Source organism: Streptomyces sp. NPDC040622 (assembly GCF_055593965.1).
Genome location: NZ_JBVIXD010000006.1, coordinates 454,521 through 511,262, shown reverse-complemented (window position 1 = coordinate 511,262; position 56,742 = coordinate 454,521). Strand labels below are relative to the sequence as shown.

Genomic DNA, 56,742 nt, shown 5'->3' with positions numbered 1-56,742 from the left:
TGCTCGCCGTGCCGGGCGGCGGCGGCCGGCAGGATCGCGCCGAGGATGTCCACGGCCTGGGTGATGCGGCCCTCGCCGAGGAGCCGCTTGACGTCCTCGACGGCCTGGGCGAGGTCCTGGCGGGGCGGCGTGCCGGGCGGCTGCGCGGGCATGTCGGGGGCGGGCGCGGGCGTCGCCGCGCGGTCCGGCCACGGGGCGTGCGGGCGCAGGAAGGGGCGGGTCGGGTCGAGCGGGTGGCCGGAGGGTGTGCCGCGGGCGGGCAGCATCGGCGCCAGGTCCTCGTAGACCTCCTGGGCGCTGGCGTACCGGTGCTGGGGGTCCTTGGCGAGCAGGCGCAGGACGAGGGACTCCAGGGCCTCGGGCACCTCGGGGCGCAGCCTGCGGACCGGCAGCGGCGGCTCGTACAGGTGGCGGTGGAGGACGCCGAGCGCGGTGGACCCGGAGAACGGCACGTCGCCGCTGAGGAGTTCGTGCAGCAGCACCCCGAGCGCGTACAGGTCGGTGTACGGGCCGACGGCGCCGCCCATGGCCTGCTCGGGGGCCATGTAGGCGGGGCTGCCGATCGGTGATCCGGTGTGGGTGAGGCGGGTGGTGTCGGTGTCCATGACCGAGGCGATGCCGAGGTCGAGGATGGAGACCGTGCCGTCCTGCTTGACCATGACGTTCCGCGGCTTGAGGTCGCGGTGGACGATGGGCACGGCGTGCACCGCGGAGAGCACGGCGCAGAGCTGGGCGGCGACGGCGACGGCCCACTGCCAGGGGTAGGGGTCGTGCTCGGCGAGGTGGTCGCCGAGGTCCGCGCCGTCGACGTACTGCATGACGAGGTAGAGGTCCTCGCCCTCGCTGCCCGCGTCGTGCACGGTGACCAGGCCGGGGTGGTCGACCTGCGCGGTCACGCGGCACTCGCGCGCGAAGCGGCGGCGCAACTCCTCGGCCTCGGCGCCCGCGACCCGGTCGGGGCGGAGCAGCTTCACGGCGACGCGGCGGTCCAGGCGCTGGTCGTACGCGGTCCACACCTGGCCCATGCCGCCCTGGCCGATCAGCGTGGAGAGTGCGTAGCGCCCCGCGACCACGCGGCCGACACGGCCGCCCGCCGTCGCCCCGGTCTCCGCCCCCGCCCCGGCCCCCGGCGACGGCGGAGTCATCGGGGTCACGGTCAGCTGCCGCCTTCCTGCTTGCGCAGATAGTCACTGAGCTCGTCGAGCTCGGCACGGACCTGGTGGATGCGGTCGGGTGCGGGCCGCGCGGGCGGCGGCGGGGTGTGCGCCGAGGGGGGCGGCGGGGTCGGGGCCCCCGGGGCAGCGCCGAACTGGGTCGGCTGGAGGTGGACCGGGCCGGGCGAGGGCTGCTGCGGGTAGCCGTACCCGGGCTGGGGCTGGTGCGGCGCGTAGCCGGTGAACTGCGCGTGTGGGGGCGGCTGGTGGCGGCCGACGTGCCGGATGTCCGCGAACAGGTAGTAGGCGACGGCGGCCAGCATCGTCGAGAGCATGATGATCATGGCCGCGTTGCCCGGGCCCTGGAAGTCCTCCTCGCCCGGGTCGAGACCGATCAGCACGAGCGCCGTCACGTCCAGCGCCGTCACCAGGCCGAAGAGCGCCCAGTCGTGGGCCTTGCGGGTCACGTACCCGAGCCGCAGCATCGGCGCCCACGCGAGCAGACCGCACGTCAGCACCGCGAGCGCCACGAACACCACGCGCAGCGTCACGTACGTGCCCCCGGAGGGGGGCGACGGATGCTGCGGCGCATAGCCGTGGCCGTGCATGGCTGCTCCTGATGCCTGAGGAACCCGGGACAGCCGAGGGACCCGGGCTGCCTGAAAGACCTGAAAAGACCTGAAGACCTGAAAAAGGGGCGGACGAGCGGATGCTGGTTCGAGCGTATAGGCCGACCCTGACCACCGGTCCAGGGTTGTACCGAACCGTTGTCGTACTGGTCACGCGGCGCCCGGCGGAAGGTTCCCCTCCGTCAGAGCGTCGCGCATGCCGCGCACGAGCGGCGCGCCCGGCCGGCGCGTCAGCGTGCGTGGAAGCGCCCCGGTGCGGCGGTCGGGGCGTCGCCGGCCGGCAGCTTCTCCTCGGGGCAGGTGGTCAGCACCTTCTTCATGGCGTCCCGTTCGGCGCCGGTCACCCACACCCCGTACTTCTTCTTCACCGCGACCTGCCCGGCCACGTACGTGCAGCGGTAGGCCTTGTTCGGCGGCAGCCAGGTCGCGGTGTCGCCGTCGCCCTTGCCCCGGTTGGGGCCCGCGTCGACCGCGAGGAGGTTGAGCGGGTCGTTGGCGAAGGCGATGCGCTTGCCCGGCTCCCACCGGAAGGCACCCTTCTGCCAGGCGTCGGAGAGGGCCACGAGGTGGTCGATGTCGACCCGGCTGCGGCCGCGCCGGAACGTCACGTCCTTGCCGGTGTACGGGTCGGGCGCGAGCGTCCCGGAGACCACCCGGCAGTCGCCGCCCTGGTAGCGGACGTCCTTCAGGTCCCGCTTGAGGATGTCGTCGCGGGTCGGGCAGCTGTTGGAGTCCGTGTCGGCCCAGGCGCTGCCGAACCTGCCGCGCTCGTAACCGGTCTTGGGCGCACGGCCCTTGACGGTCAGTGTGCCGACGGCGGCGAGCGCGGAGCCGGCCTTGGCGTCGGGCCCGGCGGCGCCGCCCTCCTCCTTGCCTCCCGCGTCCCCCGTGCCGGTCTCGCAGCCGGTGAGCAGCGCGGGGACGGCGATCAGCGCGAGCAGGACCGGGGCGGTGCGCCGCCTCATCGGACGGTCACCGTGTCGCCGAGGGCGAGCGGCGCGGGCGTCACCATGTCCGTGTGGATCCCGATGCACATGCCGCGGGCGGCGGTGAGGGTCTTGAGGATGCGGTTGTCCACGGGCAGGCCGGGCTGGGCCTGGGTGACCATGACGCAGCGCTTGACGCGCTTGAGGACGTGCAGCCGCAGCGGTTCGGCCCCGCCGCCGATGGTGATCTCGCGGCCCACCCAGCTCTCCTCGATCCAGGGTTCGTCGGTCTCGACGACGATGTTCTTGCGCAGCCGCCGTACGTCGACGGGGTCGGCGTCGCCGAGCAGGTCGCCGAGCGCGCGGAGCGAGGCGGTGCCGATGACGGAGACGGCGGAGACGTCCTTGTGGGGATCCTCGCCCTGGCGGGCCAGGGTGACTCCGTCGCCGAACCGTTCGGCGACGCGGGGGTCGCCGGGGCGCAGTTCCTCGCCGTCCGGCGCGGTGATGACGGGCAGGCCGTCCGCGTCGTACGCCGCACGGTGGTCGAGCAGTCCGGGGATGCGGCGGAAGCGCTGGTGGTTCTTGCCGCTGCCCAGCTTGCCGTCGGCGAACCGCAAGGCCCACCGCCGGTCGCCGACGGGACCGGTCCCGTCGAACTCCATCCGGTCGTGCTCCTCACCGAGCATCGACTTCACCGGAAAACGGTGCAGCCCCACGACTTTGAGCGGCACGGCGCTCTCCCCTCCCCTGGGCGGACTCTCGCGGCTCCCACGGTAACGGCCGGGTGGTCCAGACCATATCGCCCCCCGGCGGGCGAACAGGGCACCGCGGACGTATCGTCGTCGTTGAGTCCCCTCCCTCCCCCGCCTCTTGAGGAGTTCTCCGCATGGGCATCTTCGACAAGTTCAAGGACCAGGCCCAGGACAGGGGCGAGGACATCTCGAACGCCTTGGAGGAAGAGGTCGACGAGAAGACCGGCGACGAGCCCGCGGGCAAGGTCGAGCAGGTGCGGGAGCAGGCGCACGACCGCGTGGAGGGGGACGGCGGGCCGACGGGCCGGAAGCCGTCCTGAGGCTCATTACCTCCGCGGTAATCGACCGGCGCTCTTCCCCTCGGCAGGATCGGACACATCAGCCGGACCGCACCCGGCCGCATCCGCACCCGAGGAGAGCGCCATGACCGCCCAGACCCCCGCGACCAGCACGAGTTCCGCCACCGACACCACCGCCCGGACCCGCTCCGTCGTGCAGGAGTTCCTCACGGCCCGCATGGCCGGGGACACCGCGCGGATGGTGGAGCTCTTCGCCGACGACGTCGACTGGCTGCTCGCCGAGAACCCCGCCGCCCCGTGGATCCGCCCGCGCTCCACCGGCGCCGAGTGCGCCGCCCAGGCCGCGGAGCTCGCCGAGCACACCGTCCCCGAGGACTCCCGCGCCACCCTGGACGCCTTCCTCGTCGACGGCACCGACGCCGTCCTGACGGGGCACCTCGGCGGCACCGTGCGCGCCACCGGCAAGTCCTTCGAGGGCCCCTTCGCGCTGCGCCTCACGGTGGAGGACGGCCGGATCACCCGGCACCACCTCTACGAGAACAGCCTGTCGATCGCGGAGGCCTGCACCCCCGCGACCTGACCGGCACGCCCCGGGACCACCGCCCCGGAATCCGGCCAACGCCCCGGGACGCGCCTACGACCCCAGGATCGACGTCAGGAACTCCCCGACCCAGCCGAGCAGTTCGCGCCCGACCAACGGCTTGCCGCCGACCTTCGCGGTCTTCGGGCGCGGCACCAGGACCTGGTGCGCGGTCGCCTTGATGACCGTGCCGGGGTAGAGCCGCTTGAGGCGCAGCTCCTGCGACTCCCTCAACTCCACCGGCGCGAAGCGGATGTTGGCGCCCTGGAGGACGATCTCGCCGACACCGCACGCGCGGGCGAGCATCCGCAGGCCCGCCACGAGCAGCAGGTTCTCCACCGGCTCCGGCAACTTGCCGTAACGGTCGGTGAGTTCCTCGCGCACGGAGGCGATGTCCTCCTCCGTGGTGGCGGAGGCGATGGCGCGGTAGGCCTGCAGGCGCAGGCGCTCGCCGGGGGCGTAGTCGTGCGGGACGTGCGCGTCGACCGGGAGCTCGATCTTGACCTCCAGCGGCGGCTCCTCCTCCACGCCACCCTCCAGGGAGGCGCGGTAGTCCGCCACCGCCTCGCCGACCATGCGGACGTAGAGGTCGAAACCGACGCCCGCGATGTGCCCCGACTGCTCGCCGCCGAGGAGGTTGCCCGCGCCGCGGATCTCCAGGTCCTTCATGGCGACGTACATGCCCGCGCCCATCTCGGTGTGCTGGGCGATGGTCGCGAGGCGCTCGTGCGCGGTCTCGGTGAGCGGCTTCTCCGGCGGGTAGAGGAAGTAGGCGTAACCGCGCTCGCGTCCTCGGCCCACGCGGCCGCGCAGCTGGTGGAGCTGGGAGAGGCCGAAGTTGTCGCCGCGCTCCACGATGAGGGTGTTGGCGTTGGAGATGTCGATGCCGGACTCGACGATGGTCGTCGAGACGAGGACGTCGAACTTCTTCTCCCAGAAGTCCACGACGACCTGCTCCAGGGCCTGTTCGGACATCTGGCCGTGGGCGGTGGCGATGCGCGCCTCGGGGATGATGTCCCGGAGCCTGGCCGCCGCCCGGTCGATGGACTCGACACGGTTGTGGATGTAGAAGACCTGGCCCTCGCGCAGGAGTTCACGGCGGACGGCCGCGCCGATCTGCTTCTCCTCGTACGGCCCGACGAAGGTCAGCACCGGGTGGCGCTCCTCGGGCGGGGTGGTGATCGTCGACATCTCGCGGATGCCGGTCACGGCCATTTCGAGCGTACGGGGAATGGGGGTCGCCGACATCGTCAGGACGTCGACGTTCGCGCGGAGCTTCTTCAGCTGCTCCTTGTGCTCGACGCCGAAGCGCTGCTCCTCGTCGACGATGACCAGACCGAGGTCCTTGAACTTGGTCTCGGAGGAGAAGAGGCGGTGGGTGCCGATGACGATGTCGACCGAGCCGTCGCGCAGCCCTTCGAGCGTCGCCTTGGACTCGGTGTCGGTCTGGAAGCGGCTCAGCGCGCGGACGTTGACCGGGAACTGGGAGTACCGCTCGGAGAACGTGCCGAAGTGCTGCTGGACCAGGAGCGTCGTGGGCACGAGCACCGCGACCTGCTTGCCGTCCTGCACCGCCTTGAAGGCCGCGCGGACCGCGATCTCCGTCTTGCCGTAGCCGACGTCGCCGCAGATCAGGCGGTCCATCGGGACCGTCTTCTCCATGTCCTCCTTGACCTCGGCGATCGTGGTCAGCTGGTCGGGCGTCTCCGCGTAGGGGAAGGCGTCCTCCAGCTCGCGCTGCCAGGGCGTGTCGGAGCCGAAGGCGTGCCCGGGAGCGGCCATGCGCGCGCTGTACAGCTTGATGAGGTCCGCGGCGATCTCCTTGACCGCCTTCTTCGCCCGCGCCTTCGTCTTCGTCCAGTCGGCGCCGCCCAGGCGGTGCAGGGTGGGGGCCTCGCCGCCGACGTACTTGGTGATCTGCTCCAGCTGGTCGGTGGGGATGTAGAGCCGGTCGCCGGGCTGGCCGCGCTTGGCGGGGGCGTACTCCACGACGAGGTACTCGCGGGTGGCGCCCTGCACGGTGCGCTGCACCATCTCGATGTAGCGGCCGACGCCGTGCTGCTCGTGGACGATGTAGTCGCCGGCCTCCAGGGTCAGCGGGTCGATCGTCTTGCGGCGGCGGGCCGGCATGCGCTGGCCGTCCTTGCCCGCCGCCTTCTGGCCGGACAGGTCCGTCTCGGTGAGCACGGCGAGCTTCAACGCCGGGTCGATGAACCCGTAGTCGATCGAACCGCAGGAGACGTGCACCACGGACGGCGTGAGCTCGCTGAGGTCCGCGTCCAGGCGGGCCGCGATGCCCTCACCGCCGAGGACCTCGACGGTACGGGCGGCGGGGCCGTGGGCCTCGGTGACGTAGACGGTGCGCCAGCCGTCGGCGAGCCAGCCCTTGGTGTCCGCGAGCGCCTTCGCGGTGTCGCCGCGGTACGTCTCCGGGGCGTGCATGCCGAGCTTGAGGGTGCTGTCGTCCCCCGGCGCGTCGACGCCCAGGGCCTCGTCGGCGGCGAACGGCGAGACCGACCACCACATCATGCCGAGGTCGCGTGCGTGGTGCCGGACGTCCGCGATGCCCCACAGGGACGCCGCGCCCACGTCGATCGGGGCCTCTCCGCCGCCCGCCGTCGCCGCCCAGCTGGCCTGCAGGAACTCCTGCGACGTCGCCACCAGGTCGGCGGCGCGCGTCCGCACCCGCTCCGGGTCGCAGACCACCGCCATGGCGCCCTTGGGCAGGACGTCGAGCAGCAGCTCCATGTCGTCCACCAGGACGGGGGCCAGCGACTCCATGCCCTCGACCGCGATGCCCTCGGCGATCTTCCCGAGCAGCTCGCCCAGCTCCGGATGCCGCTCGGCGAGGGCCGCGGCCTTCTCGCGCACCGCGTCGGTGAGCAGCAGCTCACGGCAGGGCGGCGCCCACAGGCCGTGCTCGGCGACCTCCAGGGAGCGCTGGTCGGCGACCTTGAAGTAGCGGATCTCCTCGACGTCGTCGCCCCAGAACTCCACGCGCAGCGGGTGTTCCTCGGTGGGCGGGAAGACGTCGAGGATGCCGCCGCGCACGGCGAACTCGCCGCGCTTCTCGACCAGCTCCACGCGGGCGTACGCGGCGGCCGCCAGCGCCTCGACGACCTCGTTCAGATCCGCGCTCCGGCCGGGGCGCAGCGCCACGGGCTCCAGCTCGCCGAGGCCCTTGACCTGCGGCTGGAGGACCGAGCGGACCGGCGCGACGAGCACCGAGACCGGTCCCGTCTCCGGGTCGTCCGTGCTGGGGTGGGCGAGCCTGCGCAGCACCGCGAGGCGGCGGCCGACCGTGTCGGAGCGGGGCGAGAGGCGCTCGTGCGGCAGCGTCTCCCACGAGGGGTACTCCGCGACGGTGTCCGGCGGCAGGATCGTGCGCAGCGCCGCGGCCAGGTCCTCGGCCTCCCGGCCGGTGGCCGTCACGGCGAGGACGGTGCGCCGGGACTCCCTGGCCAGCGCCGCCACCGCGAAGGGCCGGGCCGCGGGCGGGCCGACCAGGTCGACGTGCATGCGGTGGCCGTCGGTCGCGGCCTTGGCCGCTTCGGCGAGTGCCGAGTCCTTGACGACGGCGTCGAGCAGACCGTGCAGGCTCATTGAAGGCTTTCCGTCCAGATAACCGGAGTGGGTGCCGGAGTGGGTGGGCAACGCGAAGGGCCCGGCACGTCGCACGGGCCGGGGGTCTCCAGCGTACGACTCCGCGCCGGACCGCGCGGCCCGGTCGCCCCGGGCCCGGCCGGCGGGGCCCCGCGCGGCCTCCCGCACAATGACCGGAAAACGCCTGTCCGAAAATTCTTTCCCCCGCGCGTAAACCGTGCGCGCGTCCCAGGCGTACTGCCTGCGAGGAACCCCGGAGACCACAACCGCCACACTCGCCACGACAGCCCCACGCGCCGCACGCACAGCCGCACACGGCCGCACGCACAGGAGACCACTTGACCGACGAGGAGTTCGAGGCGTTCTACGCGCACTCCGTGAGATCGCTGGTCGGGCAGGTGTATCTGATGACGGGCGACCTCCACGAGGCGCAGGACGTGGTCCAGGAGGCGTTCGTACGGGCCTGGGCGCGCCGCTCCCGCCTGGAGCGGGGCGCCGGGCCCGAGGCGTGGGTCAGGACGGTGGCCCGGCGGCTCGCGGTGAGCCGGTGGCGCCGGCGCGGCCGCAGCGCGGAGGCCTGGCGGCGCCACCACGGCGAGCGCGCGGCCACCGTGCCCGCGCCGGACCCCGGGACGGTCGCGCTGGTCACCGCCCTGCGCGAGCTCTCCGAGCGGCAGCGGTGGGTGGCGGTCCTGCACTACGTGTGCGACCTGTCCGTGCGGCAGGTGGCCGCGGAGACGGGGATCGCGGCCGGGACCGTGAAGTCCCACCTGTCCCGTGCCAGGGCGGCGCTCGCGCCGCATCTCGACGACGCGACCACCGCGGCGACGCACCGTGACGGAGGAGCACCGTGACTGAGGACAGGACCCCGCAGGACGGCTGCGGCACCGACGGCCACGACTCCGGCCGCCGCGGCGCCGACGACCACCGCTCCGACGACCACCGCTCCGACGGCCACGGCTCCGACGACCGTCTCGCGGACGCGCTGAAGCGGGCCGCCGCGACCGGCTCCCGGCTCGCGTCGCCCGCGCCGTCCAGGCAGGTCACCGCGCGCGGGGCGGGTCGCAGGCGCCGGACGTACGCGGTGGCCGCCGTGGCCGCCGTCTGCCTGGTGTCCGGCGGCGCGGCCCTCGCCGCGACGCAGCTGGGGCAGGTGGGCACTCCCGCGGGGCCCGCGGGGCCGCCGAGCCCCACGCAGTCCGCCTCCCTGCCCCCGCCGTCCCCCCTCACCGACCGGTCGGCCACCGGCCTCCCCTCCTCCGACCAGCCCTCCGGCAGCCCCTCCTCCCCCTCCCCGTCGGCCTCGGCCACCCCGACCACCGGCCGTCACTCGCCACCGCCGACGGACACACTGACCCCGACCGCGTCTCCCCCAGGAGGCTGACCCCGCCCCCGGCCCCGACGGGGACCGGAACGCGAACCCGCCCCCCGTACGTCACAGGTGCCGGGCCCCAGCCCGGCCCGCCCGCTCCCCACCAGAAAGCCACCCCATGCCCGGAGCCAAGACCGACCTCCCCGCCCAGGAGCGTGCCGACGAGCTCATACCGGCGCGGGACCGGACCGCCGCCGCGCCCGTCACGGGCGCGGACAGACGGCTCTGGGACCGCGCCCCTCACCTGCTCGCCGCCGGGCTGTTCGCCGCGTACGCCCTGGTGGCCGTCAACCGCTGGCGACGCCTGGAGACCATCTCCTGGGACCTGGGGATCTTCGAGCAGGCCGTACGCGCGTACGCGCACCTCCAGGCGCCCGTCGCCGACCTCAAGGGCCCCGGGGCGAACATCCTCGGCGACCACTTCAGCCCGGTCACCGCCCTCCTCGCCCCCGCCTACCGGCTCTTCCCCTCCCCCCTCACCCTGCTCGTCGCGCAGTCCCTGCTCCTCGCCGTCTCCGTGATCCCCGTCACGCGCGCCGCGACCCGGCTCCTGGGCCGGACGTCCGGGCTCGCCGTCGGCGTCGCCTACGGGCTGTCGTGGGGCGTCCAGCGCGCCGCCGACTTCGACTTCCACGAGATCTGCTTCGCCGTCCCGCTGATCGCCTTCTCCCTGGAGGCGCTGCTGCGGCAGCGGTGGCGGGCCGCCCTGCTCTGGGGCCTGCCGCTCGTCCTCGTCAAGGAGGACCTGGGCGTGACCCTCGCGGCCCTCGCCGTGGTCGTGGCGATCCGCTTCCGTCGTACGGACCCCAAGGCCGTGCCCTACGCCCTCGGGGTCGCCGCGTTCGGCGCGGTCGCCACCCTCGTCACCCTCACCCTGGTCATCCCCGCCTTCAACTCGGTGGGCGGGTACGACTACTGGGACAAGGTCGGCGAAGGGGGTGGCGCCGCCGGAGTGTTCGACGGCACCGGCACCAAGCTGCGCACCCTGGCCTGGCTGCTGATCCCCACCAGCGGCCTGCTCGCGCTGCGCTCCCCGCTGTTCCTGGTCGCGCTGCCCACCCTCGGCTGGCGCTTCCTGTCCGCCGACGACCACTACTGGGGCACCGACTGGCACTACAGCGCCGTCCTGATGCCCGTCGTCCTGCTCGCCCTCGCCGACGCCGCCGACACCGCGCGCCGCAGCGACAAGCCGTGGCTGCGCACGTACGCCGACCGGCTGCCCGCCTGCGCCGCCGTCGCCGCGCTCGCGCTGACCACCGCGCTGCCGATCGGGGGCCTCACCGAGGCGGCGACGTACGAGAAGAGCAAGCAGGTCGTCGCCGTGGAGCGGATGCTGGAGCGGGTGCCGGACGGCGCCACCGTCGAGGCGGACATCGCGCCGGTCAGCCGCCTCGCCGCACGGACCCGGGTGTTCTGGGTGGGCGCGGCCGACCCGGTGGTTCCCCGGTACATCGCCCTGGACGTGCGGTCCGGCTGGACCAAGGACCCGGTCGCCTACGCGAACAAGCTGCACCCGGGCGCCCGTTACGCCCTGGAGGACACCGCCCACGGGTTCGTGCTGCTGCGCAGGGAGTGACCGGAACACGAAGCCGGGGACCGGACGAACGGCGGCCCCGGCAGGCGCGCGATGCGTGCCTGCCGGGGCCGTCCCCCGTTCCCCCGTCGCAGTGGCTATTCGGTGGCGATGGCGTTGAGGACGTTCATCCGGCCGGCCCGGAAGGCCGGGACCAGTGCGGCGAACAGGCCCACGAACGCCGATCCCACGAAGACCGCGATGATCGTCGGCCACGGGATCTCCAGGACCTTCAGGCCCTCCAGCGCCAGGAGCTTCTGGGCCGTGGCCCCCCAGCCCATCCCGAGGCCGAGGCCGAGGAGCGCGCCGAAGAGGGCGATGACCACCGACTCCATGCGGATCATGCGGCGCAGCTGGCGGCGGGAGAGACCGATCGCCCGCATCAGGCCGATCTCACGGGTGCGCTCCACCACCGAGAGGGCCAGCGTGTTCACCACTCCGAGGATCGCGACGATGATCGCGAGGCCCAGCAGGCCGTAGACCATGTTCAGGAGCTGGCCGACCTGGTCCTTCAGCGTCTGCTTGAAGTCGGTCTGGTCCATCACCTTGTACTGCGGGTAGGCCTCCAGGGAGTCCTTCAGCGAGGCGTACGCGGCCTTCTCCCGGCCCTTGTCGGCCGAGGCGAACATCATGTCGTTCTGCGGGATCCGGTCGGCCGGGACGTACCGCTCCATCGTCGTGATGTTGAGGTACATCGAGCCCTTGTCGACCGACGTGTCGTCCGACGTGATCGCCGCCAGTTTCAGCTTCGCCGTCCTGCCGTGCTCGAAGGCGATCCTCAGCTCGTCGCCGACCTTCAGGTGGTGCTTCCGGGCGAACTCGTCGCCGACCGACATCGCGTTCGGGCCGTAGGCGGCGGACAGCTTGCCCGCGGTCGTCTCGCGGCGCAGGTCGGTGGCGTAGGACGGGTCGGCGGCGCTCAGGCCGACACCGTCGACGGTCTTGCCCGCGGGCGTCGTCATGTCCGCGTTGATCTGCTTGTAGCGGGTGATGTGGGAGATGTGGTCGGCCTTGCCCAGGGACTGTGCCGCCTTCTCGGTGATGGAGATGCCGGGCTGGGTGGGCTGGACGATGAAGTCCGCGCCGACCGACTTGTCGAGCTCGTCGGTGGCCGATGCGACCATCGAGGAGCCGACCACGGAGAGGCAGGCGACCAGCGCGAGGCCGATCATCAGGGCCGCGCCGGTGGCGCCGGTGCGGCGCGGGTTGCGCAGCGCGTTGCGCTCGGCCATCCGCCCGACCGGGCCGAACATCCGCAGCAGCAGCACGCTGATGACGCGGACCACGCCGGAGGCGAGCACCGGGCCGATGACGACGAAGCCGACGAGGGTCAGGACGACGCCGCCGCCCAGGAAGAGCGAGCCCTCGCTCGCCTTGTCGGCCTGCGACGCGGTGTAGAGGCCGTAGCCGCCCGCGCCGGTCAGGACCAGGCCGATGACGGCGCGCAGCGCGCTCGCCCTGCCGTCGGCCGGGGTGCCCGCGTCGCGCAGCGCGGCCATCGGCGAGACCTTGCCGGCCCGGCGTGCGGGGAGGTAGGCGGCGAGGACGGTGACGACGATGCCGAGGACCATGCCGATGACGGGGGTGGTCCAGTTGACGGTGAGGTCGCCGGTGGACAGTTCCATGCCCATGCCGGACATGAGCTTCATCAGGCCGACGGCGAGGCCGATGCCCGCGCCGACGCCGAGCACCGAGCCGAACACGCCGAGCAGCAGCGCCTCGACGAGCACGGAGCGGTTGACCTGCTTGCGGCTGGAGCCGATGGCCCGCATCAGGCCGATCTCGCGGGTGCGCTGGGCGACCAGCATCGAGAAGGTGTTGATGATGAGGAAGATGCCGACGAGGAAGGCGATCCCGGCGAAGCCGAGCATCGCGTACTTCATGACGTCGAGGAAGCTGCCGACGGAGTCGCGGTTGTCGTCCGCGGCCTCCTTCTGCGTCTTGACGTCGTAGGCGGCCTTGTCGCCCTTGTTCAGCCGGTCCAGGACCGTGGCGACGTCCGCCTTGAGCCGGCTGTCGCTGACACCCGCCTCCGCGGTGAGGTTGACGTGCGTGAACCGGCCGGTGGCGCCGAGGAGTTCGCGCTGGGAGGTGGCGGTGTCGAAGTAGACGATGGCCGCGCCGGGGTTGGTCACCTTGAAGGTGGCGATGCCGGAGATCTTCGCGGTGTGGTCGCCGGTGGCGGCGATGGTGCGCAGCTCGTCACCGATCTTGAGGTGGTGCTTGTCCGCGGTGTCGGCGTCGATCATCACCTCGGTGGGGCCGCGCGGACGGTGGCCGGAGGTGATGTCCATCGAACGCAGGTCGTTGTGCGTCCAGTTGCCGGCGATGGTCGGGCCGCCGTTGGTGGGGCCCATGTTCTTGTTCTCGGCGTTGACGACGGTCACGCTCTGGCTGCTGACCGCGCCCTCGGCGGACTTCACGCCCCGGGCCTCGGCGGCCTGCCGGACGACCGAGGCGGGCAGGGACTCGGGCCGGCCGCTGCGGGGCGCGTCACCCGCGTCCTCGGCGGACTTGGGGGTGACCGTGACGTCCGCGGAGGTCGCCGCGAAGAGCTTGTCGAAGGTCGTGCTCATGGTGTCGGAGAAGACGAGCGTGCCGCAGACGAACGCCACCGAGAGAACGACGGCCACCGCGGAGAGCGCCATGCGGCCCTTGTGCGCGAAGAAGTTGCGCATCGAGGTCTTGAGGACGGTCATGACGTGCGCCCCCGCGCGTCGAAGGACTTCATGCGGTCGAGGACCTGGTCGGCGGTCGGGTGGTGCATCTCGTCGACGATCCGGCCGTCGGCGAGGTACAGCACGCGGTCCGCGTAGGAGGCGGCGACCGGGTCGTGGGTGACCATCACGATGGTCTGGCCGAGCTCGGTCACCGAGCGGCGCAGGAAGCCCAACACCTCTGCCCCCGCACGGGAGTCGAGGTTTCCCGTCGGCTCGTCACCGAAGATGATCTCGGGCCGGGAGGCGAGCGCACGGGCCACGGCGACGCGCTGCTGCTGGCCGCCGGAGAGCTCGGTGGGGCGGTGCTTGAGGCGCCCGGCGAGGCCCACGGTCTCCACGACCTGGTCGAGCCAGACCCGGTCGGGCTTGCGGCCCGCGATGTCCATCGGGAGCGTGATGTTCTCGATGGCGTTCAGCGTGGGCAGGAGGTTGAACGCCTGGAAGATGAAGCCGATCCGGTCCCGGCGCAGCCGCGTGAGCTTCTTGTCCTTGAGGCCGGTGATCTCGGTCTCGTCGAGGTGGATCTGCCCGCTGCTGACCGTGTCGAGGCCGGCGAGGCAGTGCATCAGGGTGGACTTTCCGGAGCCGGAGGGGCCCATGATCGCGGTGAACTGCCCGCGGGCGATGTCCACGTCGATGTGGTCGAGCGCGACGACGCGGGTCTCCCCGCTGCCGTACGCCTTCACGACCTGGCGTGCCCGTGCCGCCACGGCCGTACGCCCTCCAGTGCCCCCGTGCCTGGGTGTGGTCACAGCCGTTGTCACGGTTTTTCTCCTATGTCGGTCATGCGAAGTGTCAGGTGTGCGCGGTGCGTCGGCCGCGCGGTGGGTCAGGTGCGTGCGGTGCGGTACGTCAGGTGCGTGCGGTGCTGCGGATACGTGTGGTGCGGTCCGGGTGCGCGTCGCGCTCGCGGTGCGGTGCGGTGCGTTCTTCGCGCTCTCAGTCTCCGGTCGCGAAGGGGTCCGGCGCGCTGGTGCTCAGCGCAGTCTTTTCCGGGGGAAAACCCCACCCCCGTCGGTGTGGTTGTCCGAGCCGGCCCCGTGCCCGGCTCGTAAGGACAATCTAAGGACCGCCCCCGGCCCGTCTCATCCTCCGGCGGGACGAACGCTCCCCAGTCCGTTGTACGGAGGTACCCCTAGGGGATCTCCACCCGCCGGTGGAGATCAACTCAGGGTCGGCTCCACCCTGCCCTCCACCCCCGCGGGGTGAGAAAGTGGCCCGCAGCAACCGGTTGCCGGGGGAAGGACGTTCCGTGGGGATCCACGACGCGACACGCACCCAGGACGCGATACGCGGCAGGGGCGCGGTCGTCGCCGCGCTCATGCTGGCCATGGCGCTGGCCGCCGTCGACTCCACCATCGTCTCCACCGCCGTCCCCCAGATCGTGGGCTCCCTCGGCGGCTTCTCGATCTTCTCCTGGCTCTTCTCCGGGTACCTCCTCGCGGCCACCGTCACCCTGCCCGTCTACGGCAAGCTCTCCGACACCTTCGGCCGCAAGCCCGTCCTCATCGCGGGCTGCGTCCTGTTCCTGCTCGGCTCCACGCTCTGCGCGTTCGCCTGGAACATGGAGTCGCTCATCGCCTTCCGCGTCGTCCAGGGCCTGGGCGGCGGCGCCGTCCAGGGCACCGTGCAGACCCTCGCCGCCGACCTGTACCCGCTCAAGGAACGCCCCAAGATCCAGGCGAAGTTGTCGACGGTGTGGGCCACCTCGGCCGTCGCGGGACCGGCGCTCGGCGGCCTCATCGCCTCGTACGCCGACTGGCGCTGGATCTTCCTCATCAACCTGCCCATCGGGTCGCTCGCGCTCTGGCTGATCGTGCGCCACCTCCACGAACCCGCACGCGCGGCCGTCCCGCGCGGCCGCGTCGACTGGCCCGGCGCGCTCGCCGTCTTCGCCTGCGGCGGCACGCTCCTGACCGCGCTCGTGCAGGGCGGTGTCGCCTGGGACTGGCTGTCGGCACCCTCCCTCGCGCTCTTCGGCGGCGGCGTGGCGCTGATCGCCGCGGTCGTCGTCATCGAACGCCGGGCGGCGGAACCGATCATCCCCGGCTGGGTCTGGCGCCGCCCCACCATCGCCGCCGTCAACCTCGCCCTCGGCGCGCTCGGCCTCCTGATGGTCGCGCCCACCGTCTTCCTGCCCACCTACGCCCAGTCCGTCCTCGGACTCGCCCCCGTCGCCGCGGGGTTCGTGCTCTCCGTGATGACGCTGAGCTGGCCCGTCTCGGCCGCCCTCAGCCAGCACGTCTACCGCAGGATCGGCTTCCGCAACACCGCCGTCGTCGGCATCTGCGCGGCCGCGCTGATCCTCTTCTCCTTCCCCCTGCTGCCCTACCCCGGGTCCGCCTGGCAGCCCGCCCTGCTCATGCTGCTGCTCGGCGCCGCCCTCGGCCTCTTCCAACTCCCCCTGATCGTCGGCGTCCAGTCCACCGTCGGCTGGGCCGAGCGCGGCACGGCCACCGCGTCCGTCCTCTTCTGCCGCCAGATCGGTCAGACCCTGGGTGCGGCCCTTTTCGGCGCGGTGGCCAACGGCGTGCTGAGCGCGCGGCTCGGCGGCTCCGGCTCCCTGGACTCGGTGGCCCGCATCCTGGACGACCCCGGCTCCGTGACCGACCCGGAGCCCCTGCGCCGCGCCGTCGACGCGGCGGTCGACTCGGTCTACCTCGGCGCGGTCTGCGCCGCCGTCCTCGCCCTCGCGGCCCTGCTCCTCCTGGCCCCACGCCGCTTCCCGATCCTCCAGGAGACCCAACTTGGCGTACAGCAGGACCAGTTGTCCCCCACCCAGCACTCCGACTGAGCCCGCTCCACTACCGTACGCACCGTCCCCTGTGCGGATTTGATGAGTGAAAACTAGACATTGCAGGATGTAGTGCTGTTACTGTACGTGCCGGTAACTCTGACGGGTACCCGTCAGAAATGACTCGGGGGGTCACATCGTCATGGGCGCCGTGCCCCCATGACCAAGGAACGCATGCGCCACAGAACCACCAGGCCGGTCACGGCAGTGACCGCCCTGTCCCTCTCGTTGTCCCTCTCGTTCACCTCGGCCGTCGCGGCGGGCGGCACGGCGTTCGCCGCCGAGCAGAAGCCACCGAGCCTCATCGAGATCGCCGAGCGGATCTCCCACTACGCGCAGTGCGACGACCTGGGGCTCGTCGAGAGGGCCGGCTGCCTGCGGGAGTTCACCCGCAAGGCCCTGGTCGCCGGTGTGGGCACCGCTCTGTTCCTCTACGGGACGCAGTCGGTGATGAAGGACCACGGCGCCCGGTTCAAGGCGCTGGACACCGAGTTGGAGGCGCTGGGCAAACCGAAGCTCGCCGAGCTCAAGGACCCCTCGGTGATTGCGAGGCTGAAGCAGCTCTATGGAAAGTGACCCGTACCTCTTGGTCGAGGACGACCGCTTCACGGCCCTGTTCATGCTGGGGGCGGACGACCGGGCCGAGGACGTCGAGAACGTCGACGCCGAACTCCGCCTGCCCGACGGCACGCGGTGGAGCGCCACCTTCATGACGCCCCGCGAGATCGCCGCGGTCATGGACCGCTGGCAGCGGACCGGGGAGTGTGCGGGCGGCGCGTTCTTCCAGTGCCCGGACCTCGTCGTCGTACCGGTCGGCGGGGTCGACGCGATGCGGGCCGCCTTCCGCGGGATCCTTGAGGACGGCGGGCCCGGGGGGATCCTGCCCGAGCTGGGCTGAGTGGGCCTTGGCAGGGGCCTGACCGGGCCGGGGCGGGCCTCCCCCGCGGAGGCCGCGCCCCTCAGGACCGTCTGCCGCCGGGGGGCCGGGGGTGTTCGGGTGCGGGTTTGTCGTGGCTTGTCGCGCCGTTCCCCGCGCCCCTCAAAGACCACCCGCCACCGTGGAAGCCGGGGGTGGGCGGGTGCGGGTTTGTCGTGGCTTGTCGCGCCGAGCCCCGCGCCCCTCAAGAACCGCCCGCCGCCGCGGGGGCCGGGGGTGGGCGGGTGCGGGATCGGTGTGGCTTGTCGTGCCGGGCCCCGCGCTCCTGAGAGGCCGCCGCCCGCCGTCCCTGTGCCCGGGTGGGGGCTACGGGGTTTCCTCTGCCGGGGCCCGGCCGGTCAGGGTGGCCAGGCTGCTGCGTACGTGGTTCATGTGGGCCCGTACCTCGTCCCACTCCTCGCCGTGCTCGCGCAGCACCCGTTCCGTCTCGCGGGCCAGCCGCTCCTCCGTCACGACCGCCTCCGCGACCAGCTCGGCGCCCCGCGCCTCCGCGTCCTCCTGGCGGTGCCTCGCCGACTCCTCCGCCTCCGCGAAGGCCCGCTTGGCCTCCGAGAGGCGCGCCTCGGCGGCGGCCACCCGTTCCGCGTCCCGCGCGTCCGACACCGCCTCCCGCTCGGCCGCCTCGCGCTCGACGGCCTCCCACCGCTCCGCCTGCTCCTTCTCCTGCTCGGCGAGCAGTCCCTCGCACCGCTCCCGCATCTCGCGCAGCGCGGCCAGCGCCTCACCGCGCCACGCCTTCACGTCGCGCCGGGCCGAGACCCGCGCCTCGTCGGCCGTGGCCCGGTCCGCGAGGAGCCGCTGCCTCGCCCGCTCCTCCGCGTCCTCGCCGACCTCATCGGCGTACGCGCGCGCGGCCTCCCGTACCTCCCGCGCCCCGGCCTGCGCCGCCTCCGTCACCGCCTGCGCCTCGGCACGGGCGGCCTCGCGCACGGCCTCGGACTCGGTCTCGGCGAGCGTCAGGATCTGCCGGGCCCGCTCGCCCAGCGTCTCGTACGTCTGGGGGGCGAGCCGCGACACCACGTCCCGCAGGTGCTCGGCCTCCGCCTCCATCTCCTTGGCCAGGACGGTCAGCCGGGCCGCACGCTCCCACGCCCCGTCCCGCTCGTGGGAGAGCGCGGCGGCGTACGCCTCCACCTGTTCGGGACGGTATCCGCGCCCCCGCACGGCGACGAAGCCGTGCGGCGACGACGATGCACCGCTGCTGCTCATCCTTGGATCCCCTCTCCGACGTACCACGCGCGGACAACGCGATTGGCGCACATCTTGATGGATCAAGCGGAAGCGCTCATAACGCGACACTCCGCCCACTCCACCCGGTCAAGGATGCGTCAATTGGCGCCAGAAGTCGGAATCGGGGTGACATTGCTGCCGCCCGGGGCCCCATATGGGCCAGCCCGCACGACGGAGGCGCCCGCCCCGGGGAACGGGACGGGCGCCTCCACCTGCGCCTTCTCCTCCTGGAGACAGGCCCGGCAGGCCGGGCAGGTCCGGGCTACAGCAGCCCGTCCCACATCTGCTCCAGGAGCACCGACCACCAGCTCTCCGGCGACGCGAGCGCCGCCGGGTCGAGCGCGGCCAGCTGGTTCTGGAAGTCGACGGTCCAGCGGCCCGCCTGCTCCTGGTTGAGCCCGAAGCGCAGCCGCCACATCCGGCCGAGCAGCGCCATGCACCGCGCGAACTCGGGCAGCCCCGTGTTCACGAACTGCGGCGGCACCGGCGCACCGCCGGGACCCGCCTCCACCGGCACGGCCACGATGTTCGCCGTCCCGTACTGGACACAGAGCGCACGCCCGAAGTCGCTGCCCATCACCAGGTACGAGCCCGCGTCCGACGCCGGCTGCACCCCCCGCTCCTGCGCCAGCTCCGCCAGCGTCGGCACCGGCCGCCCCGGCTGGGCCTGCGCCCAGAAGAACGGCCCGAAGTCGACGGGCAGACCCGCCACCACGAGCGTGTGCGCCACGATGTCCGGCACGCCCTGCCGCGACACCGCACGCTGATCGAAGCGGAAGAGCGCGGGACCGAAGGCCGCGGCCAGTTCCTGCGCGACGCCCTCCGGCGGAATCGCCGGGGCGGGCGGCATCTGCTGCAGCGGGGCACGCACCGGCGCCGGCCGGGCGGGACCGTCCGCCACCTGGTGCAACTCGCCCTGGTGCGCCAGGAGCTGCTGCATGCCCTGCTGACGGGACGCGTGGTCCCTGCCGTACGGCGCGATGGACGTGATCCGCGCCTGCGGCCAGGTCTCGCGGATCATGCGGGCGCAGTACGCGCCCGGCAGCTCGCACGACTCCAGCTCGGTGTGGAGTTCCAGGACCTGCTGCGGCGGCACGTTCATGCCGCGCAGCTCGTGCAGGATCTGCCACTCCGGGTGCGGTGTACCGGGCGCCGAGCGCCGGATGACCTGCTGCTCGGAGCCGTCGGCCGCACGGAAGCGCAGCACGGCCTGGTAGCCGGGGCCGACCGTCGGCTGGCCCACGGGCGGCTGCGGATAGCCGTACGGCTGACCGCCCGGGGGCATGCCGGGACCGGGCCGCCCCGGCGCCGGGGCCGGGGGCGGCGGCATGCCGGGCGCACCCGGACCGCCGACCGCGGGACCGGCCAGCATCGTCGCGGCGTGGTGCACGCCGCCGCCCGGGGGCGGCGGGGTGCCGGGGGCGGCGGGAGCGGGAGCGCCCGGAGCACCGGGCGGACCAGGAGGCTGCGGGGCACCGGGGGCGCCGGGAGCACCCGGCGGCTTCAGGCCGCCGCCCATGCTCGGGTCGGCCAGCATCGTCGCCGCGTGATGGACACCACCAGGAGGCGTGCCCGGCGCACCGGGCGGGCCGGGCGGCTGCGGGGCGCCAGGAGCACCGGGCGGGCCGGGCGGCTGCGGCGCACCGGGCGGCTTCACGCCACCGGCGCCCCCCATGCTCGGGTCGGCCAGCATCGTCGCCGCGTGGTGCACACCGCCAGGAGGCGTACCCGGCGCACCGGGCGCATGAGGAGGCTGAGGCGCCCCCGGAGCCGCGGGGGCCTCCGGAGCCGGCGGCCCCGCGGGCGGCTGCGGTCCGCCGGGACCGAGCGAGGAGACGAGCTGGGTCGGTACGTAACCACCGGCAGGGGTACCGGGAGCGCCGGGCCCCGAGGGCGGCGGCGTACTCCCGGCGGGCGGGGCGGGCGGGGCGGGAGGCGGCGGCGTCCCCGCACCGCTCGCCCGGGGCCCGCGCGGCGGGCCGTCCGCCTTGCTCGTGACGGCCTCGGCGATGTCACCGGCACCGCCCGGAACACCGGGCCCCTGCGGGTACCCGTACGCGGAGGCGTCAGGACCGCCCGGCGCCGCGGGCGCGGGCGAACTCGCGGGCGGCCGCGGCGCGTTCGGCGGCGGACCGGCGGGCACGGGAGCACCCGGAACAGGGCCGGCGGGAGCCCCGGGCGCACCCGGCGCCGACGCGTCCAGAGCCGGTGCGATCGACGTCGCGGGAAGCCCGCTGCCCCCGTGCATCAGCGCCGTCTTGGCCTCGGGAGCGACACCCGGAGTCGGCGTGTCGTCCTCGTCGAACCCGGCCAGCGGCGGCGCGAACACCGTGGCGGGCAGCGGCACCGAATGGTCCTCGCCCCCCTCGGCGTTGGTGTCCGTACCGGCCCACGGAGTCGCCCCCGCGGGCGCGCCCGGCGAGGTCGCCGGCAGGCTGTCGGCACTCTCGGGCGCACCCCCGGCCACGGGCCACGGCGTACCGCCACCCGGAGCGGCGGGCGTCCCGGGCGCCGGAGGAGGCGAAGGAGTCCGCGGAGCCGAACTCCCGGCGCCCGCGGCCCCGTCGAAGGAAGCGTCCACCGATGCCTCGGCCCCCGAACCCGCGGACGCGCCCGGCCCTGCATCTGCACCCGCTGACGCAGAAGTCGCAGACGCAGACGCGGACGCGCTCTCCGACCGCCGGTCCGGAATCCCCAGCTTGTCCGCCGCCTCCTGGAGCCATTCCGGCGGCGTCAGCAGGAACGACGTCTGGTTCAGGTCGACCCGCTCCGGCGGCGCCGGCGCCGCGTCCTGCGGCCCCACGTCCGGCAGGCCGTACTCCTCCTCGTACCGGCGGATCACCTCACCCACCGCGAGGCCGGGCCACAGCGTCGCGTCGCCGCTGTCCCGCGCGATCACGAGCCGCTGCCCGCCGCCGTCCGAGACCGGACCGTTCTCCCGGTCCTCCGCCCACACCACGAAACCCAGGTCGAACTCCCGGACCCGCACCTCACGGTGCTGATAGCCCGGCACATCGCCGTTGATCCATTCCTCGGCGCGCTCCTGCGCCTGCGCGAAAGTCACCATCGCCACGTCACTCCTCACCCGAGGACACGCGGACGGCCTGCGCGAAGCCGCCGTCCACCATCAGGTTCGCCACGGTCTCCAGCTCCGGCGGATTGCCCGCCAGCCGGGACAGGAACACGTCGAAGTCGTCACCGCACGGCAGCAGCAGCCGCCGCACCCGCTCGGCCGGCGGCCACGCGTCCTGGTCCCGCGCGTCGTCGTACGCGCAGAACCACACCGACCCGATCCGGTCGCCCTTGACCTTCACGGCCAGCAGACCGCCCTGCACGAAACCGACTCCCAAGTAGTCCTTGGTGAGATGGTCGCGCAGACACTTGTTGACGTACACCAGATCGTTCACCGCGGCCTCGTCCCGCACCGTGAAGAACGGCTGGTCCACCAGCAGCCCCAACTCCGCGTCGAGCGCCGCCCCCACCGGGGCACAGCCGCCCGCCGCCTTCAGGAACGACCGGTAGGCGCCCGGCAGCCGGTACCCCAGGTCCTCCTCCACGCCCTGGACCTGCTGCTCGGTGACCGCCACCGACGCCTTCGGCAGACCGAAGTGCGCGGGACGCGTCTCCTGCAGCGGACGCGTACCCCTCTTGTCGTGGTCCACCGACGTCGTCGCGATCCCGCCGTGATGGCGCAGCAACGCCTTCACCTCGACGGGAACCAGCTCCAGACGACGGCTGTCCGGCACGTGGTGCCACGTCCAGCCGTGCGGGGTCGCCACCGCCGGAATCGTGTCCCACAGCTCGTGACCGGCCGCCGCCGACGCCGCGTTCGCCGACACGTAGTCCGTCAGGCGCAGTTCGTCGACACCGAAACCCTCCGGAGGCTCGGCGATCTCGGCGGCGGCACGCGCGTACGCCGAGAAGTCCGGATACCCGTGCTCGTCCACCCGCACCCCTCTGGGGTGGCGCGCGGCACGGACCGGATCCGGGAAGTGCACGACCTGCCCGGCGTAGGCCGCGTTCGGCGCGGACTGCTGCCCCAGCCGACCTGTCGTCATGGCGGTTGCCCCCTGCGGCACTGTGGAAGGTTCTGGTTCTGTCGCGCGGACCGGCCGGCGGGAACCGGCTCCCGGAACCGCCCGTGGCCCAGCGATGTCGACACAGCCTATGCGCAAGAACGACACCGGTCACCGGGCCTCCGATTCCATGACCACCAGCCACCGGACGGTCACCGTGCGACGAAACCCGACGGAAAGCCAGGCGTGTCGCAGTGCCCCAGCTTCCGCACCACCCGCCCCATTTGGCAGGCTGTCCCCGCGACGCGGGGGCGTGGCACACGCGGTGACGACCGCGAGCAGGGGGAGGGAAGAGCACGATGCAGACGGCACAGAGCGGCCTGCCCGGCCACACGCCGGACACCGGCACCACAGGACCGGGCACCGTCCCGACGGCCGACCGGGCCGGCGGCGACCCACGCGTCGGCTGGAGCGCCACCGCCGCCCACGCACCCGTCCTGCGCCAGCGCCGCGACGGCATCCTGCCCACCGTCGCCGCCGCCCTGTCCGTACGCGGCCAGACCACCCTCACCTGCACCGCGGGCCGCGGCGAGGAACCCCCCGCCCTCCACCCGCTCGTCCAGGACTTCCTCGACACCCTCACCAGCGGCCAGCGCGAACGCTTCACCGGCCGCTGCGCCGAGGCCATCCTCATCTCCCGCCACCTCACGGCGGCCGACGCGAGCCGCTCCAAGCGCGCCTCCCGCAAACCCATGACCAACGGCGAAGCCCGCAAAGCGCTCAAACACGCCAAACTCACCACCCGCCGCATCCGCGAGGACGGCGACCCCCTGCACGGCGGCTTCGCCCAGCCCTGCCGCTCCTGCACCGCCCTCACCTCCCACTTCGGCGTACGGGTCGTCGACCCCACGACCACCGAAGCCTGACCGGCGCCCCACCGGCCACACCCCTCCGACCGAACGCCCGCCCCCACGACCGCCCGACCGAGCGTCGAACCGAGCGAACAAGGGCCACCCCATGCACCCCGACCACTCCGCCACGACCACCGCACCGGCCAACGGCGGCACCGCACACCCCCAGCACCTCGGCCTCTCCCGGACGGGCGCGAACCCCCTGCCCGTCCCCGTCGACGCCGCCCTGCGCGCCGCGGGATGGCGACCCGGCCGCTGGGACATAAAGCAGGCGGAGATCTGGGCCGACGCCCTGCGCGGCCACACCTCACCCGCCGGACACCGCCACACCGTCTTCCCCGCGGCCGTCGAGGCCTGGGCCGAATTCGGCGGCCTGCACATCACCCCCCAGGGCCCCGGCCGCCAGATAGCCCCCGCCACCGTGCACCTCGACCCCATGTACGGCCTGCACCTCGCCCGCACCCTCGGCGACCTCGGCCGCGCCCTGGACACCGAGGTCTGCCCCATCGGCGAGGAGCCCGACACCCAGGCGCTGCTCGCCATCGACACCGAAGGCCGCGTGTACAGCCTCGACCACAGCGGCGACTGGTTCCTCGGCGCCCACATCGACCAGGCCCTGACCACCCTCGTCACCGGCGCCCGGCCCACCCGCCTCTCGGTCGGCCCGGCCACCTGACCCCGTACGCCCCCGCGGCCGCCGCGCTACCCCACCGCCGCCGCGGCCGCCGCGGGCAGCACCGCCGACACCCGGAAACCCCCGCCGTCCGTCGGCCCCGACACGAACACCCCGCCCAGCCCCGTGACCCGCTCCTTCATCCCCACCAGGCCGTTCCCCCCACTGGGCAGCCCCGCGTCGGCCGAGTCCACCTCCGGCGGCGGCTCGTTCTCCACCTGCATCGCGATCTCCGCACCGCGGTGCGCGAGCCGCACATACGTCTTCGCGCCCGACGCGTGCTTGTGGACGTTGGTCAACGCCTCCTGCACCACCCGGTACGCCGTCTGCTCCACCTCCGCCGCGTAATCCCGCGGCTCCCCCTCCACCGACAGCTCCACCGCCATGCCCGCCGCACGCGACTGCCCCACCAGCTCGTCAAGCTCCGCCAGACTCGGACCGTCCTCGTCCACCGCACGCGACGCCGCCGCGGCCGCCGCGAACCCCACCGCCGCCAACGGCAACGGCTCCGCCGGCTTCACCCGCTTCGTCCCGTCGCCCGTCCGCAGCACCCCGAGCATCTCGCGCAGCTCGGTCAGCGCCTGCCGGCCCATGTCACCCACCAGCGCGGCGTTCTTCACCGCCTTCTCCGGGTCCTTGCGCGCCACCGCCTGCAACGCCGCCGCGTGCACCACCATCAGACTCACCCGGTGCGCCACCACGTCGTGCATCTCGCGGGCGATCCGCGTCCGCTCCTCGTTCCTCGCCCACTCCGCCCGCTCCTCCGCGCGCTCGGCCAGCAGCTGCAGCTCACGCTCCAGACTGTCCGCCCGCTCCCGCATGCCCTCCACGAGCCGGCGCCGCGCGCCCACGTACAGCCCGAGGAGCACCGGCGGCGCGGTCACGCCGACCGCCGCGGTCACCGCGAAGAACGGGATGAACTCACTGCCGATCGACGGGCTGCCCTCCGCCATGTCCTGGTTGGCCCGCACCAGCGCGACGATCAGCGTGCCCGCCATCGACATGCCGGCGAGGGCGCCCGTGATGCGGCGCGGCAGCTCGGAGGCGGCCAGGCTGTAGAGCCCGACGACGGTCAGCAGAATGCCCATCTGCGCGGGCGTGATCGCGATCGATATCAGCACCACGGCGATCGGCCAGCGCCGCCGCACGAGCAGTGCGGCGCCCGCGAGCACGCCGAAGCCGACCCCCACCGGGGTGGGCAGTCCCGAGTCCCTCGCGAAGGCGATTCCCTCCGCCCCGCACTCCGCCGCGGACAGCGCCGCGAGCCCCGCGTCCAGCGCCGCCCCTCGCCACCGATCCCACCACCATGGCCCGGTCACGGCCGTGGTGCTGTCGTCCCCCGTCGTGGTCATGCCGTCCAGCGTACGGGCGTTCCGCCCCGATTTTCCGGTGAGTTTCCGGCACGGTGATCGAGCACACGCCGTGTTCGACCGGAAGCGAAACCTGCCGGTATCCCTCGAACTGTTGAACTGGGCCGGATTCCGGGCCGGACGTCCGCATTCCGGACGACGGTCGCCACATGACCGAGATCACGGCCGCCGGACCCACCGGCAAGTACGGCGACTTCGAGGGACTGCGGGAGAAGGCGGTCGCCCTACGGCGGGAGGGACTGAGCCGCAGACAGATCCGCGACCGCCTGCGCATCGACAACCACGACATCCTCAACCGCCTCCTCGCGGGCGAACCGCCGCCGGACTGGACCCGCAGGCCGAACGCCAGGGACGACCTCCGCGCACAGGCGAGAGAGCTACGGCTCCAGGGCCTCACGTACGACCGGATCCAGCTGGAGCTGGGCTGCTCGAAGGGGTCGATCTCGGTGTGGGTGCGGGATCTGCCGAGGCCGGAGCGGCAGCGCTCGCGCGAGGAGGCCTCCGCGATCGCCAAACGGGGCTGGGAGGCCACCCTGGGGCGACGCGAAGAGGAGAGGCGAAGGACGAAGCAGGCGGCCGCCCTCGAAGTCGGCACCCTCTCCGACCGGGAGCTGTTCCTGCTGGGCGTCGGCCTCTACTGGGCAGAGGGGGCCAAGACCAAGCCGCACCGCCGCCAGGAGCGAGTCGACTTCGTGAACAGCGACCCCGGCATGATCGAGGTCTTCCTGACCTGGCTCCAGTTGCTGGACGTACCGCGGGAGCGCCTCCGATTCCACGTGCACATTCACGAGAGCGCCGACGTCCCGGCCGCCGAACGGTTCTGGGCGGATCTCACCGGCGCCGACGCCACCGCTTTCGGCAAGACCTCCCTCAAAAGGCACCATCCGAAGACCAATCGGAAGAACGTGGCGGGGGACTATCACGGCTGTCTGCTCGTCCGCGTGCTGCAGGGCGCCGAGTTGTACCGTCGCATCGAAGGCGCCTGGTACGGCATAGTGTTGTCCGCACGCCGCCCCGATGAGCAAAATCGGGCATAAAGGGCGAACCATCCCGGGTCGTCTAATGGCAGGACAAATGGTTTTGGTCCATTGAATGAGGGTTCGATTCCTTCCCCGGGAGCAGCGCGGTTCGGGTCCTGACCTCCAAGGTCGGGACCCGCCCTCATTTCCACGCCACAACGCCCCGGTATCCTGCGGATGTCCACCCCACCCAGGCACCCCAAGCCATCCGAAGCCGAAGGGCACCCCCGTGAGCGCCAACCGCCCGGCAGCCGTCGTCGTCCTCGCAGCGGGTGAGGGCACCCGTATGAAGTCGGACCTCCCCAAGGTCCTGCACGAGATCTGTGGCCGTTCCCTCATCGGGCACGTGCTCCACGCCGCCTCCGCGCTCTCGCCCGAGCAGCTCGTGACCGTCGTCGGCTTCCACAGCGAGCAGGTCCGCGAGCACCTGGGCGTCATCGCCCCGCAGGTCCGCACCGCCTACCAGGCCGAGCAGAACGGCACGGGGCACGCGGTCCGCATCGGCCTGGAGGAGCTCGGCGGCCCGGTCGACGGCACCGTGATCGTGGTTTGCGGCGACACCCCGCTGCTGACCGGCGAGACGCTGCGGCAGCTGGCCGCCACCCACGACGGCGACGGCAACGCGGTGACCGTGCTGACCGCCGAGGTGCCGGACGCGACGGGCTACGGCCGCATCGTGCGCGACGGCGGGGACGGCTCCGTGACGGCGATCGTGGAGCACAAGGACGCCACCGAGGCGCAGCGCGTGATCCGTGAGATCAACTCGGGGGTCTTCGCCTTCGACGGACGGCTCCTGGCGGAGGCGCTCGGCAAGGTGCGTACCGACAACAGCCAGGGCGAGGAGTACCTCACCGACGTTCTCGGGATCCTGCGGGAGGCCGGGCACCGGGTCGGCGCGGCCGTGGCGGGCGACCACGAGGAGATCGCGGGGATCAACAACCGCGTGCAACTGGCCGAGGCCCGGCGGACGTTGAACGACCGGCTGCTGACGGAGGCCATGCTGGCGGGCGTGACGGTCGTGGACCCGGCGTCGACGTGGGTGGACGCGACGGTCACCTTCGAGCGGGACGCGGTCGTGCACCCGGGCACGCAGCTGCAGGGCGCGACGCGGCTCGGCAGGGGTGCGGAGGTCGGTCCGAACTGCCGGCTGAAGGACACCGGGGTCGGTGCGGGCGCCCGGGTCGACAACACGGTCGCGGACCGTGCGGAGATCGGGGAGCAGGCGAGTGTCGGCCCGTTCGCGTATCTGCGGCCGGGTACCCGGCTTGGGGTGAGGGCCAAGGCGGGTACGTATGTGGAGATGAAGAACGCGACGGTGGGTGAGGGTTCCAAGGTGCCGCACCTGTCGTACGTGGGGGACGCGACGATCGGCGATTACTCCAACATCGGCGCGGCGAGTGTCTTCGTGAACTACGACGGTCAGGCGAAGCACCACACGACGGTGGGGTCCCATTGCCGGACGGGTTCGGACAACATGTTTGTGGCTCCTGTCACGGTCGGGGACGGCGCGTACACCGCTGCCGGGTCCGTGATCACGAAGGATGTGCCGGCCGGTTCGCTGGCCGTCGCGCGGGGCCAGCAAAGGAATATCGAGGGCTGGGTGGCCCGAAAGCGTCCGGGGAGCGCGGCCGCGAAGGCGGCGGAGGCGGCGTCCCGGGAGCCGGGCGGCGAAAGCTGACCGGAAACAGGTGCGCCTGACACGGCGTACCGTGATAGGTGCACATTCGGCCGACTCGACGCACCGGGACGCGTGAGTACGGCAGCGGGAAGAACTCTCTGAGGAGACAGTGCTGTGACCGGGATCAAGACGACCGGCGAGAAGAAGTTGATGCTCTTCTCCGGCCGCGCCCACCCCGAGTTGGCCGAGGAGGTCGCACACAAGCTGGGTGTCGGCATCGTGCCGACGAAGGCCTTCGATTTCGCCAACGGTGAGATCTACGTCCGCTACCAGGAGTCGGCGCGTGGCGCCGACTGCTTTCTGATCCAGAGCCACACCGCTCCGATCAACAAGTGGATCATGGAGCAGTTGATCATGATCGACGCGCTGAAGCGCGCGTCGGCCCGCTCCATCACGGTGATCGTGCCGTTCTACGGTTACGCGCGCCAGGACAAGAAGCACCGGGGGCGTGAACCGATCTCGGCGCGTCTGATCGCGGACCTGATGAAGACCGCGGGTGCGGACCGGATCCTGACGGTCGACCTGCACACGGACCAGATCCAGGGCTTCTTCGACGGCCCGGTGGACCACCTGTTCGCGCTGCCGATCCTCGCGGACTACGTGGGCGCGAAGGTCGACCGCTCCAAGCTGACGGTGGTCTCCCCCGACGCCGGCCGGGTGCGCGTGGCCGACCGCTGGTGCGACCGTCTCGGCGCCCCGCTGGCGATCGTCCACAAGCGCCGCGACAAGGACGTCGCCAACCAGGTGACCGTGCACGAGGTCGTCGGCGAGGTGAAGGGCCGCGTCTGCGTCCTGGTCGACGACATGATCGACACGGGTGGCACGATCTGCGCCGCCGCCGACGCGCTGTTCGCGCACGGCGCGGAGGACGTCATCGTGACGGCCACGCACGGCGTGCTCTCCGGTCCCGCCGCGGACCGTCTGAAGAACTCGAAGGTCAGCGAGTTCGTGTTCACGGACACGCTGCCGACGCCGGGCGAGCTGGAGCTGGACAAGATCACGGTCCTGTCCATCGCGCCGACCATCGCCAACGCGGTGCGCGAGGTGTTCGAGGACGGCTCGGTGACGAGTCTCTTCGAGGAGCAGTAGGAATCACCGGGCCCCGGAAACGGGCCCGTTGAAGATCCTTTTGGGTGTGGCCTCCCGGCCGAGTAGACTTCTGAAGTTGCTCGGCGAGGGAGGCCGCACTTTTTGTGCGGCTGTCCGTTATCGACGCGCTCTTCGTAGCAGGCCAGTCGTATGGCCGGGTAACCCCATCCGACACCTGTAGTACGAGGAGTGCACATGGCTGAGGTCAAGCTCAAGGCTGAGACCCGCACCGAGTTCGGCAAGGGCGCCGCCCGCCGCATCCGTCGCGAGGACAAGGTTCCCGGCGTTCTCTACGGTCACGGCGCCGAGCCGGTCCACCTGGCGCTGCCGGGCCACGACCTGCTGATGGCGCTGCGCACGCCGAACGTCCTGATCTCCCTGGACGTCGATGGCAAGACCCAGCTGGCCATCCCGAAGGCCGTCCAGCGCGACGCCCTCCGCATCGGCATCCTGAAGCATGTCGACCTGCTCCTCGTGCGCAGCGGCGAGAAGGTCACGGTCGAGATCCCGGTCCAGACCGAGGGCGAGCTGGCGCCGGGCGCCAACCTGCTCGAGCACGTCCTGAACACGCTTCCGGTCGAGGCCGAGGCCACGCACATCCCGACCGAGGTCACGGTCTCCATCGCGGGCCTGGACGCCGGTGCGTCCGTCCTCGCCAAGGACATCCCGCTGCCCTCCGGCTCGACGCTGGCGATCGACGAGGACGCCGTCGTCCTGCAGGTCCTGGCCGCGCAGGCCGAGGAGGCCCCGGCCGAGGGTGAGGCCGAGGGCGACGCGGCAGCCGAGGCCTGAGCCTCGCGACGCACGTTCGACACGGCAGCCGCCGCTCCCTCGGGGGGCGGCGGCTGCCGCGTATGTATGAGGCAGTGATGCGCGTATGAAGGAGACATGCACGTGACGACCGATGCCAGCGCGCCCTGGCTGATCGCGGGGCTCGGGAATCCGGGGCCGGACTACGCCATGAACCGGCACAACGTGGGCTTCATGGTGGCCGACCTGCTCGCGCACCGCATGGGCGGCAAGTTCAAGCGGGCCGCGAAGGCGCAGGCGCAGGTCCTCGAGGGGCGGATCGGTGCGCCGGGGCCCGCGAGCCGTCGGGTGATCCTGGTGAAGCCGATGTCGTACATGAACGTGTCGGGCGGTCCGGTGACGGCGCTGCGTGACTTCTACAAGGTGCCCACCGAGCACATCGTGGCGGTCCACGACGAGCTGGACATCGACTACGGCACGCTGCGGCTGAAGCTGGGCGGCGGCGACAACGGTCACAACGGTCTGAAGTCGATGACGAAGGCGATGGGCCCCGACTACCACCGGGTGCGGTTCGGGATCGGGCGTCCGCCGGGCCGGATGCAGGTCGCGGACTTCGTCCTGAAGGACTTCTCCTCGGCCGAGCGCAAGGAGCTCGACTACTTCGTGGACCGGGCGGCCGACGCGGTGGAGGCGCTGGTCACGGAGGGTCTAGAGCGGGCGCAGAGCACGTACAACTCCTGATGTCCCCGCCGGCCCACCGCCGGTCCTCCGCCGGTTCTGCGCCGGTTCTGCCGGGATTCGTCCCGGGATCCGGCCGGGGTCCGCTGTGCCCACTGTTGACTGAGCGGAGTCACGTGGCCAAGGATCCCGGCCATGAACCTGCTGCGCCTGGGGCGCCGAGCGGCGATGGGCGCTCTCGCCGTGCTGCTGCTGGCCGCCGGTGTCTGGGCGTCCTGGGGCACGGCGCGGCACGTGATGTTCACGGACGGCCGTGAGCGGGGGGTGCTGACGGTGGCGCGGTGCGGCCCGGACGAGTGCGTCGGCCGGTACGTCTCCTCGGTGCGGCGCACGGGCACGCCCCGGCAGGCCGTGATCGAGCGTTCCATCGCGGAGGAGAGGGGCGCGCGGATCCCGGTGGCCCTGAAGCCGGGCACGCGGGAGGCCGTGCGCACGGGCGGCCCCGGTTTCCTGCACGCCTGGGTGCCGCTGGGCGGGGCGCTGCTGCTCGCGTCGGTGGTGGTGGCGGGCGGCCTGCGCCTGTCGCGCACGGCCTGGACCCTGGCCCTCGCGGGCGCTTCCCTGCTGACGGCTTCGTTCGTGACGCTGGCGTTCTGAGTGTGCCGAACGCTCCGGGCGTTCTGACGGCGAAGGGCCCCGCACCTCCTCGTCGGGGTGCGGGGCCCTTCGCCGTGCGGGTGCGGCGTCAGCCGGTGTTGCGCAGGCCCGCCGCCACGCCGTTGACGGTGAGCAGGAGGGCGCGGCCGAGCAGGGGGTCCGGCTCGGCGCCGGCGGCTGCCGCGTCGCGCTGGCGCTTGAGGAGGGCGACCTGGAGGTAGGAGATCGGGTCCAGGTAGGCGTCGCGGATGGCGAAGGTCTGCTGGAGCGCCGGGTGGGAGCCGAGGAGCTCGTCCCCGCCGGTGATGCGCAGGACTTCGCGGACGGTCAGCTCGTGCTCTTCCTCGATGGCGTCGAAGACGTGCTTGAGCTCGTCGGGCACGAGGGTGTCGACGTAGTGCCTGGCGATGCGCAGGTCCGTCTTCGCGAGCGTCATCTCGACGTTGGAGACGAAGTTGCGGAAGAAGTGCCAGTGCTCGTGCATCTCGTCGAGCACGGTGTCCAGACCGGCCTCGCGCAGCGCCTTCAGGCCGGAGCCGACGCCGAACCAGCCGGGCACGATCTGGCGGGACTGGGTCCAGCCGAAGACCCACGGGATGGCGCGCAGGCCGTCGAGCGAGACGCCCGAGCCGGGGCGGCGCGACGGCCGGGAGCCGAGGTGCAGGTCGGCGAGCTGGTCGACCGGCGTCGAGGCGAGGAAGTACGTCGGCAGGTCCGGGTCCTCGACCAGCTTGCGGTAGGCGGAGTGCGCGGCGTCCGAGACGACGTCCATGGCGGCGTCCCAGCGGGCGAGGGCCTCGTCGGACTGGCGGGGGGCGGTGTGCAGGGCGGAGGCCTGCAGCGTGGCCGCGACCGTCAGCTCCAGGTTCTCCCTGGCCAGCGAGGGCACCAGGTACTTGTCGGAGATGACCTCGCCCTGCTCGGTCACCTTGATCTCGCCCTCCAGGGTGCCCCAGGGCTGGGCGAGGATCGCGTCGTGCGAGGGGCCGCCGCCTCGGCCGACGGTGCCGCCGCGGCCGTGGAAGAGGCGCAGACGCACGCCGTAGCGGTGGGCGACGTCACGGAGCCTGCGCTGGGCGCGGTGGATCTCCCACTGGCTGGTGGTGATGCCGCCGAACTTGGAGGAGTCCGAGTAGCCGAGCATGACTTCCTGGACGTCGCCGCGCAGCGCGACGAGGCGGCGGTACGACGGGTCGGCGAGCATCTCGTCGAGGATGACGTCGGCGGCGCGCAGCTCGTCGGTGGTCTCCAGGAGCGGCACGATGCCGATCTTCGCCCAGCCGGCGTGCAGGTCGATCAGGCCCGCCTCGCGGGCGAGGACGGCGGCGGCGAACACGTCGTCGGCGCCCTGGCACATGGAGATGATGTACGACTCGATGACCTCGGGTCCGAAGACCTCCAGGGCCTTCTTGACGGTGAGGAAGACGCCGAGGGTCTTCTCGCCCGCGGCGTCGACCGGTGCCGGGGAAGGGCCGAGCGGGCGCCGCGAACGGAGCTCCTTGGCGAGCAGCTTCTGCCGGTACTCGCGCGGCATGTCGGCGTAGCGCCAGGACTCCTCGCCGAGGCGGTCGAAGAGCTGGCCGAGCGCGTGGTGGTGGGCGTCCGCGTGTTCGCGTACGTCCATGGTCGCCAGCTGGAGGCCGAACGCGGCGAGCGTGCGGATGGTGCGGTTCATCCGGCCGTCGGCGAAGAGGGCGCCCTTGTGCTCGCGCAGCGAGGTCTGGATGAGCGTGAGGTCGTGCAGGAGCTCGGCGGTGCCGAGGTAGTCGCGGCCGTCCTCGTGGGCGCTGCCCTTGGCGAGGCGCTGCTTGGTGTTCTCCAGCTTCTGCCGGATGCAGGTGGCCTTGAGCCGGTAGGGCTCCTCGGCGTTGAGGCGCTTGTAGCGGGGGCTGATCTCGGGCAGCCGCTCCAGGTCGCACTGGAGGGAGGCCTTGAGCTCCTCGGTGGCTCCGGTGTAGCGGATGGAGTTGGAGAGGAAGCCGCGCAGCTCGTCGATCATGTCGAGCGCGTCGTTGATGCCGTGCTCGTGCTGGAGGATGAGGACGTCCCAGGTGACCTGCGGGGTCACGTTGGGGTTGCCGTCGCGGTCGCCGCCGATCCAGGTGCCGAAGCTGAGGGGGCGGGTGCCCTCGGGCAGCTCGACTCCGACGCGCTCCAGCTCGGCGGTGAGGTCCTCCAGGACGTCGCCGACGGCGCCCGCGTGCAGCTCGTCGAGGTAGTAGATGGCGTTGCGGGCCTCGTCGGCGGGCTCGGGGCGCACGACGCGGAGCTCGTCGGTCTGCCACACCAGGTCGATGTTCTCGGCCAGGCGGACGTCGTGGCGGCGCCGGTCGGACTCGATGACCGGGGTCTCCAGGAGCTCGGCGACGCGGCGGAGCTTGTTGAGCACGGAGCGGCGGGCGGCCTCGGTGGGGTGCGCGGTGAAGACGGGGCGCACGTTGAGGTTCTGCACGGTCTGGCGCAGGTGCTCGGGGTCGGCGTCCTTGAGGCGGTCGGCGGTGCGGGAGAGCAGTCCGCCCTCGGCGGCGCGCCGGGTGCGCAGCTCGCGGCCGCGGTGCACCTGTTCGGTGACGTTCGCGAGGTGGAAGTACGTGGAGAAGGCGCGGACCAGCTTGGCGGCGGTCTCCAGTTCGGTGCCGCCGAGGAGCTTGGCGGCGGCCTCGCCGTCCTCGCGCGTCAGCCGGCGGACCTTCTCGACCAGTTCGAGGAGCTCGGGGCCCTCCTGGCGTACGAGGGTCTCGCCGAGCAGGTCCCCGAGGCGGCGGATGTCGGCGCGCAGCTCGGTGCTGGCGTTGCTGGTGGCCTGCTGGCCCTGGTCGTCGGCACTGCTCACAGGTGCGGCTCCTTGCAGTGTTGAAGCGCTTCAAGACTGGGAGGGGTCCCCGGTGGGGATCCGGGGGAGATACAGAGCGGACCGCGCTGTCCGACCGTGTCCAAGGATAGGTGTCACTTGGGGCACGAAGCTCGCGGCCTCTTGCCGCGGGGCTTCGCACTGCCATACTTACGTTGCCGTAGGTTACGGAACCGTAGGAAACGTGGTGTCGCAGCCGCTGCAGGAACCGTGCCCGTGCACTGCTCCCACCTCAACCTTCGACCCCACAGGGGACGTGCCCATGACGACTACCTCCGATGCGTACTCCGACACCGATGTGATCGAAGACGCTCCACGGGCGGCCGGCGATGCCGCCGCCCCGCCGCCCGCGACGCTGGGCGGCGAGCAGAAACGCTCGCTCGAACAGCTCTCGCTCCTCGCTTTCATCGTCGTACCCTTCCTGGCCGTGCTCGCGGCGGTGCCGCTGGCCTGGGGCTGGGGGGTGAGCTGGCTGGACCTCGGCCTGCTCGTCTTCATGTACTTCCTGGGGTGCCACGGCATCACCATCGGTTTCCACCGCTATTTCACGCACGGCTCCTTCAAGGCGAAGCGGCCGCTGCGGATCGCGCTCGCGGTGGCGGGGTCGATGGCGGTGGAGGGCCCCCTGGTGCGCTGGGTGGCCGACCACCGCAAGCACCACAAGTTCTCCGACGCGGAGGGCGACCCGCACTCCCCCTGGCGGTTCGGCGAGACGGTGCCGGCCCTGATGAAGGGGCTGTGGTGGGCGCACATCGGCTGGATGTTCGACGAGGAGCAGACGTCCCAGGAGAAGTACGCGCCCGATCTGATCAAGGACCCGGCGATCCGCCGGATCTCGCGGCAGTTCCTGTTCTGGACGATCGTCTCGCTGGGCATCCCGCCGCTGGTGGGCGGCCTGGTGACGATGTCGTGGTGGGGCGCGTTCACCGCGTTCTTCTGGGGCTCGCTGGTCCGGGTCGCGCTGCTGCACCACGTCACGTGGTCGATCAACTCGATCTGCCACGCGGTGGGCAAGCGCCCCTTCAAGTCCCGTGACCGCTCGGGCAACGTGTGGTGGCTCGCGGTCCTCTCGTGCGGCGAGTCCTGGCACAACCTGCACCACGCCGACCCGACGTCGGCGCGGCACGGTGTGATGAAGGGCCAGATCGACTCCTCCGCGCGGATCATCCGCTGGTGCGAGCAGCTGGGCCTGGCGTACGACGTGCGGTGGCCCTCGCAGTCGCGCATCGATGCGCGCCGCAAGCCCGCGGAGGCGGCCGAGTCCCGGCGCGAGGCACACTCTGCCGACGCGGCATGATTGACGACGTGGCGACCGACTCCAGCAATTCCAGTTCCTCCAGCAAAGAGAAGCAGCCCCGGCGCGCCCGCCGGACCCGGATGACGGGTGCCGAGCGCCGGGAGCAGTTGCTGGACATCGGCCGCACGCTCTTCGCCGCCAAGGGGTTCGAGGGCACGTCGGTGGAGGAGATCGCGGCGAAGGCCGGGGTCTCCAAGCCGGTGGTGTACGAGCACTTCGGCGGCAAGGAGGGGCTGTACGCGGTGGTCGTGGACCGCGAGATGCGGGCGCTCCTGGACATGGTGACGGGGGCGCTGACGGCGGGCCATCCGCGCGAACTCCTCGAACAGGCGGCGTTCGCCCTGCTCGACTACATCGATACGTACACGGACGGTTTCCGCATCCTGGTCCGCGATTCGCCGGTGGCGCAGTCCACGGGCACGTTCGCGTCGCTGATCTCCGACATCGCGACGCAGGTCGAGGACATCCTGGGCCAGGAGTTCAAGACGCGGGGCTTCGACCAGAAGCTGGCGCCGCTGTACGCGCAGGCGCTGGTCGGCATGGTCGCGCTGACCGGCCAGTGGTGGCTGGACGTCCGCAAGCCGAAGAAGGCGGAGGTGGCGGCCCACCTGGTGAACCTGGCCTGGCACGGCCTGGACGGCCTGGAGCCGAAGCCGCGCCTGATAGGGCACCGAAAGAACTGACGGTACGGCGTCAGTCGCCGGGGCACGGCTCCAGGAACTCCAGTCGGTTGCCGACCGGGTCCCGGGAGTAGAAACGCCGGTGCCCCGGCAGGTTCCCGTCCCAGGTGACCTCGGCGCCGTACACGGTCAGCCGGTCCGCGTAGGCCTCGATGTCGCGGACGCGCAGTCCGGGGTGGGCCTTCCTCGCGGGCCGGAAGTCCGCTTCGACGCCCAGGTGCAGGCGGACCGCGCCCGCCTCGAACCAGCAGCCGCCGCGCGCGGCGAGCACCGGCGGCTTGGGCGTCTCGGTCATGCCGAGCACGTCGACGTAGTACGCGCGCAGGGCGGCTTCGCTGCCCGGTGGGGCGGCCAGCTGGACGTGGTCGAGGGCGGTGAGCATCAGGCGCCGCCCGCCCGGGCGACCGCGAAGAGCCGGCGGAAAGGGAAGACCGTGCCGTGGGACGTGGCCGGATAGGCCGCCCGCAGGAGCTCCCCGTACTCGGCGAGAAACGCCCCGCTCGCCTCCGGGTCGTCGGCGAGCGCGGTCAGGACGGGGCGCAGGCCCGTGCCTTTGACCCAGTCGAGGACCGGGTCGGGGCCCTTCAGGAGGTGCAGGTACGTGGTCTCCCAGACGTCGGCCGCGCAGCCGAGGTCCGCGAGCCGCTCCAGGTAGGCGCCGGGCGAAAGCACCGCGTCGGCGTGCCGCAGGACGTCGCCGAGGCGTGCGCGCCAGCGCTCGCCCGCGGCGAGTTCCCACATCAGGACGTGGCTGGGGGCGTCGAAGTTGCCGGGCACCTGGAAGGCGAAGGTGCCGCCGGGCACGAGGGCCGCGACCCAGGCGGGGAAGGAGTCGGGGTGGCCCGGCACCCACTGGAGGGTCGCGTTGGAGAGGATCAGGTCGTACGTGCCGGGGGCGGGCGCCCAGTCCGCGGCGTCGGCGGGGGCGAAGTCGAGGCGGCCGCCGCCCTCCGTGGGCCCGGCCAGCCGCTCGGCCCTGGCCAGCATGTCCGGGGAGTTGTCGAAGCCGGTGATGTGGGCGGTGGGCCAGCGTTCGGCGAGGAGCCGGGTGACGTTTCCGGGGCCGCAGCCGAGGTCGGCGACGCGGGGCGGCCTGCCGGTGGCGGGCAGGTCGGGGACGCGCGCGAGCAGGTCGACGAAGGGGCGGGAGCGGTGGCCGGAGTGGCGCAGGTACTGGCTCGGATCCCAGGTGGCAGCTGCGGCTGCGGTCATGGAGGGCCTCCTCGGGGGCGGCGCGGTGAACGCCGGGCGACGTCGCGCCGAGATCGCGCTGACGTCCCGTACGCGCTTCCCCGTCATCTTCACCCCCGAAGTATCTTGACGTCAAGAGACTTCATGTCGACAGACCCCCTACACTGATCGTCATGGAGGACGAGGTCGATCGGCTGGTTGCGGCGTGGCGCCGGGAGCGCCCGGACCTCGACGTGGAACCGCTCGAGGTGCTCAGCCGCGTGAGCAGGCTCGCGCGGCACCTGGACCGGGCCCGCAGACTCGCGTTCTCCGAGCACAATCTGGAGCCCTGGGAGTTCGACGTCCTGACGTCGCTGCGGCGCGCGGGCGCGCCCTACCAGCTCTCCCCCGGCCAGCTCCTGACCCAGACGCTCGTGACGTCCGGCACGATGACCAACCGCATCGACCGTCTGGCGAAGAAGGGGCTCGTCGAGCGCCTGCCCGACCCCAGCGACCGGCGCGGCGTCCTCGTGCGACTCACCGCCGAGGGCCAGGACCGCGCGGACCAGGCCCTGGCCGGCCTCCTCGAACAGGAGCGGGCGATCCTCGCGGAGCTCTCCCGTGCCCAGCGGGGCGAACTGGCCGGACTGCTACGCCAGTTGACCGCCCCGTTCGACAACATCCCCGGCTAGGTCGGCGGGCCCCACGCCCGCGCGCCGGGCCAGCGCCACCGCGGCGAGGGTGGAGTGCACGCCCAGCTTGCCCAGCACGTTCTGCATGTGGGTGCGCACGGTGTGCGGGGAGAGGAAGAGCCGCTCGGCGACCGCCTTGCGGCCCAGGCCCGCCACCATGCAGCGCAGCACCTCGCGCTCGCGCGGGGTCAGGGACTCCACCAGGCGCTCGGACTCGGTGCGGTGCTTGCGGGCGGCGGTCAGTTCGCGCAGCACGCCGGTGAGCAGGGCGGGCGGCAGGTGCGTCTCGTCCCGCAGGACGCCCCGTATGACCGTCAGGAGCCGGGAGAGCGAACAGTCCTTGGCGACCCAGCCCGAGGCGCCGGCCTGCAGCGCGAGCGCCGCGCGGCGCGGGTCGTCCTTCTCCGCGAGCACGACGGTGCGCACGGCGGGCTGGCCCGAACGGACACCCGCCACCAGGGAGATGCCGTCGACGAGCCCCTCGGCGTTGCCCTCCTGGACGGAGGCGGCGATGGGGGTCCCCCCTGCTCGAGCGAAGCCGAGAGACTGGGGGCGGGCGCCCTGCAAGGCGCTCGCGGTCGCGCCGAGGTCGGCGTCGACGAGCAGCACGTCGTATCTGCGTCCTTCGGTGACCGCCCGCTCCAGGCAGCGCAGCGCGGCGGGACCGCTGCCGGCCGCGGACACGTCGACGTCGGGCTCGGCCGCGAGCGCGGCGGCCAGCGACTCGGCGAAGATGCGGTGGTCGTCGACGACCAGAACTCGAATGCGAACCACAGAAACCCCCTTCCCCTTGCTCCTGCCAAGGAGCAGGGGATACCCCATCATCGGAGAACGGCCGGTACGGGTACGGCGCCCGGAGCGGGGGTCGACGCAGCCCCACGGCCGCCGCCGTGCCCTGAACTGCCCCACCCCTGCGCCGGGCGTCGTACCCGACTGTCTCGCCCCCTGATCAGTACCGGCCCCCACCGGCACTGCTCTTCAGAGTAGGGCCGGACGCCGGGAGCGGAAGCTGATTTGCAGAACTGATTGGCCGGCGCGCTTATGGTGAGCCGTATGTTTCGTATTGAGACGGGAGTCGACAAAGAACGACTTGGTCTGCTGCGCTCGCGGCTGGGCGAGACAAACACGGCGGCCTCCCCGGCGCTGCGCGCCCTGCGGGGCACCCGCGAGGACCAGGAAGTCCCGCTGGCCCTGTGGGCGTTGGACGAGGCGGGCGGGCTCGCGGCGGGGCTCGCCGCGCACACCTGGGGACGGTGGCTGCACGTGAACGACCTCTGGGTCGACGACCGCCACCGCGGGGCGGGGCTCGGCTCCCGGCTGCTGGCCGAGGCGGAGCGGATGGCCCGGGAGGAGCGCGACTGCCTCAACTCCCGTGTGGAGACGTGGGACTTCCAGGCCCCGGGCTTCTACCGGAACCAGGGGTACGAGCTGGTGAGCGTGATCCCCGACTACCCCGAGGGGGTCAAGGAGTTCACGCTCACCAAGCGGCTGGGGTGAGGGGGCCCGGCCCCTTTCCGGTCTCCGGTGCCTCCGGTCTCCGGTGCCTCCGGTCTCCGGTGCCTCCGGTCTCCGCTGCCTCAGGCGGCGAGGCCCAGGGCCAGCGCGCCGACCACCGGCGCCGCGTACAGGAGCGGGAAGGGGATGTGCGCGTACCAACGCGCCCGCACCACGGTGACGACGGCCCCGGCGAAGTACAGCACCAGGGCGATGCCCGCCGCGAACCCGACGGCCGGTACGAACAGGCCGACGAGCAGGCCCGCGACGCCCGCGGCCTTGGCGGTGCCGAGCCAGGGCAGCCAGGTCATGGGGACGCCGTAGTCGGCCATGGGCTGCACGACCCACTGGGCGCGCAGGAAGACGGAGACGGCGGAGAATCCCACCATCGCGGCGGCGACCAGGGTGACGACTGTGTGCGTGGTGGACATCGGGTGCTCCTCGTCGGGCGGTGACCGGTGCGCGATGGCGCCCCGGGCTGCTGTCTGGCTGCTTTCACTGCCATGACGGAGCGCTCCGCGGGAATGTGACCGCCCGACGAGACCATTTCCAGAATCTTTTTCCCGGCCGGTCCCCCGGGCGGTTTGCCCGGCCCCTCAAGGTCGGGCCGCGCAGGTCACGCCTCCCTGCGTGCCCCCGCCGACGCCACCGCGGGGAACACCCGCGGCGTGGTGAAGCCCGCCGCCGCGAAGGCCTCCAGGACCGACTTCGTCACCGTGTCGGCGTCCGCCGTCTCCACCAGGACGACCGCCGAGCCGCCGAAGCCGCCGCCGGTCATCCGGGCGCCCAGCGCGCCCGCCGCGTTGGCGGCGCTCACCACCAGGTCCAGCTCCGGGCAGGAGATCCGCAGGTCGTCGCGGAGCGAGGTGTGTCCCTCGGTGAGGACGGGGCCGATCGCGCGGACGTCACCCGCGTCCAGGAGGTCGATGACCTGCTCCACGCGGTGGTCGTCGCAGACCACGTGCCGCACGTAGCCGCGGACCCGGTCCTCCGTCAGCTTCTCCAGGGCGGCGGGCAGTCCGGCGTACGGGACGTCGCGCAGGTGGGAGACGCCGAGCGCCCGCGCGCCCGCCTCGCACCCGGCGCGCCGCTCGGCGTAGGCACCGTCGCCGAGGGCGTGCTTGACGCGCGTGTCGACGACGAGGAGCCGCAGGCCCTGGGCGGCCAGGTCGAAGGGGACCTGGCGTATCGACAGGTCGCGGCAGTCCAGGTGCAGGACGTGGCCCTCGGTGCAGCACGCGGACGCGGTCTGGTCCATCACGCCGCAGGGCACGCCGACGAAGGCGTTCTCGGCGCGCTGGGCGAGGACCGCCAGCTCGGGGCGGGTGAGCCCGAGGCCGTGCAGGGCGTCGAGGGCGAAGGCGGTGACGACCTCAAGGGCCGCCGATGACGACAGGCCCGCGCCGGTGGGGACGGTGGAGGCGAGGTGCAGGTCGGCGCCGGTGACGGGGTGTCCCGCCTCCCGCAGCGCCCAGACGACGCCTGCGGGGTAGGCGGCCCAGCCGCCGTCGGACAGCGGGGTCAGCTCGTCCACGCGCAGTTCGACGAGCGGGGCGTCGATGTCCGCGGAGTGCAGCCGCAGGACGCCGTCGGTGCGGCGCGCGACGGCGGCGACCGCGGTCTGCGGCAGGGCCAGGGGCATCACGAAGCCTTCGTTGAAGTCCGTGTACTCGCCGATGAGGTTGACCCTGCCGGGGGCCGAGAAGACCCCCTCGGGCTCGTACCCGTACAACGCGCGAAATTGTGCGGCGACCTCGGTGACCGGATCCATGATCCCCCTGCCCTCCATGACGTGCTTATCCGTTGCGCCGGGCGAACGCCCAGGCGTCGGCGACGATGCCCGCGAGGTCCGCGCGGGACGGGTTCCAGCCGAGCTTCTCGCGTGCGGTGGCGGCCGAGGCGACCAGGGTCGCCGGGTCGCCGCCGCGGCGCGGGGCCACGACCTCGGGGATCGGGTGGCCGGTGACCTTGCGGACGGTCTCGATGACCTCGCGCACGGAGAAGCCGTTGCCGTTGCCGAGGTTGCAGATGAGGTGTTCGCCGGGGGTGGCTGCACCGACCGCGAGGAGGTGGGCCTCGGCGAGGTCGGCGACGTGGATGTAGTCGCGGACGCAGGTGCCGTCCGGGGTCGGGTAGTCGTCGCCGAAGACGTTGATCGCCTCGCGGCGGCCCTGGGCGACCTGGAGGACGAGCGGGATGAGGTGCGACTCGGGGTCGTGGCGCTCGCCGCAGCTGCCGTAGGCGCCGGCGACGTTGAAGTAGCGCAGCGAGACGGCGGCCAGGCCGTGTGCGGCGGCCTCGCCGGTGATCATGTGGTCGACGGCGAGCTTGGAGGCGCCGTAGGGGGAGGTGGGCGCGGTCGGGTCGGTCTCCGTGATGGGGGTGTTGACGGGCTCGCCGTAGGTGGCGGCCGTCGAGGAGAACACGAGCCTGCGCACGTCCGCGTCGCGCATGGCGGCCAGCAGCGCCATGGTGCCGCCGACGTTGTTGTCCCAGTACTTCTCGGGCTTCACGACGGACTCGCCGACCTGGGAGAAGGCGGCGAAGTGCAACACGGCGTCGTAGGAGGAGTCCAGCCACTTGGCGGCATCGCGGATGTCGCCCTCGACGAACGTGGCGCCCGCGGGGACGCCCTCGCGAAAGCCCGTCGAGAGGTTGTCGAGGACGGTCACCTCGTGCCCGGCCTCGATCAGATGCTGGGCCACCACACTTCCGACGTAGCCCGCGCCACCGGTGACCAGGTACTTACCGCTCATGAACTCGCTACCTCTCGCAGTCGCTGGGCCGCGGTCTCCGGCGGCACGTCGTTGATGAACACACTCATGCCGGATTCGGAACCCGCGAGGAACTTCAGCTTGCCCGAAGTGCGGCGGATCGTGAAAAGTTCGAGGTGCAGGGCGAAATCGTCCCGGTTGATGCCGTCGTGTCCGTCGAGCGCGGTGAACGGCGCCTGGTGCCAGGCCGCGATGTACGGGGTGGGCGGCTCGGTGCCGCCCTCGCGCGGGCCGGGGCCGAAGATCCGGTCGAAGCGCCTCAGGAGTTCCAGGTAGATCTCCGGGAACTCCGCGCGCGCGGCCTCGTCGAGCCCGAGCAGGTCGGGCACCCGGCGCTTGGGGTACAGGTGCACCTCGTAGGGCCAGTGCGCGGCATGGGGCACGAAGGCCACCCAGTGCTCGCCCGCCAGCACGACCCGCTCCCCCGCGCTCTCCTTGGCGACGACGTCGTCGAAGAGGTTGCCGCCGCCGGAGCTCTCCTTGAAGGCGGCCAGCGAGCGGAGCATCAGCTCCGTGCGCGGGGTGACGAAGGGGTACGCGTAGATCTGGCCGTGCGGATGGCCGAGGGTCACGCCGATCTCGGCGCCGCGGTTCTCGAAGCAGAACACCTGCTCCACGGAGGGCAGGTGGGAGAGCTCGGCGGTGCGGTCGGTCCAGGCCTCCAGGACGAGTCCGGCCTGGTCGGGAGTGAGGTCGGCGAAGGACGCGGCGTGGTCGGAGGTGAAGCAGACGACCTCGCAGCGGCCCGCGTCGCCGGCGAGCGAGGGGAAGCGGTTCTCGAAGACCACGACGTCGTACGCGGAGTCGGGGATCTCGCTGAGCCGGTGCCCGTCGGAGGGGCACAGGGGGCACTCGTCGGCCGGGGGGTGGTAGGTGCGGCCCTGGCGGTGCGAGGCGATGGCCACCGAGTCGCCGAGGAGGGGATCCCTGCGGATCTCGGACGTGGTGGAGACGGGGCCGAGCGGGCGCCGGTCGACGGCCTCGCGCAGGGCGTCGTCGCGTACGTCGTAGTAGATGAGCTCACGACCGTCGGCGAGACGGGTCGAGGTCTTCTTCACGTCCGGGGCTCCTCACGCACCTACACAACATAACTGAACATAAAAAACCACAAGCAAACAGCCCAGTCAATGGTCACGAGCCGTCAGGGCCTCCGCCGTGTCCTCACGGGCCACCTGGGGCTCGATCACAATCAAACAAAGAACACCAACAGAAGTCTTCAGTTATTGAAGCGAGGGGCGTAAGTTCCGGTCAGATCCGTTCGCGCAACGAAGCGAGTTCACATGCAGTCCCCCACACAAACCCTGGCCGAGGGGCTTCGGCTGCCCACCAACGGCCTCGACTACGCGATCCTGGCGATCTACTTCGCCGTGGTCCTCGGCATCGGCTTCGCCGCCCGGCGCTCGGTGAAGACCAGCCTCGACTTCTTCCTCTCGGGCCGTTCGCTGCCCGCCTGGGTCACCGGTCTCGCCTTCGTCGCCGCGAACCTGGGCGCCACCGAGATCCTCGGCATGGCCGCCACCGGCGCGCAGTACGGCGTCGCGGTCGTGCACTGGTACTGGATCGGCGCCATCCCGGCCATGGTCTTCCTCGGCCTGGTCATGATGCCGTTCTACTACCGCAGCAAGGTGCGCTCCGTCCCCGAGTTCCTGCTGCAGCGCTTCGACAAGTCGGCGCACCTGCTCAGCTCGGCGCTCTTCGCCTTCGCGGCGATACTCATCGCGGGCGTGAACCTCTACGCCCTGTCGATCGTCGTCGAGGCACTGCTCGGCTGGCCGCAGTGGGTGGCGATCGTGGTCGCCGGCCTGTTCGTGCTCGCGTACATCACCATCGGCGGCCTCTCCTCGGCGATCTACAACGAGGTGCTGCAGTTCTTCGTGATCCTCGCCGCGCTCATCCCGATCTGCGTCATCGGCCTGAAGAAGGTCGGCGGCTGGGACGGCCTGTCCGGCTCGATCGAGAAGCAGCACGGCGAGAACTTCATGACCGCCTGGGGCGGCACCGGCATCGGTGACGCCAACCCGCTCGGCGCGAACTGGCTGACGATCATCCTGGGCCTCGGCTTCGTGCTCTCCTTCGGCTACTGGACGACCAACTTCGCCGAGGTGCAGCGCGCGCTCTCCGCGAAGAACCTGAGCGCCGCCCAGCGCACCCCGCTGATCGCCGCCTTCCCGAAGATCTTCATCGTCTTCGCGGTGATGATCCCCGGCCTGGTCGCCGCCGTCCTCGTGCCGAAGATCGGCACCGCCGGGTCCGACCTGACGTACAACGACGCGATCCCGTACCTGATGCAGGAGTTGCTGCCCAACGGCGTGCTCGGCATCGCGGTCACCGGTCTGCTCGCCGCGTTCATGGCGGGCATGGCGGCGAACGTGTCCTCCTTCAACACCGTGTTCACGTACGACATCTGGGCCAAGTACGTGACCAAGGGCCGCGAGGACGCCTACTACTTGAAGTTCGGCCGGCTCATTACCGCTATCGGTGTGCTCGCCTCGATCGGCACGGCGTTCATCGCCTCGTCGTTCTCGAACATCATGAGCTACCTGCAGACGCTGTTCTCCTTCTTCAACGTCCCGATGTTCGTCGTGTTCATCATCGGCATGTTCTGGAAGCGCGCGTCGATGAAGTCCGGCGTCTGGGGTCTGCTCGCGGGCACCACCGCCGCGATGGTCAACTACTTCTGGATCTACAAGCAGGGCATCATCGACATCCCCTCCGACCAGGGCGCCAACTTCGTCTCGGCCATGGTCGGATTCGCCGCCGGAGCCGTCGTGATGGTGGCCGTCACCCTGTTCACCGCGCCCAAGCCGGAGGCCGAACTGGCCGGTCTGGTCTACGGGACGGTCTCGCCGGGCCTGGAGGACGACGGTGTCGAGGCGGGTGACGACGCCTGGTACCGCAAGCCGGCCCTGCTCGGCTGGGGCGCCGTCGTCCTCGCCGCCATCTGCTACGTCCCGTACTCGTTCTAGCCCCGATCGGAGGACCGAAGACCATGTCTGACCTGCACAAGGAAGTCTCCGACCTGGAGGCCAAGTCCGCGACGGCGGCCCGCCTCTTCGACATCAGGCGGATCATCGGCGGCCTGTTCGTCGTCTACGGCGTCATCGTGACGATCGCCGGCATCACCGCGTCCGACGCCGACCTGAAGAAGGCCGAGGACATCAACATCAACCTGTGGACGGGCCTCGCCATGCTCGCCCTCGGGCTCTTCTTCCTGGTGTGGCTGTGGCTGCGCCCGATGGTGGCGCCCGCGCCGCCGGCGCCCGAGGACGAGTGACCTCTCGCCCTCCCCGTCCGGCCCGGGGCCCGAGTCACCGCGGTGGCTCGGGCCCCGGTTCCGTCTGTGTCCCTTGGGGCAGGCTGCCGTTGTTCGCGTAGGCCGAAGCGGGCCGCTCGGCGCGCTCCAGCAGGCCCGTGCGCGCGGCGAGCGCGGCGGCCTCCAGCCGCGAGCCGACGCCCAGCTTCATCAGGACCCGCTGCACGTGCGTGCGCGCGGTGCTCGGGGCTATCCCCATCCCGGCGGCGATCAGCCGGGTGTCCTCGCCGTCCGCGACCCGCACCAGGACCTCGACCTCGCGGGGCGTCAGCATCTGCAGCAGCCGCTGGCCCTCGTCGTCGGGCTGCGCGGCCGGGTTGAGCAGTTCACTGAAGGCGCCCTGGAGCAACTGGGGCGCGACGGCGGCCTCCCCGGCGCGCGCCTTCATGATGGCGCGCTCCACTCCTTCGATGCGCTCGTCGTGGCGCACGTACCCGGAGGCGCCGGAGGCGAAGGCCGCGGCGATCCCGCGCGGGCTCGGCACGGGGCCGAGCACCACGACGGCCACCTGCGGGCGCTCCCGCTTGATCTTCACGACCGGGTCGAACATGCCCGGCTCGGCCGGGGTGGCCGTGCCCAGGAGGCAGACCTCCGGAGCCCTGCTGATGACCAGTTCCGCGGCGCCCGCGGCCGGCGCAGCGGCGGCGAGCACCCGGTGCCCGCGCAACTTCAAGGCCGAGGCGAGGGCCTCGGCGAGCAGCCGATGATCGTCGACCACCATGAGCCGCACACCCATAGCAACCCCCCACTTCCCCCACTGATCCACTGATTCCATCGGTCGCCGTGCACGCCTGCTCCCCATGGACCGCGGGCCCCCCGACCCTCCATCCCCCGGAAGCTACACGCTTGTTCGACGTTGCGCTCCCCTACCGGCCAGAAGCGGCCCGGAATGCCGAAATCCTGGCCATTCAGGGGCGTTGGGCGGAACCGGGTGGTAGACGAACGACGGCGGCCGTCCCTCTCGCCGTGCGAGAGGGACGGCCGCCGTAGGCCGGACCGGTGGCTGTCCGCGGCTACTTCGCCACGAAGCCGATCGCCACGTACTCCTTGTCGTCCTTCGAGAAGGGCTTGCTCAGGAGCTTCTTACCGAGGAACAAGTGCCCGTTGCCGTAGAGGAGTTCGTTGGACTTCGGGACCATGCCGCTGATCGCGTCGGTGACCGCCTCGGAGCCCGGGGTCTCCAGGAGCTTGGTCTCCTTCATCGTCTTGCCGTCGAGCGAGACGATCTGGGCGCCCTTCTGGTAGCTGTGCGCCTTGTACGCGATGACGTTGCCGCCGTCCATCCGGACCGGGAAGATCTCGCCGTTGTCGCCGGCGACCGCGCGGTCACTGGTCGGCTTGCCCGTGGCCAGCGAGAACGACACGATCTCGTTGGTGCGGTTGTAGCTCTCGCCGGTGCCGTCGTGCTGGCGCGTCGGGACGTACAGGCGGTCGTTGCCGACCGTGATCGCCCGGCAGTCGTTGACCATGTTGACGCCGCAGTCGTGGTCGTACTTCCCGTCCTCCAGCGAGATCTTCGTGCGCAGCTTGCCGTTGCTGCCGAGCGAGAAGACGTCGGTGACGCCGGAGGCGGTGATCTCGGTGGTGTCCTGGCCGAAGACGACCGGGTTCGTCGAGATGATCTTGGCGTTGTCGATGCCGTCGGCGAGCGGGTACGTCCACTCGTCGTCCCCGGTCTTGGGGTTCAGGAGCTGGACCTTCAGCTTGTAGTCGCCGTACGTGCCGCATTTGCGGACCGCGACGAGCTGGTCGCCACCCGCGTAGCCGACGTCCTCGCACTTGCCGACCTTGGGCTTCCACAGGGAGTTGCCCTTGACGTCCCAGGCGGCGCCGCCGCTGGAGGTGCCCGCGCCCGCGGCGATCGTGTCGCCGGAGATGGTGACTTCCTTGAACGTCGCCTTCACGCCGTTGGCCTCGGTGCTCTCGGTCCAGAGCTTCTTGCCGGACGTGAGGTCAATCGCGGAGACGTTGGTGCACTGCTGGTAGTCACCCTTCTTGTTCCGCTTGGCCTCCTCGGTGACGACCGCGACGATGCCGTCCTTGGTGACCTCGCGCGACATGGCGCAGGTCATGCCGGAGAGCGGGACCGTCCACTTCTTCTTGCCGGTGTCCGGGTCGTAGCCGTTGACCTCGTTGACGCCCGACTTGGCGTAGACGTCGTCGGTCAGGGCCGAGCCCGTGGCGTTCCAGATCTGGTCCTTGGGGACCTCGGGCTGGGGCAGCTGCATGAGGACCTTGGCCGAGGTGCTTGCCGGGGCCTTCTCCTTGGCCGAGCCCTGCTCGGGGAGGCCGCCGCCCTTCTCGCCGCCCTGCCCGCCCTTGCCGTTCTTCTCGCCGGAGCCCTGGGCCGTCGTCTTGGAGTCGTCGTCCTTCGACATCGCGTAGAAGACACCGCCGCCGACGATCAGGGCGATCGCGACGACCGCCGCGATGATGATCGTCATCTGGCTGCTGATCTTCTTGCCGCCACCGCCGCCGGGGGCCGCGGGCTGCGGCTGCGTCGGCATGGTGGGGGGCTGCTGATAGCCCTGCTGGTACTGCTGCTGGTAGGGCTGCTGATAGCCCTGCTGGTACTGCGGCTGCGCGGGCTGGGTCGGGTACCCGTAGCTCTGCGGGGGCTGCGGTGCCGGAGGTGCCTGCGGGTACCCGTACTGCGGCTGGCCCGCGGGGGGCGCCGGCGGGGCCGCGGGCGGCGGGGTCTGCGGCGGGCCCGGGGGTGCGGGCGGCGGAGCCTGCGGGGGCTGCGCGGGCGGGGGCGCCTGCGGGTAGCCGTACGACGGGTCCGGGGCCTTGCCGAAGCCGCCGGGCGGCGGGTCCTGCGGGGCGCCGAAGCCGCCCTGCGGGGGCTCGTTCGGCGGCTGCTGGGGTGGCTGGGGCGGCTGGGTCATGGCGAAGTCAATTCCTTGGGGACGAGAGCGGTCGAGCTGATGACTGGGCGGGGAGCGCGGGTCACTTGCCGTAGGCGAGCATCAGCTTCGCCTGGCCGGACGTGCTCATGATGTTGGTGGTCGAGATGTAGAAGCGCCCGTCCACGTAGTCGACGTCCTTCGAGTAGAAACCGCTCTCGATCTTTGACGTGCCCTTCGGGTTCTGCAGAAGGGTCTTGGGCCGGTGCGAACCGGACGTCCCGATGGAGACGACGCGGCCGCCGGAGTCGTAGGAGGGATTGACGTACGCGACGAGCGAGCCGTCCTCCACCTTCAGCGGGAGCATCGACTCGTCCGTCGGCGACTTGGCCCGCCAGACCTCCTTGCCGGTGGCGAGGCTGAACGCGACGATGCTGTTGGCGCCGCTCTTCTCGTCCGTCGGCAGGTAGAGGTTCTTGTCGTCGGCCGTCGCGCCCAGGCAGCCGTCCAGCTCACGGTCGAGGACCGACGTGCCGCACTCCGGGGCGAAGCCGTCCTTGCTGGTGACCTCGGAGCGGGTCTTGTCGCTGTTCTCCTCGAGCACCGAGACGTTCCACTGCTTCTTGTCCCCATTGGTGAGGTACACGACCGTGGGGCTCACCGAGTAGATCTTGCTGACCCGCCAGCCCTTGGGGAACTTCTTGGTCCACAGGGCGCGGCCGGTCTCGGGGTCGAGCTGCTGCAGCTCGTCGTGCTCCTTGGGCGTGCTCGCGCCGCAGGACAGCGCCATGAGCAGCTGCTTGCCGCCGGCGAACCCGTTGGGGAAGCAGGTGCCCTCGTCCTTCTTGTCCGCGACGTAGAGCTTCTTGCCGTCGCTCATGCGCAGCGCCGTGCCGGACTGGTCGCGGCCGACCATCAGCACGTCACCGACGAGGACCAGGTTGCTCTGCATGGCGAAGTCGAAGAGGCCCTCCGACTTGACCGGCTTGCCCCAGCCCTTGGCGCCCGTCTTCAGGTCGACGACCTGGAGCTGGTTGCACTTGGCGTCGCTCTTGGTGCCCTGCTTGAACGCGACGACGATCTTGCCGTCGTCGGTGGCCGTCCGGGTCGCCGCGCAGATCTTCTGCGGGAACTCGATGGGCTTCCAGGCGGTCTTGCCGCTGTCCACGTGGTACGCGAGGAGCTGCTTGTACGCGGCCTTGACCGCGATGCCGTCCTTGATCCACATGCCCGGGGCGTCGCCGCCGGAGCCGGGGACCTTGGGGGCCTCCTTGTACCAGAGGACCTTCGACTCACCGGCCTGGCGGCCCGCGTTGAGGTCTTCCTCGCCGTCGTAGCCGTCACCGGCGCCCGTGCCCGGGTTGGCCGGGGCGGAGGCGGACGGCTTGGGGTCCTTGTTCTTCGCCTCGGGCTTCTTCTTCTCGTCGTCACCGCCGCCGACGACGGCATAGGTGACACCGCCCGCGACGAGCAGCGCGGCCACCGCGGCGGCGACGATCACGATGAGCTTCTTGCGCTTGCCGTCACCGCCGGGCGGGGTGCCGGGCCCCGCGGGGAACTGCGGCTGCGTGGGCGGCTGCGGATAGCCGTACTGCGGCTGGTTTCCGTAGGGTCCGCTCTGCGTCGGCTGACTGTAGGGACCCGGCTGCTGGGGCTGGGTTCCGTAGGGCCCTGCCTGCTGCGGCTGTCCGTACGGGCCCGGCTGCTGGGGCTGTCCGTAGGGCTGGGCGGGCTGCGTGGGCTGTCCGTACGGGCCCGGCACGGGCGGCGGGGCCTGCGGATAGCCGTACCCCGGCTGGGGCTGACCCGGCTGGGGTGCCGCGGGCGGCGGTGGCTGCTGCGGCGGGCCGGGTGGCTGCTGCGCGCCTCCCTGCCGTGGATCCTGCGGAGCTCCGAAGCCGCCGGACGGCGGCTGGTTGGGCGGCTGAGTCATCAGCGCTTCCCCCTTCACTGATTTTCGGCACGCCAATGGGTGCTTTCAGGTCAGCCTTTCTATCACCCTGGCCCCGTACCACACGGGGCCGGTCCATCCCCTGTTCCCAAGGGAGGACCGGCCCGTGATGCGCCCGTTACGCGAGTTCCACGAGAGCTCTACGTGAGCTCTACGCGTCTTCCGCGAGCTCCAGCCAGCGCATCTCCAACTCCTCGCGCTGCCCGATCAGTTCGCGGAGCTCGGCGTCCAGTTTCGCCACCTTTTCGAAGTCCGTGGCGTTGTCGGCGATTTGGGTGTGGAGCTTGGTCTCCTTCTCGGAGACCTTGTCCAGCTGCCGCTCGATCTTCTGGAGCTCCTTCTTGGCGGCACGGGCGTCCGCGGCGGAGACGGTCCTGCCCGCGTCGGCCCGCACGGGCGCGGACTGCGCGGGGGCCGGGCCGCCCGCGGTCTCGGCCATCCGCCGCCTGCGCTCCAGGTACTCGTCGATGCCGCGCGGCAGCATCCGCATCGTGGCGTCGCCCAGAAGCGCGAACACCTTGTCCGTCGTGCGCTCGACGAAGAACCGGTCGTGGGAGATCACGACCATGGAGCCGGGCCACCCGTCGAGCACGTCCTCCAGCTGGGTGAGCGTCTCGATGTCGAGGTCGTTGGTCGGCTCGTCGAGGAAGAGGACGTTCGGCTCGTCCATCAGGAGCCGAAGCAGCTGCAGCCTGCGCCGCTCACCGCCGGAGAGGTCGCCGACCGGCGTCCACTGCTTCTCCTTGCTGAACCCGAACGTCTCGCAGAGCTGCCCCGCGGTCATCTCCCGGCCCTTGCCGAGATCGACGCGCTCGCGCACCTGCTGCACGGCCTCCAGGACCCGCAGCGTCGGCTTCAGCTCGGCGACCTCCTGCGAGAGGTAGGCGAGCTTCACGGTCCTGCCGACCACGATCTTGCCGCCCGCGGGCTGCACGTCGCCCTCACTGCGCGCGGCGTCGGCCATGGCGCGCAGCAGCGAGGTCTTGCCCGCGCCGTTCACCCCGACCAGGCCGATGCGGTCGCCGGGGCCGAGCTGCCAGGTCAGGTGCTCCAGGAGCCGCTTGGGCCCGGCCTGGACGGACACGTCCTCCAGGTCGAAGACGGTCTTGCCGAGCCGGGTCGTCGCGAACTTCATCAGCTCGCTGGTGTCGCGCGGCGGCGGCACGTCGGCGATCAGTTCGTTGGCGGCCTCGATGCGGAACTTCGGCTTGCTGGTGCGGGCCGGGGCGCCGCGGCGCAGCCAGGCCAGCTCCTTGCGCATCAGGTTCTGCCGCTTGGTCTCCTCGGTGGCGGCGATGCGCTCGCGCTCGGCGCGCGCGAAGACGTAGTCGGAGTACCCGCCCTCGTACTCGAAGACGGACCCGCGCTGCACGTCCCACATGCGGGTGCACACCTGGTCGAGGAACCAGCGGTCGTGCGTCACGCAGACGAGCGCCGAGCGGCGCGTGCGCAGGTGCTCGGCCAGCCAGGAGATGCCTTCCACGTCGAGGTGGTTGGTCGGCTCGTCGAGGACGATCAGGTCCTGCTCGGCGATGAGCAGTTTGGCCAGCGCGATGCGGCGCCGCTCGCCGCCGGACAGCGGCCCGATGACGGTGTCGAGGCCCTGCGGGAACCCCGGCATGTCGAGCCCGCCGAACAGCCCGGTCAGCACGTCCCTGATCTTGGCGCTGCCCGCCCACTCGTGGTCGGCGAGATCGCCGATGACCTCGTGGCGGACGGTGGCGGCCGAGTCGAGTGAGTCGTGCTGGGTGAGCACGCCGAGCCGCAGCCCGCCGTTGTGCGTGACGCGTCCGGTGTCCGCGTCCTCCAGCTTGGCGAGCATCCGGATCAGGGTGGTCTTCCCGTCGCCGTTGCGCCCCACGACGCCGATCCTGTCCCCCTCGGACACGCCGAGGGAGACGCCGTCGAGCAGGGCACGGGTGCCGTACACCTTGCTGACTGCCTCGACATTGACCAGATTGACGGCCATTTCTCTCCTGACAAGGGGGATCGATCGATCCTCCAGCGTAGTCGCCCGCGCGCCGTCTCCTTCCGGCCGCTCGGGGCGGGCCGGCCCGGCCCGGCACCGCCTACCCCCGCGAGCGCCCCGCCCGCTCCACGAGCAGCCACCCCGCGAGGGCCGTCGCGACCGCCGCCGGCGCCGTCACGTGGACGGCGACGAGCAGCGCGGTACGCCCTTGGAGGAGCCCGCCGAAGCCGACCGTCGAAAGCCCGAGCACCCCGAACAGGCAGAGCACGACCCCGACCGCGGCGGCGGGCCCGGAGGCCGCGCCGGGGGTGCCCGCCGCCCGCGGCGGGCCGGGCCGCTCGAAGCGCCGGAAGACGCCGACGAGCACGGCCGTCAGGGCCGCGGCCGCCACCATCCGTACGGGCACCTGCGCCCACCAGGCCCCCGAGGCGGGCGCGGGCAGCGGAACACCGAGGCCGATGAGCACCCCGTACACCCCGAGCATCGCCGTCAGGTGCCAGAGGAACGCCGTCATGGAGATGCCGTTCGCCGCCACCACCCCGCGCCACACGCGCGGCCTCTCCAGCCACCGCGTCGCCGGGCCGCGCAGCAGCTCGACGGCGCCGACCAGCCACATGCCGTGGCACAGGAGGGCGAAGGTGGGCGGTGCCATGTTCGAGACGCGCTCGCCGGGCATGCCGACCATGGAGAGCGGATACGGCCCGAGCGCCACGAGCAGGACGGCGCCCGTCAGCCCCGCCCCGGCCAGCACGTGCGGCCTGCGCAGCCTGCCGTCCGCGCCGAGGAAACCCAGCTGGTGCACGGCGAGCCAGACGAAGGCGAAGTTCAGGAACTCCAGGTACGGCACGCCGTACGCGAAGCGCGCCAGGTCCACCGCGCCCGCCGCCGCCACGAGCGCGCCGAACGCGCCCCAGCCCCACCGTTCGTGCAGCCGCAGCAGCGGCGGGGTGCAGGCGACCATCGCCAGGTAGACGCCGATGAACCAGAGCGGCTGGGCGACGAGCCGCAGCGCGACATCGAGCGGCCCGCCGCCGAGCCCGCCGAGCTGGAGGACGAGCGCGCCCGCTCCCCACACCCCGATGAACACCATGGTGGGCCGCAGCAGCCGCTGGAGCCGGGCCCGCAGGAAGACCGAGTAGACCGGACGCCCCTCGGCGCGACGGCTCGACGAGCGGTAGGACAGCGCGTGCGAGAACCCGCCGACGAAGAAGAAGACCGGCATGATCTGCAGCACCCACGTGAGGACCTGCAGATCCGGCACGACGGCGAGGAGGTTGCCGGCCTCGGCGTGACCGTCGGCGCCGACGGTCACGGCCGCCATCAGCCAGTGGCCGAGGACGACCGTGCCGAGCGAGGCGACCCGCAGCAGGTCGATGTACCGGTCACGCCCGGCGGGCGTGCGCGCGGCCAGTTCACGAACGCTTGATCCCATGAACGTACGGTCGCGCGCGATGGCACCCCCGCATCACCGTCCCCGTACTCAGATACGTACCTGAGTACTCAGACGATCCGGGCGCCCGGCGCGGGCGACGCGGCGACGCGGGCGGCGCGGCAGGTCCCGGAGGCGAGCAGGGCGTCGGCGACGCGCCCGGCGGACGCGGCGTCACGCGCGAGGAACGCGGTGGTCGGCCCCGAGCCGGAGACCAGCGCGGCGAGCGCGCCGGCCGCCCTGCCGGCCGCGAGGGTCTCGTGGAGCGCGGGAAAGAGGGAGAGGGCGGCGGGCTGCAGGTCGTTCGAGACGGCGCGGGCCAGGGCGTCCGCGTCGCCGGTGCGCAGCGCGTCGAGGAGAGCGGGCGAGGGCTCGGGCACGGGAGCGGCGGGCGTCAGCCGGTCGAACTCGCGATACACGGCCGGCGTGGAGAGCCCCCCGTCGGCGACGGCGAACACCCAGTGAAATTCCCCCCCGACCGCCAGGGGCTCCAGCTTCTCCCCCCGCCCGGTCCCGAGCGCGGCACCACCGACGAGGCTGAACGGCACATCGCTGCCCAACTCGGCGCAGATCTCCAGCAGTTCACTCCGGGACGCCCCGGTTCCCCACAGCGCGTCGCACGCCACGAGGGCACCCGCACCGTCCGCGCTGCCACCGGCCATGCCACCGGCGACGGGAATGTCCTTGGCGATGTGGATGTGCACGTCGGGCGCGCGGCCGTACCGCGCGGCGAGCATCTCGACGGCACGGGCGGCCAAGTTCGTACGGTCCAGCGGAACCTGACCGGCACCGGCCCCCTCACACGTCACCCGCAGCTGCTGCGCGGGAGCCACGGTCACCTCGTCGTGGAGACCGACGGCGAGAAAGACGTTGGCGAGGTCGTGGAAGCCGTCGGCGCGGGCCGCGCCCACCGCGAGCTGCACGTTGACCTTCGCGGGAACCCGCACCGTCACGCTCACGCGCCGGCCTCCTTGTGCTCGGCGATCCGCGCGAACTCCTCCACGGTCAGGGCCTCGCCGCGCGCCTGGGGCGAGACCCCGGCGGCGACGAGCGCGGCCTCGGCCGCCGCCGCGGACCCCGCCCACCCGGACAGGGCGGCCCGCAGGGTCTTCCTGCGCTGCGCGAAGGCCGCGTCGACGACGGCGAACACCTCGCGCTTGGTCGCGGTGGTCTTCACCGGCTCGGCACGGCGCACCAGCGAGACCAGCCCCGAGTCGACGTTGGGTGCGGGCCAGAAGACGTTGCGTCCGATGGACCCGGCGCGCTTCACGTCCGCGTACCAGGCGGCCTTCACGGACGGCACCCCGTACACCCGCGACCCCGGCCCCGCGGCGAGCCGGTCGGCGACCTCCGCCTGCACCATCACGAGCGTGCGCTCGATGGTCGGGAAGGTGTCGAGCATGTGCAGCAGCACGGGGACGGCCACGTTGTACGGGAGGTTCGCGACCAGCGCGGTCGGGGCGGGGCCCGGCAGCTCCCGTACGAGCATGGCGTCGCTGTGCACCAGCGCGAAGGAGCCGGCCTTCCGCGGAAGGCGGGCCTCCACGGTGGCGGGCAGGGCCGCGGCGAGCGTGTCGTCGATCTCGACGGCGGTGACCCGGTCGGCGCTCTCCAGCAGGGCCAGGGTCAGGGACCCGAGCCCCGGGCCGACCTCGACGACGACGTCGTCCGGGCGGACCTCCGCGGTGCGGACGATGCGCCGCACGGTGTTGGCGTCGATGACGAAGTTCTGGCCGCGCTGCTTGGTGGGGCGTACGCCCAGGGCAGCGGCCAGTTCGCGGATGTCGGCGGGGCCGAGGAGGGCGCCGTGCTCAGTGCTCACCGCACCAGATTACGGGGACGGGACCCTGGGCCTCGAACCGTCCCGGGTGGGTGGGTTCCTCCCCGCGTGGGCGGGTGCGGGTGCGTCGTGACGGGTCGCGCGGTTCCCCGCGCCCCTGAGGCACTCGCCCCTGCGGGGCTTGTCCGCCACGGATGACCGGCAGCCGCACGCGACCCCGCCCCGCGAGACGGACCCGGGGCGCGGGGACCGCGAGCCGCTACAGGCGGCTGCCGCAGTGGGGCCATGGGCTCGCGCCCCGCTGCACGTACAGCTTCTTCGCGCGGAACGTCTGTTCCGTGGCGGAGGCGTCCTGCGGGCGCCCCGAGCCCCCCAGCCCCTGCCACGTCCGCGTATCGAACTGGTACAGCCCCCCGTACGTGCCGGACGCGTCCACCGCCCCGGGCCGCCCCCCGGACTCGCAGTGCGCGAGCGAGCCCCAGTTGAGATCGTCCGCCCCGGCCACCGACGACGGCATCTGCTTCGTGCCGACCTTCACGATCCGCCGCTGCGGCTCCCGCACCACCTCGGACCTGACCCTGCGCGGCTTCTGCTTCACCCCGTTGACGGTCCGCACCGAGTACGCGACCCGCCGCACGCCCTGCCGCCCGGCCTGCGCCACGACCTCCGTGCCGCGGAACAGCGACGGATCGTCCCGCTTCTCCACGTCGAACGGGATCGCCTCCTCCCGCACCTCCTTGGTACCGGTGATCCGCATGACGGTGACGGTCTGCCCGTCGCGCGGAAAGCTGCCGGGCGCGACGGACGTGGTGTCCTGCCCGCGCAGGGTCACCCCGGACTCGGCGACGGCCTCCCGCACGGTCGCCGCGTTCGTGCGGATGGTCCGCTCCCGCCCGTCGGCCATGATCGTGACGGTGCGTTCCGTACGGACGTCCAGGTCGAGCCCGTCCCGGTCGATGCGGCGGCTGCGCGAGGCCGACAGGTGCGCGCCCTCCGCGCGGACACCGAGCTGGCGCAGCGCGCCGTCCACCGTGCGCGCCGTGGTCCACACCTTGCGCCGCTGCCCGTCGAGGGTGAGGTGGA

General features: G+C 72.0%; 49 protein-coding genes and 1 tRNA gene (2 of these 50 running past the window's edge). 23 read left to right on the top strand and 27 right to left on the bottom strand.

Annotated features, from left to right (window positions below):
- From ACZ592_RS20010 to ACZ592_RS19995, 4 genes are all read right to left on the bottom strand, one after another.
- A protein-coding gene (locus ACZ592_RS20010; RefSeq protein ID WP_471583016.1) for a serine/threonine-protein kinase crosses the window boundary here: on the bottom strand, positions 1-1,073 show its 5' portion. Its footprint begins 442 nt before the window's first position; the window shows 1,073 of its 1,515 coding nt (coding positions 1-1,073); it begins with the start codon at positions 1,071-1,073; its stop codon lies beyond the left edge, outside the window.
- A gap of 83 nt (positions 1,074-1,156) precedes the next feature.
- Entirely contained in the window at positions 1,157-1,762 is a 606-nt protein-coding gene (locus tag ACZ592_RS20005) for a hypothetical protein (RefSeq protein WP_471582896.1), read from the bottom strand.
- A 251-nt stretch (positions 1,763-2,013) separates the two neighbouring features.
- Positions 2,014-2,748, bottom strand: a complete 735-nt coding sequence (locus ACZ592_RS20000) for an HNH endonuclease family protein (RefSeq protein ID WP_471582895.1) — start codon at positions 2,746-2,748, stop codon at positions 2,014-2,016.
- Positions 2,745-3,443 (bottom strand): MOSC domain-containing protein, encoded by a 699-nt coding sequence (locus ACZ592_RS19995; RefSeq protein WP_471582894.1) that lies wholly within the window; start codon positions 3,441-3,443, stop codon positions 2,745-2,747. The genes ACZ592_RS20000 and ACZ592_RS19995 overlap by 4 nt, the downstream gene beginning before the upstream one ends.
- Before the next feature lie 155 nt (positions 3,444-3,598).
- On the opposite strand from ACZ592_RS19995, the gene ACZ592_RS19990 reads away from it, so the two are divergent.
- Together ACZ592_RS19990 and ACZ592_RS19985 are read left to right on the top strand one after the other, a co-directional pair.
- Positions 3,599-3,784, top strand: a complete 186-nt coding sequence (locus ACZ592_RS19990; RefSeq protein ID WP_471582893.1) for a hypothetical protein — start codon at positions 3,599-3,601, stop codon at positions 3,782-3,784.
- A gap of 103 nt (positions 3,785-3,887) precedes the next feature.
- Positions 3,888-4,343 (top strand): nuclear transport factor 2 family protein, encoded by a 456-nt coding sequence (locus tag ACZ592_RS19985; RefSeq protein ID WP_471582892.1) that lies wholly within the window; start codon positions 3,888-3,890, stop codon positions 4,341-4,343.
- A 54-nt stretch (positions 4,344-4,397) separates the two neighbouring features.
- Here ACZ592_RS19985 and mfd read toward each other — a convergent pair whose 3' ends face one another.
- A complete protein-coding gene (gene mfd, locus ACZ592_RS19980) occupies positions 4,398-7,946 on the bottom strand; it encodes a transcription-repair coupling factor (RefSeq protein ID WP_471582891.1) in 3,549 nt (1,182 codons plus the stop codon).
- Positions 7,947-8,284: 338 nt separating this feature from the next.
- Between mfd and ACZ592_RS19975 the strand changes: the two genes are divergently transcribed.
- The 3 genes from ACZ592_RS19975 (at position 8,285) to ACZ592_RS19965 (ending at position 10,894) form a co-directional block, all read left to right on the top strand.
- Positions 8,285-8,800: a SigE family RNA polymerase sigma factor gene (locus tag ACZ592_RS19975; protein WP_471582890.1), complete on the top strand. Its 516-nt coding sequence runs from the start codon at positions 8,285-8,287 to the stop codon at positions 8,798-8,800.
- Positions 8,797-9,330 carry a hypothetical protein gene (locus ACZ592_RS19970; protein ID WP_471582889.1) on the top strand — a complete coding sequence of 178 codons (534 nt, stop codon included), beginning with the start codon at positions 8,797-8,799 and terminating at the stop codon, positions 9,328-9,330. The genes ACZ592_RS19975 and ACZ592_RS19970 overlap by 4 nt, the downstream gene beginning before the upstream one ends.
- 106 nt (positions 9,331-9,436) lie before the next feature.
- Positions 9,437-10,894: a DUF2079 domain-containing protein gene (locus tag ACZ592_RS19965; RefSeq protein WP_471582888.1), complete on the top strand. Its 1,458-nt coding sequence runs from the start codon at positions 9,437-9,439 to the stop codon at positions 10,892-10,894.
- A gap of 95 nt (positions 10,895-10,989) precedes the next feature.
- Here the strand turns inward: ACZ592_RS19965 and ACZ592_RS19960 are convergent, their stop codons facing one another.
- Both ACZ592_RS19960 and ACZ592_RS19955 read right to left on the bottom strand, forming a co-directional pair.
- Positions 10,990-13,590 (bottom strand): ABC transporter permease, encoded by a 2,601-nt coding sequence (locus ACZ592_RS19960; RefSeq protein WP_471582887.1) that lies wholly within the window; start codon positions 13,588-13,590, stop codon positions 10,990-10,992.
- The gene (locus tag ACZ592_RS19955; RefSeq protein WP_471582886.1) at positions 13,587-14,375 is read right to left on the bottom strand and encodes an ABC transporter ATP-binding protein; all 789 of its coding nucleotides are present in this window, start codon (positions 14,373-14,375) and stop codon (positions 13,587-13,589) included. Before ACZ592_RS19955 ends, ACZ592_RS19960 begins: the two co-directional genes overlap by 4 nt.
- A 488-nt stretch (positions 14,376-14,863) precedes the next feature.
- Here ACZ592_RS19955 and ACZ592_RS19950 point away from each other — a divergent pair, with 488 nt between their 5' ends.
- The 3 genes from ACZ592_RS19950 to ACZ592_RS19940 all read left to right on the top strand — a co-directional run bounded on the left by ACZ592_RS19950 (position 14,864) and on the right by ACZ592_RS19940 (position 17,303).
- The gene (locus ACZ592_RS19950) at positions 14,864-16,405 is read left to right on the top strand and encodes an MFS transporter (protein ID WP_471582885.1); all 1,542 of its coding nucleotides are present in this window, start codon (positions 14,864-14,866) and stop codon (positions 16,403-16,405) included.
- Between the two features lie 174 nt (positions 16,406-16,579).
- On the top strand, positions 16,580-16,981 hold the full coding sequence (locus ACZ592_RS19945) for a hypothetical protein (RefSeq protein WP_471582884.1): 402 nt from the start codon (positions 16,580-16,582) through the stop codon (positions 16,979-16,981).
- Positions 16,971-17,303, top strand: coding sequence for a hypothetical protein (locus ACZ592_RS19940; protein ID WP_471582883.1), 333 nt, complete (start codon positions 16,971-16,973; stop codon positions 17,301-17,303). Before ACZ592_RS19945 ends, ACZ592_RS19940 begins: the two co-directional genes overlap by 11 nt.
- A gap of 345 nt (positions 17,304-17,648) precedes the next feature.
- Here the strand turns inward: ACZ592_RS19940 and ACZ592_RS19935 are convergent, their stop codons facing one another.
- The 3 genes from ACZ592_RS19935 to ACZ592_RS19925 form a co-directional block, all read right to left on the bottom strand.
- Positions 17,649-18,551 carry a cellulose-binding protein gene (locus ACZ592_RS19935; RefSeq protein ID WP_471582882.1) on the bottom strand — a complete coding sequence of 301 codons (903 nt, stop codon included), beginning with the start codon at positions 18,549-18,551 and terminating at the stop codon, positions 17,649-17,651.
- Positions 18,552-18,834: 283 nt separating this feature from the next.
- A complete protein-coding gene (locus ACZ592_RS19930; RefSeq protein ID WP_471582881.1) occupies positions 18,835-21,639 on the bottom strand; it encodes an SUKH-4 family immunity protein in 2,805 nt (934 codons plus the stop codon).
- A 7-nt stretch (positions 21,640-21,646) separates the two neighbouring features.
- Positions 21,647-22,630: an SMI1/KNR4 family protein gene (locus ACZ592_RS19925; protein WP_471582880.1), complete on the bottom strand. Its 984-nt coding sequence runs from the start codon at positions 22,628-22,630 to the stop codon at positions 21,647-21,649.
- Positions 22,631-22,947: 317 nt separating this feature from the next.
- On the opposite strand from ACZ592_RS19925, the gene ACZ592_RS19920 reads away from it, so the two are divergent.
- Both ACZ592_RS19920 and ACZ592_RS19915 read left to right on the top strand, forming a co-directional pair.
- Positions 22,948-23,514: a YwqJ-related putative deaminase gene (locus tag ACZ592_RS19920; RefSeq protein WP_471582879.1), complete on the top strand. Its 567-nt coding sequence runs from the start codon at positions 22,948-22,950 to the stop codon at positions 23,512-23,514.
- A gap of 91 nt (positions 23,515-23,605) precedes the next feature.
- Complete coding sequence (locus ACZ592_RS19915) at positions 23,606-24,175, top strand: SUKH-3 domain-containing protein (RefSeq protein ID WP_471582878.1); 570 nt, start codon at positions 23,606-23,608, stop codon at positions 24,173-24,175.
- A gap of 26 nt (positions 24,176-24,201) precedes the next feature.
- Here the strand turns inward: ACZ592_RS19915 and ACZ592_RS19910 are convergent, their stop codons facing one another.
- Positions 24,202-25,524 (bottom strand): sensor histidine kinase, encoded by a 1,323-nt coding sequence (locus ACZ592_RS19910; protein WP_471582877.1) that lies wholly within the window; start codon positions 25,522-25,524, stop codon positions 24,202-24,204.
- Between the two features lie 167 nt (positions 25,525-25,691).
- On the opposite strand from ACZ592_RS19910, the gene ACZ592_RS19905 reads away from it, so the two are divergent.
- The 7 genes from ACZ592_RS19905 to ACZ592_RS19875 all read left to right on the top strand — a co-directional run bounded on the left by ACZ592_RS19905 (position 25,692) and on the right by ACZ592_RS19875 (position 31,413).
- Positions 25,692-26,579 (top strand): hypothetical protein, encoded by an 888-nt coding sequence (locus tag ACZ592_RS19905; RefSeq protein ID WP_471582876.1) that lies wholly within the window; start codon positions 25,692-25,694, stop codon positions 26,577-26,579.
- 11 nt (positions 26,580-26,590) lie between these two features.
- Positions 26,591-26,661: transfer RNA gene (locus tag ACZ592_RS19900), tRNA-Gln, on the top strand.
- A 129-nt stretch (positions 26,662-26,790) separates the two neighbouring features.
- Positions 26,791-28,239, top strand: coding sequence for a bifunctional UDP-N-acetylglucosamine diphosphorylase/glucosamine-1-phosphate N-acetyltransferase GlmU (gene glmU, locus ACZ592_RS19895; RefSeq protein ID WP_471582875.1), 1,449 nt, complete (start codon positions 26,791-26,793; stop codon positions 28,237-28,239).
- A gap of 114 nt (positions 28,240-28,353) precedes the next feature.
- Positions 28,354-29,328: a ribose-phosphate diphosphokinase gene (locus ACZ592_RS19890; RefSeq protein WP_125513234.1), complete on the top strand. Its 975-nt coding sequence runs from the start codon at positions 28,354-28,356 to the stop codon at positions 29,326-29,328.
- Positions 29,329-29,523: 195 nt separating this feature from the next.
- A complete protein-coding gene (locus ACZ592_RS19885) occupies positions 29,524-30,120 on the top strand; it encodes a 50S ribosomal protein L25/general stress protein Ctc (RefSeq protein WP_471582874.1) in 597 nt (198 codons plus the stop codon).
- A gap of 96 nt (positions 30,121-30,216) precedes the next feature.
- Positions 30,217-30,819: an aminoacyl-tRNA hydrolase gene (gene pth / locus ACZ592_RS19880; RefSeq protein WP_471582873.1), complete on the top strand. Its 603-nt coding sequence runs from the start codon at positions 30,217-30,219 to the stop codon at positions 30,817-30,819.
- A 132-nt stretch (positions 30,820-30,951) separates the two neighbouring features.
- Positions 30,952-31,413: a hypothetical protein gene (locus ACZ592_RS19875; protein ID WP_471582872.1), complete on the top strand. Its 462-nt coding sequence runs from the start codon at positions 30,952-30,954 to the stop codon at positions 31,411-31,413.
- A gap of 88 nt (positions 31,414-31,501) precedes the next feature.
- On the opposite strand, the gene ppc is transcribed toward ACZ592_RS19875, so the two are convergent.
- Positions 31,502-34,246, bottom strand: a complete 2,745-nt coding sequence (ppc, locus tag ACZ592_RS19870) for a phosphoenolpyruvate carboxylase (RefSeq protein WP_471582871.1) — start codon at positions 34,244-34,246, stop codon at positions 31,502-31,504.
- 280 nt (positions 34,247-34,526) lie between these two features.
- Here ppc and ACZ592_RS19865 point away from each other — a divergent pair, with 280 nt between their 5' ends.
- Both ACZ592_RS19865 and ACZ592_RS19860 read left to right on the top strand, forming a co-directional pair.
- On the top strand, positions 34,527-35,561 hold the full coding sequence (locus tag ACZ592_RS19865; protein ID WP_471582870.1) for an acyl-CoA desaturase: 1,035 nt from the start codon (positions 34,527-34,529) through the stop codon (positions 35,559-35,561).
- Positions 35,558-36,244, top strand: coding sequence for a TetR/AcrR family transcriptional regulator (locus ACZ592_RS19860; protein ID WP_471582869.1), 687 nt, complete (start codon positions 35,558-35,560; stop codon positions 36,242-36,244). The genes ACZ592_RS19865 and ACZ592_RS19860 overlap by 4 nt, the downstream gene beginning before the upstream one ends.
- Before the next feature lie 10 nt (positions 36,245-36,254).
- Here the strand turns inward: ACZ592_RS19860 and ACZ592_RS19855 are convergent, their stop codons facing one another.
- Together ACZ592_RS19855 and ACZ592_RS19850 are read right to left on the bottom strand one after the other, a co-directional pair.
- Complete coding sequence (locus ACZ592_RS19855) at positions 36,255-36,623, bottom strand: VOC family protein (RefSeq protein WP_471582868.1); 369 nt, start codon at positions 36,621-36,623, stop codon at positions 36,255-36,257.
- The gene (locus ACZ592_RS19850; RefSeq protein WP_471582867.1) at positions 36,623-37,453 is read right to left on the bottom strand and encodes a trans-aconitate 2-methyltransferase; all 831 of its coding nucleotides are present in this window, start codon (positions 37,451-37,453) and stop codon (positions 36,623-36,625) included. Before ACZ592_RS19850 ends, ACZ592_RS19855 begins: the two co-directional genes overlap by 1 nt.
- A 152-nt stretch (positions 37,454-37,605) precedes the next feature.
- On the opposite strand from ACZ592_RS19850, the gene tamR reads away from it, so the two are divergent.
- Entirely contained in the window at positions 37,606-38,103 is a 498-nt protein-coding gene (gene tamR / locus ACZ592_RS19845) for a MarR family transcriptional regulator TamR (RefSeq protein WP_362339478.1), read from the top strand.
- Here tamR and ACZ592_RS19840 read toward each other — a convergent pair.
- Entirely contained in the window at positions 38,062-38,877 is an 816-nt protein-coding gene (locus ACZ592_RS19840) for a LuxR C-terminal-related transcriptional regulator (RefSeq protein ID WP_471582866.1), read from the bottom strand. The genes tamR and ACZ592_RS19840 overlap by 42 nt on opposite strands.
- A gap of 267 nt (positions 38,878-39,144) precedes the next feature.
- On the opposite strand from ACZ592_RS19840, the gene ACZ592_RS19835 reads away from it, so the two are divergent.
- Positions 39,145-39,600: a GNAT family N-acetyltransferase gene (locus tag ACZ592_RS19835; protein WP_471582865.1), complete on the top strand. Its 456-nt coding sequence runs from the start codon at positions 39,145-39,147 to the stop codon at positions 39,598-39,600.
- Positions 39,601-39,680: 80 nt separating this feature from the next.
- On the opposite strand, the gene ACZ592_RS19830 is transcribed toward ACZ592_RS19835, so the two are convergent.
- The 4 genes from ACZ592_RS19830 to galT form a co-directional block, all read right to left on the bottom strand.
- Complete coding sequence (locus ACZ592_RS19830) at positions 39,681-40,028, bottom strand: DoxX family protein (protein ID WP_471582864.1); 348 nt, start codon at positions 40,026-40,028, stop codon at positions 39,681-39,683.
- Positions 40,029-40,213: 185 nt separating this feature from the next.
- Complete coding sequence (galK, locus tag ACZ592_RS19825; protein ID WP_471582863.1) at positions 40,214-41,368, bottom strand: galactokinase; 1,155 nt, start codon at positions 41,366-41,368, stop codon at positions 40,214-40,216.
- Positions 41,369-41,393: 25 nt separating this feature from the next.
- Positions 41,394-42,353, bottom strand: a complete 960-nt coding sequence (galE, locus tag ACZ592_RS19820; RefSeq protein WP_471582862.1) for a UDP-glucose 4-epimerase GalE — start codon at positions 42,351-42,353, stop codon at positions 41,394-41,396.
- Positions 42,350-43,429 carry a galactose-1-phosphate uridylyltransferase gene (gene galT, locus ACZ592_RS19815; RefSeq protein WP_471582861.1) on the bottom strand — a complete coding sequence of 360 codons (1,080 nt, stop codon included), beginning with the start codon at positions 43,427-43,429 and terminating at the stop codon, positions 42,350-42,352. Before galT ends, galE begins: the two co-directional genes overlap by 4 nt.
- A 222-nt stretch (positions 43,430-43,651) precedes the next feature.
- Between galT and ACZ592_RS19810 the strand changes: the two genes are divergently transcribed.
- Positions 43,652-45,337, top strand: coding sequence for a sodium:solute symporter family protein (locus ACZ592_RS19810; RefSeq protein ID WP_471582860.1), 1,686 nt, complete (start codon positions 43,652-43,654; stop codon positions 45,335-45,337).
- Positions 45,338-45,360: 23 nt separating this feature from the next.
- Positions 45,361-45,645 (top strand): hypothetical protein, encoded by a 285-nt coding sequence (locus ACZ592_RS19805; RefSeq protein ID WP_471582859.1) that lies wholly within the window; start codon positions 45,361-45,363, stop codon positions 45,643-45,645.
- Positions 45,646-45,679: 34 nt separating this feature from the next.
- Here the strand turns inward: ACZ592_RS19805 and ACZ592_RS19800 are convergent, their stop codons facing one another.
- The 8 genes from ACZ592_RS19800 to ACZ592_RS19765 all read right to left on the bottom strand — a co-directional run.
- Positions 45,680-46,420, bottom strand: coding sequence for a helix-turn-helix transcriptional regulator (locus ACZ592_RS19800; protein WP_471582858.1), 741 nt, complete (start codon positions 46,418-46,420; stop codon positions 45,680-45,682).
- A gap of 277 nt (positions 46,421-46,697) precedes the next feature.
- Positions 46,698-48,572, bottom strand: coding sequence for an outer membrane protein assembly factor BamB family protein (locus ACZ592_RS19795; protein WP_471582857.1), 1,875 nt, complete (start codon positions 48,570-48,572; stop codon positions 46,698-46,700).
- 61 nt (positions 48,573-48,633) lie between these two features.
- Positions 48,634-50,463, bottom strand: a complete 1,830-nt coding sequence (locus ACZ592_RS19790; RefSeq protein WP_471582856.1) for an outer membrane protein assembly factor BamB family protein — start codon at positions 50,461-50,463, stop codon at positions 48,634-48,636.
- Between the two features lie 169 nt (positions 50,464-50,632).
- Entirely contained in the window at positions 50,633-52,450 is a 1,818-nt protein-coding gene (locus ACZ592_RS19785; protein ID WP_471582855.1) for an ABC-F family ATP-binding cassette domain-containing protein, read from the bottom strand.
- Positions 52,451-52,550: 100 nt separating this feature from the next.
- A complete protein-coding gene (locus ACZ592_RS19780; protein WP_471582854.1) occupies positions 52,551-53,882 on the bottom strand; it encodes an acyltransferase family protein in 1,332 nt (443 codons plus the stop codon).
- 68 nt (positions 53,883-53,950) lie between these two features.
- Positions 53,951-54,838 (bottom strand): 4-(cytidine 5'-diphospho)-2-C-methyl-D-erythritol kinase, encoded by an 888-nt coding sequence (locus ACZ592_RS19775; protein ID WP_471582853.1) that lies wholly within the window; start codon positions 54,836-54,838, stop codon positions 53,951-53,953.
- Positions 54,835-55,701: a 16S rRNA (adenine(1518)-N(6)/adenine(1519)-N(6))-dimethyltransferase RsmA gene (gene rsmA, locus ACZ592_RS19770; protein WP_471582852.1), complete on the bottom strand. Its 867-nt coding sequence runs from the start codon at positions 55,699-55,701 to the stop codon at positions 54,835-54,837. The genes ACZ592_RS19775 and rsmA overlap by 4 nt, the downstream gene beginning before the upstream one ends.
- Positions 55,702-55,918: 217 nt before the next feature.
- Positions 55,919-56,742 carry the 3' portion of a ubiquitin-like domain-containing protein gene (locus tag ACZ592_RS19765; protein ID WP_471582851.1) on the bottom strand. The gene runs 580 nt beyond the window's last position, so the window shows 824 of its 1,404 coding nt (coding positions 581-1,404); the start codon falls outside the window, past its right edge; the stop codon is at positions 55,919-55,921.

Coding starts and splice junctions, on each gene's coding strand:
- ACZ592_RS19920 (WP_471582879.1), top strand. CDS start 22,948: ATGCAGACGGCACAGAGCGGCCTGCCCGGCCACACGCCGGACACCGGC.
- mfd (WP_471582891.1), bottom strand. CDS start 7,946: ATGAGCCTGCACGGTCTGCTCGACGCCGTCGTCAAGGACTCGGCACTC.
- ACZ592_RS19905 (WP_471582876.1), top strand. CDS start 25,692: ATGACCGAGATCACGGCCGCCGGACCCACCGGCAAGTACGGCGACTTC.
- ACZ592_RS19800 (WP_471582858.1), bottom strand. CDS start 46,420: ATGGGTGTGCGGCTCATGGTGGTCGACGATCATCGGCTGCTCGCCGAG.
- ACZ592_RS20005 (WP_471582896.1), bottom strand. CDS start 1,762: ATGCACGGCCACGGCTATGCGCCGCAGCATCCGTCGCCCCCCTCCGGG.
- ACZ592_RS19850 (WP_471582867.1), bottom strand. CDS start 37,453: ATGACCGCAGCCGCAGCTGCCACCTGGGATCCGAGCCAGTACCTGCGC.
- ACZ592_RS19910 (WP_471582877.1), bottom strand. CDS start 25,524: ATGACCACGACGGGGGACGACAGCACCACGGCCGTGACCGGGCCATGG.
- ACZ592_RS19940 (WP_471582883.1), top strand. CDS start 16,971: ATGGAAAGTGACCCGTACCTCTTGGTCGAGGACGACCGCTTCACGGCC.
- ACZ592_RS19865 (WP_471582870.1), top strand. CDS start 34,527: ATGACGACTACCTCCGATGCGTACTCCGACACCGATGTGATCGAAGAC.
- ACZ592_RS19860 (WP_471582869.1), top strand. CDS start 35,558: ATGATTGACGACGTGGCGACCGACTCCAGCAATTCCAGTTCCTCCAGC.
- ACZ592_RS19985 (WP_471582892.1), top strand. CDS start 3,888: ATGACCGCCCAGACCCCCGCGACCAGCACGAGTTCCGCCACCGACACC.
- ACZ592_RS19810 (WP_471582860.1), top strand. CDS start 43,652: ATGCAGTCCCCCACACAAACCCTGGCCGAGGGGCTTCGGCTGCCCACC.
- ACZ592_RS19835 (WP_471582865.1), top strand. CDS start 39,145: ATGGTGAGCCGTATGTTTCGTATTGAGACGGGAGTCGACAAAGAACGA.
- ACZ592_RS19925 (WP_471582880.1), bottom strand. CDS start 22,630: ATGACGACAGGTCGGCTGGGGCAGCAGTCCGCGCCGAACGCGGCCTAC.
- ACZ592_RS19830 (WP_471582864.1), bottom strand. CDS start 40,028: ATGTCCACCACGCACACAGTCGTCACCCTGGTCGCCGCCGCGATGGTG.
- ACZ592_RS19790 (WP_471582856.1), bottom strand. CDS start 50,463: ATGACTCAGCCGCCCAACCAGCCGCCGTCCGGCGGCTTCGGAGCTCCG.
- galK (WP_471582863.1), bottom strand. CDS start 41,368: ATGGATCCGGTCACCGAGGTCGCCGCACAATTTCGCGCGTTGTACGGG.
- ACZ592_RS19785 (WP_471582855.1), bottom strand. CDS start 52,450: ATGGCCGTCAATCTGGTCAATGTCGAGGCAGTCAGCAAGGTGTACGGC.
- ACZ592_RS19965 (WP_471582888.1), top strand. CDS start 9,437: ATGCCCGGAGCCAAGACCGACCTCCCCGCCCAGGAGCGTGCCGACGAG.
- ACZ592_RS19875 (WP_471582872.1), top strand. CDS start 30,952: ATGAACCTGCTGCGCCTGGGGCGCCGAGCGGCGATGGGCGCTCTCGCC.
- ACZ592_RS19945 (WP_471582884.1), top strand. CDS start 16,580: ATGCGCCACAGAACCACCAGGCCGGTCACGGCAGTGACCGCCCTGTCC.
- ACZ592_RS19935 (WP_471582882.1), bottom strand. CDS start 18,551: ATGAGCAGCAGCGGTGCATCGTCGTCGCCGCACGGCTTCGTCGCCGTG.
- galE (WP_471582862.1), bottom strand. CDS start 42,353: ATGAGCGGTAAGTACCTGGTCACCGGTGGCGCGGGCTACGTCGGAAGT.
- ACZ592_RS19855 (WP_471582868.1), bottom strand. CDS start 36,623: ATGCTCACCGCCCTCGACCACGTCCAGCTGGCCGCCCCACCGGGCAGC.
- ACZ592_RS19885 (WP_471582874.1), top strand. CDS start 29,524: ATGGCTGAGGTCAAGCTCAAGGCTGAGACCCGCACCGAGTTCGGCAAG.
- ACZ592_RS20000 (WP_471582895.1), bottom strand. CDS start 2,748: ATGAGGCGGCGCACCGCCCCGGTCCTGCTCGCGCTGATCGCCGTCCCC.
- ACZ592_RS19990 (WP_471582893.1), top strand. CDS start 3,599: ATGGGCATCTTCGACAAGTTCAAGGACCAGGCCCAGGACAGGGGCGAG.
- ACZ592_RS19780 (WP_471582854.1), bottom strand. CDS start 53,882: ATGGGATCAAGCGTTCGTGAACTGGCCGCGCGCACGCCCGCCGGGCGT.
- tamR (WP_362339478.1), top strand. CDS start 37,606: ATGGAGGACGAGGTCGATCGGCTGGTTGCGGCGTGGCGCCGGGAGCGC.
- pth (WP_471582873.1), top strand. CDS start 30,217: ATGCACGTGACGACCGATGCCAGCGCGCCCTGGCTGATCGCGGGGCTC.
- ACZ592_RS19930 (WP_471582881.1), bottom strand. CDS start 21,639: ATGGTGACTTTCGCGCAGGCGCAGGAGCGCGCCGAGGAATGGATCAAC.
- ACZ592_RS19805 (WP_471582859.1), top strand. CDS start 45,361: ATGTCTGACCTGCACAAGGAAGTCTCCGACCTGGAGGCCAAGTCCGCG.
- ACZ592_RS19915 (WP_471582878.1), top strand. CDS start 23,606: ATGCACCCCGACCACTCCGCCACGACCACCGCACCGGCCAACGGCGGC.
- ACZ592_RS19960 (WP_471582887.1), bottom strand. CDS start 13,590: ATGACCGTCCTCAAGACCTCGATGCGCAACTTCTTCGCGCACAAGGGC.
- ACZ592_RS19795 (WP_471582857.1), bottom strand. CDS start 48,572: ATGACCCAGCCGCCCCAGCCACCCCAGCAGCCGCCGAACGAGCCCCCG.